The sequence below is a fragment of the Thermincola ferriacetica genome, from assembly GCF_001263415.1.
GTDB lineage: Bacteria > Bacillota > Thermincolia > Thermincolales > Thermincolaceae > Thermincola > Thermincola ferriacetica.
Map to the genome: position 1 here is coordinate 1 of NZ_LGTE01000009.1, position 57,671 is coordinate 57,671.

Sequence of the window (57,671 nt, forward strand, 5' to 3'; positions counted from 1 at the left end):
CCGACCGTCCGGGATCGCAGGGGGGCGTCAGGAAACGTGGCTTACTCAGAGAAGTGCGCGCGCCTGACTTCTATCCCGACAAAAAAAGAAGAAAATTACACGCGATTAATTAAAACTCCGACCAGAGAACATATAAACTTTACTTTTACAATTAATTTTCAACTTAAAATTAATTACCAGAGATGATACAACCTGTTCTTTTTAAAAATTATCCGTGTCATTTGCGTATTCTGTGTTTAAAAAATGGCGTGGCTCCCGGTCGGTTTTTTGGTAATGGTGAAGGAAAAAGTGAACAACTTATTGTTTCATTGCTCCTGCGGTGTTAAAGGGTAGATGTACTGATCGTTCCGCGTTCCTAGTGTCCTTAGTTCACTCTCTACCATCTGCGGTTCACATTATGGGCAAATAGTAGGCGCTGGGCACCAGTAAAGGGACTGCGGCAGACGCCACAACCAGCGCATTGGCCAGTGGGCTTTCGGCAGTTTGCGTGACCTGCTGGCATATAAGCTCAAACGTTACGGCGTTGAGCTGATACCGGTGGATGAGCGCAGTACCTCTGGTACCTGCCCGGTATGCGGGGAATACACCAAACAAACCGGGCGCGTATACCGGTGTGGCAGTTTTTCCTGCGGGTTCACCGACATCCACCGGGACGTGCAGGGAGCCAGCGGCATTCTGGATAAGTGCGTAACCGGCGGATTCACCAGTGGCCGCAAGCTGCCCGCAGTGGTGGATTACATGTGGCCAATGGTATTAATGCCAAAAAAACCGCTTAAACGTATCTACGTATCCTTTTGGCGAAGTAGTAGACGCCCATGGACCGGGCCTCTCGGATAAATGCCGGGATGTAGCTCACGAGGAAAGCGTGAGACCTGCACTTTAGCAGGCAGCATTCCGATGACTTGAGAAACCTTCGCGGAGAAGCCTCCGGGCTTGTCCCAGAGGAGGTTCACAACGGACGTCACAAATGTTTCACGTGAAACATGCTGTTAACAATTTTTTGACTGAAGTGGTGAATAATATGACTGATTATATCAGTGAAGAACAAATTGCCATGTATTTGGAGCACAGGAAACCTGATAAAAAACACTATGCTGATGTTCTGAGCAAAGCTGCAGAAGGCAAAGGGCTGCTTATAGAAGAAACGGCTGTTCTATTATCTCCTCCGGATGAAGAAACAAAGCATCTCTTGTTTAATACAGCGGGGAAAGTTAAGCAACAAATTTACGGTACCCGGATAGTGTTATTTGCACCTCTATATTTATCCAACTACTGCGGGAATAACTGCCTTTACTGTGGTTTTAGAAAAGACAATAAAATTATTAAGCGCCGGAAATTAAATAAGGAAGAAGCGCTGGAAGAAGTAAAATTACTGGAAAAACAAGGCCACAAGAGACTGCTATTAGTTACCGGCGAAGCGTCCGGAAGCGGAGTAGAGTATCTTGCGGACCTGATAGGAGACATTTATGCCCTCACTGATATCAGACGCGTCAACATAAACGTAGCTCCTTTGACAGTGGATGAATTCAGGATGGTTAAAGAAGCAGGGATTGGCACTTATCAATTGTTCCAGGAAACTTATCATCAACCTTCGTATAAATATTATCACCCTTCCGGAAAAAAATCTGACTACCAATGGCGAATATCCGCCTTTGACCGCGCTATGGAGGCGGGTATAGATGATATAGGCATGGGCGTGCTGTTTGGGCTCTACAATTATAAATTTGAAGTTTTAGCTCTCTGCCAGCACGCCGAGTACCTGGAAAGAAAATTTGGCGTTGGACCACATACAGTATCAGTGCCGCGACTAAAGAGAGCGCCTGGCGCTGAAATACAGACCACGCCATGGATGGTAGACGATGAGGAACTGAAAATTATAGTGGCTGTTCTGCGCCTGGCTTTACCATATACGGGTATTATACTTTCTACCAGGGAAAGTCAACAACTGCGAAATGAATTATTGGGCCTTGGGGTGTCGCAAATCAGCGCCGGGTCATCGACTTCTCCAGGCGGATACAGCAGCAGTGGAGACAATAATGTACAATTTGAAGTTCATGATACGCGAAGCCTCGACGAAGTTGTAGCATCATTATGTAAAGACGGGTACATACCTAGTTTTTGTACAGCATGTTACAGAAGACACCGCACAGGTGAAGCGTTTATGTCTTTGGCTAAAGTGGGCGATATTAAGGAGCTGTGCCTCCCTAATGCATTGCTTACCTTTAAAGAGAATTTGCTGGATTATGCAAGTCAGGAAACAAAAAAACTAGGGGAAAACCTAATTGGTAAAGAACTGTGTCTTTTAAAAAACGAAGCCCTCGTCAATGAATTAAAAAGCCGATTTGAAAGAATGAACCGGGGAGAACGGGATTTGTATTTTTAGAAAACAGCAGGCTGGGTGTGCAAAATGGCAAGAGAATTTTATCTGATTTTATGCCCGTCAACATCACATATGCTCAGAAGTCACAAATTACTGACCGGGCACGGTATACCTGTTATCCAGGTACCGGTCCCCCCTTCAGCAGGTACTGTATGCAGCACTGCATTGAAGTTAGAAAGTATTTATTTAAAACAGGCCCTGGAAATCCTGCGAAAAAACCATGTACTCACAGATAAACTAATCAAGGATGATAACATAGGAATAGAGCGCCTTTTGGGCAATCTCAGGCAAAAAGTATTCCTGACCCAAGTTTTGCGAAAAATTGTCAATGAACTGATATATGAAGAAAAAGACTTGGAATACCTACTTAAACTTGAGGATAAGGAAGATTTGACAGGGCTTTTTTCTGCAGCAGATAACTTAAGAAGAGCAGTAATTGGAGATACGGTAGAAATAAGAGCCGCCATAGAATTCTCCAATTTTTGTCAAAAGAACTGTTTTTATTGCGGTCTGCGCAAACACAATTGGGCTTTAAAAAGGTACCGGATGACCTTGCCTGAAATAGTGGACCAAACCTGTCGCCTGGCTGCACTGGGCATAAGGACAGTAATACTGCAGTCAGGTGAAGACTATCGATATGATCAGGATTCACTAGTTAGATTAATAAAGGAAATTAAAAATAAAACAGGTATGCGTATAACGCTGAGCCTGGGCGAAAGGCCATGGCGGGAATACGCGGCCTTCCGCAAAGCAGGGGCTAACAACTATTTGTTGAAAATTGAAACCACCAATGAAGATTTGTTCAAAAAACTTCATCCTGATGACGACCTGCAGGAGCGGATGCAGCACACCCTGTGGTTAAAGGAATTAGGGTATATAGTGGGATCAGGAAATATAATCGGATTGCCCGGTCAGAATGCATTGGATATTGCCCGGGATATCCTTTGGTTTAAAAAAATGGAAGTGCACATGATTGGTATTGGGCCTTTTGTTCCTGCGCAGGGGACTCCCCTGGCAGATGCGCCGGCCGGTGATATTTTGGATACCTTAAAAGCAATGGCCGTAGCCAGGCTTGTTTGCAGAAATTCTTTTATACCTTCTACTACTGCACTGGCGACATTGAACAAAGAAGCCCAGAAAACTGGACTAACAGTGGGAGCAAATACTATAATGTTAGTATCGACCCCCATGGAGTATAAAAAGGATTATTGTATCTATAATAACAAAGTTGATGTTAATTTGGAATGGGCCTTGAGTATGATACAGGAATTGGGGAGAGAAAAGCCCCGTTATTTAAAGGAGGTTTAAAATGCAGGGTACTCCCAGAGCTGACCGTATACATATAGCTATTTTTGGCAATCGTAATGCAGGAAAGTCCAGTCTCATCAATGCCCTTACAGGACAGAACCTGGCTGTGGTTTCCGATTGTCCTGGGACCACAACGGATCCGGTATATAAATCCATGGAACTGCTGCCCCTGGGACCGGTAGTTTTAATAGATACAGCGGGATTGGATGATACCGGAGACCTGGGGGAGTTACGCAAAGGAAAAACCCTGGAAGTTTTGCGAAAAGCGGACCTGGCCTTAGTTGTGGTCGATGCCGGTTCCAGTAACCAGTCTGACGAAGATTTGTTACATAAAATAATGGAAAAGAAAATCCCAATCATTGGGGTTTTAACAAAAATAGATAAGTTTGGGGTTCCTGAAGACAATCTTTTTTCGAGAAAAGGGATACCGTGGACCCCGGTAAGTTCAAAAACGGGGCAAGGTATCCACGAATTAAAAGAAACTTTGGGGAAAATGAGTAAACTATTAAACGATGATTCGTTTGGTATTCTGGATGGTATTCTGGGTCCCCATGAAATGGCTGTGCTGGTGGTCCCGGTAGACACGGGCGCTCCGAAAGGACGGCTCATTTTACCTCAGGTCCAGACAATCAGGGACGTTTTGGACAGGGATGGTCATGCGGTAGTGGTTAAAGAAAACAGCCTGGCAGAAGTTCTGGCCAAGGTGAAACCTAAAATCGTCATTACCGATTCACAGGCCTTTGGTGTAGTGGGCCCACTGGTGCCACCGGATATTTTGTTGACAGGGTTTTCTGTTTTGTATGCCCGGTATAAAGGGGATTTGCCCTTTCTCGTGGCGGGAGCGAAGGCCATAAAAGGGCTTAAACCTGGGGATCGGGTGTTGATTTCCGAAGGATGTACTCATCACAGGCAGCCTGATGATATAGGACGTATAAAAATACCCCGCATTGTGAACAAAATTGTTGGTGGGGAAATAAACTATGAGTGGTCGAGCGGTTACGGTTTTCCGGATAACCTAGAGCAATTCAAACTGGTGATACATTGCGGGGCCTGTATGTTGAACAGAAAAGAAATGTTATACAGGTTGAATATGCTGAAAAATTTAGGCATACCAGCCGTAAATTATGGCGTATTGCTTGCTATGCATTTTGGATTTTTGGAACGGGCTTTGGAACCGTTTCCGGAAGCTTTGCAGGTGTGGAAGGGAGAAGAATAAATTGATATATTTGGATAACGCAGCTTCAAGTTGGCCAAAACCAGAACAGGTAATCCAGGCGGTAACCGATTGCCTTCGCCATGCCGGCGCTAATCCCGGCCGGGGCGGGCATAAAATGTCCCTGGCTGCCGGCAGGATTGTTTACGAAACAAGAGAACTGGTTGCGCAGCTTTTTAATATTAAAGACCCGTTGCGGGTAGCCTTTACCTCCAACGCAACAGAGGCAATAAATATTGCCTTAAAAGGGTTGCTGCAGCCCGGAGACCATGTAGTAACCACATCCATGGAACACAATTCGGTGGTCCGGCCGTTGAAAGTTCTGGAAAAAAAAGGTATAGAATACACTGAGGTTACCTGTTCCAGGGAAGGTTTCCTGGATGTCGGTAAGCTTACGGAAGCTTTAAAGCCCAATACAAAATGTATAGTGATGACGCATGCCAGTAATGTAACGGGAACACTGATGCCGGTTGCCGAAGTGGGGAAAATAGCAAAAGCAAAAGGCATTACCTTTATGGTAGATGCAGCCCAGACGGCAGGGGTTTACGATATTGATGTTGAGAAAATGAATATTGACCTGCTTGCTTTTCCGGGACATAAAGGGCTTTATGGTCCACAGGGTACCGGTGGGTTATATGTTCGCGAGGGGGTTGATTTAACAACGTTAAAAGAAGGCGGTACAGGCAGCAACTCCGAATCTCCCTGGCATCCGGACATTATGCCCGACCGGTTAGAGAGCGGCACACTCAATACACCGGGGTTGGCCGGACTGGGCGCGGGTATAAGGTTTATCATGGATAAAGGGCTCGATGTCATTAGAAGACATGAAAATCACCTGATGCAGATGCTCATTGACGGGCTAAAAAAAATAGATGGTGTGATCCTTTACGGTCCAGCCGATGTAAACAAGCAGGCCCCCGTTCTCTCTTTTAACATAGGAAAGCTCGGTTCGTCTGAAGTTGCCTTTATGCTGGACAAAGTCTTTGACATTGCCTGCCGGAGTGGGTTGCACTGCGCCCCCAGGGCGCACCGGACAATGGGAACCCTGGAACAGGGAACGGTCCGGTTGAGTGTTTCATATTTTAATACGGAGAAAGATATTGAAGCAGCCGTGGCAGGTATCAAACAGATTGCTGAAGAAGTTTGATTTCACCGGTAATCGGTAGAACATAGCTGGTTATGCTCTGTGGCAAAAATCACCACAGAGGGCCCAGAGAGCACAGAGGAAACTGATCGAGAAAATTTATTAAGAGCTAACTGAAACTTCATTACTGGATAACTCATAAACCTTACTTTGATAATTAATTCTCCGTGTCCTCTGTGTACTCCGTGGTAACGGTTTTGTCATTACCTAAGTAAAGGGACATAGCAACCGATTTGGCCTGGTCATAAACGGTTTTGGCCGGAACCCCGTGTTTTACGGCCAAAAGCCGGCAATCTTCCCATTCTGGAGCGATATTCCATACTTTTTGGGTAGCGGGGCACTTTCCAAGTTTAACCATTACCGGGCCAAAAGGAGTTTCCACCGCCTTTAATTCCCGCTTCAGTTTAAACCGTGTCTCTTCTCTCACCCTTACGCCAAGGGAAGTAGTTTCCCGCAGGATGATATTGGCGAGATGATTTAATCTATCAGGCGGGCAAAGTACGGTTAGCTGTTGGCCGGGCCTGTTTTTTTTCATCTGCAACGGAGTAAGTGTCACGTCAAGGGCTCCGGCAGTAAAAAGCCTGTTCATAACATAGTCGTAAAATTCCGGATTCATGTCGTCGATAGTTGCTGTAATGACTGACACTTTATCCTGCTGAAAGGGAGCCGCCGATTGGGTCTGGCCTAACACAACCCGCAGCAGGTTGGGAATTTCTCCGTCCCTTGTTCCTGCTCCATATCCAACGCCTTCAACACTCATAGCGGGGAAGGGGCCGAATCTTTTAGCTAAGTTTACTGCAAGTACAGCTCCCGTTGGGGTAACCGTTTCCCCTTCAATATCCGTTTCTGTGACCGGGCAACCATGTAACAGTTCCAGTGTAGCCGGAGCAGGCAGGGGAATAATACCGTGGGCACATTGCACAAAGCCTTTTCCCATCGGTAGAGGAGAACAGATGATTTCTTCAACAGCCAGATGCTCAAGGCAGATAAGGACAGATAAAATATCAATTATGGAATCTACGGCTCCGACTTCGTGAAAATGTACCTTATCAGGTGTTATGCCATGAATTTTGGCTTCCGCTTCGGCCAGGTGAGAAAAGATTTTTATGGCCTGTCTTTTCACAGAAGCGCTAAGGCCGCTCTTATCTATGATATCATGTATGTGGTGCAGATGCCGGTGCTGTTTTTCGGCAACTATGGTAAACACTGAAAACTTGGTGCCGGTAATGCCGTTCTTGATTACTTTTTCAGCCGCAATTTGGTAGTTGTTAACAGGGACAGTTTGTAACTGCTCCTGAAGGTTTTTAAAATCAACGCCTAAATCCAAAAGCGCACCGACAAACATATCGCCGCTTATACCGGCGAAGCAGTCGAGAAAAAGCGTTTTCATGCCGAAGACTCCTTTAAGCGTAATATACTTGAAGCCATGGCGGCAGCGCCAAAACCATTGTCAATATTAAAAACGGCTACTCCTGCAGCGCAGGAATTCAGCATGCCCAAAAGGGCGGTAATACCGCCAAAACTTGCGCCGTAGCCCACGCTGGTGGGTACAGCCAAAACCGGTTTATCAACCAGCCCACCCACTACGCTGGCCAATGCACCTTCCATGCCGGCGACCACAATTATCACGGAAGCCTGGGAAAGCAGTTGATGATTATCCAGCAGACGGTGAATACCGGCTACTCCTACGTCGTAAAGCCGCAGCACTGTATTTCCCATTATTTCGCCTGTAACAGCCGCTTCTTCTGCTACAGGCAGGTCGGCTGTTCCGGCGCTAATGACCAGTATGGAACCAGGCCGTTTGGGAAGCTCTTTTTGCCGCAGGGTAATACAGCGGGCTGCGGGGTGGTAAACGGCTTGAGGACAGATTTGTTTTACAGCCTCATACATTTCCTGCGAAGCCCGGGTGGCCAATACGTTTTTGTTTTTTTCGGCCAGTTTGGCAAAAATAGCAACTACTTGTTCCGGTGTTTTTCCCTGCGCAAAAATTACCTCGGGGAACCCATTGCGTAAATTACGATGGTGGTCAACCTTGGCAAAGCCTAAATCTTCGTATTTCAATACCTTTAGTGAATCTAAAGCCTCCTCAATACTGACTGTTCCGTTTTTGACTTTTTGCAGCAGATCTTTTAGATATTGTCTGTCCATAGCTTATGCTCCTTACTGATAACTTCATTCATACTGCCGCTTCGAAACCCGGCCAGGTCCAAAGTTATGTATATATAACCCAATTCCTTAAGTTTACGGAGGACAACATCTTTTTTAGAAATCATATTGGTAAATTGGTCAGGTAAAATTTCTATCCGCGCAGTAGGCCCATAGTCCCGTACCCGGACAGGCACAAACCCCTGAGACAATAAAAATTCTTCGCTTTTACCAACTCTGTCCAGGTTTTCCCTGGTTATTTTTGTGCCGTAAGGTATGCGTGAAGCCAAGCAGGCCAGTGACGGTTTATTCCATGTGGGAAGGTTTAATTCCCTGGATAAAGACCGTATTTCTGCTTTAGTTAAACCGACTTCCTGCAGAGGACTACGAACACCTAATTCCTTGGAGGCTTTTTGCCCCGGGCGGAAATCATGGCGGTCATCGGCGTTAGCGCCGTCCAGGATTATTTCAATGTTTTTGCTGCGGGCCAATTCACGGAGCTGGGACATCAGTTCTTTTTTGCAATAATAGCATCTTTCCGGCGGGTTGGATACGAAATCAGGGTTTTCCAACTCATTGGTATATATAATCATATGGTTAAGTCCCAAAGAATCAGCCAGCTTTTTTGCCTCTTCGATTTCAGCCTGCGTATATGTTGGAGATACGGCGGTTACGGCTAATGCCTTAGAACCCAAAACATCATGGGCCACTTTGGCTAGCAAGGTACTGTCACATCCTCCTGAGAAAGCGATAACCGCGGAATCAAATGCAGCGACAATATTTTTTAATTCGGAAAGTTTGTTGTTTGTAGCCATTATTTACCCCCCTTGAGGATTTGATTTCATTGTAATATGGGGACTTTTTCTTTGTCAACTTAAGGGGGTCAGGCAAAGACACAGAAATTTTCTGTGCCAAGAGGATTTTATATTGGATTGTTGAATTTATATTTCCTATAACCCATCGCAGTAGAGGTGAAATTATGGAGACTTTGATACAAGTTGTTGAAATGAACGGACCTTTTTTGTCAATTTTTAGTATTGTATTAGGGGTGTTAAATTTAGTACTGTTTTTTATCTTATTGGGCCGGTGCATAAATTTAAACAAAAGGTATAAAAAGCTTGTCAGGGGCATGGATAATAGGAATCTGGAAGATATTCTCCATGCCCATATGGAACGGGTGGCTGAAGTTGTAAGAGAGATGAACGGAATTGCTGCTATTTGCAGGGAGCTGAAAAGCATAACTGAGAAGTCCATCCAAAAGGTTGGCGTAGTCCGTTTTAACGCCTTTGCCGATACGGGAAGCGATTTGAGTTTCGCTGTTGCCCTGCTTGATAAATTTGGAGACGGAGTGGTATTAAGCAGTATTTTTGGCCGGGATGACCAGAGAACTTATGCCAAGCCGGTAAAAAACGGCAATTCTACATATCAACTTTCCGACGAAGAGCTGGAAGCTATAAGAATAGCTTTACAGCGAAAATAATCAGAGTGGTTTTTTGTTTAAATTTAATTGTCAAGCGAATTTTGGAATATTCCTCTACCCTCCGTGAACATAATAAAATTGCTGACTAAATAAGGAGGTTGGGGGATATGTCGCTTAAAGTTGCAGTCCAGAAAGGCCTTTATGAAACGGAAAGGGTTTTGCAGGATTCCGGTTATGACGTGGTTAGTCTTGAGGAAAATGAAGAGCCCGTAGATGCTATTGTTTACTCCGGAGTTTCCAATGATTTGACCGGCTTTGACTCCGTAGACTATTTTGGAGACGGGACAACCATGGGGATAAACAGCCCATCAGGAGTATTGCTGATTAATGCCCAGGGATATTCGCCGCATGAAGTTGCGGGCATATTAAACAGTAAATTCAGCGGGATGGGGGAATAAGTAATTGAGGTACCGGGATCGGCAGGAGGCTGGCAAACAGTTGGCCGAATTACTGAAAGATTATAAAAACGAGGATTGTATTATACTGGGTATTCCCCGGGGAGGAGTGATTGTAGCTGCGGAAGTGGCTGAAGCTCTTCATGCCCCCCTGGACATAATCATACCAAGGAAAATTGGCGCTCCTTTTAACCCGGAAGTAGCTATTGGTGCCATTACCCAGGATGGGACTATGATCTGCGAAGAACGACTGATTTCCATGCTGGGCATTTCCGAACAGGAATTGGTGGAAGAGGCAGGCCTGGTGCGGGAGGAAATTTCCCGGCGTATGGAGCGGTATCGGGGCCAGAGGCCCTTCCCTGAATTGTCTAATAAAACTGTTATCTTAGTTGATGATGGCATAGCTACCGGTTATACTGTCCGGGCCGCCATAAAATCAATCAATGGCCGGAACCCAGGGAAACTTATTCTTGCTGTTCCTGTAGCTCCTAAAGATACTTTACTCTCTTTGGCCAATGAATTGGATGAAATGGTTTGTCCTCTTACTCCTGATGATTTTTATGCTGTGGGGCAATATTATATGGTTTTTGACCAGGTCACAGACTATGAAGTTATGCGGGCTTTAAGAGAGGCCGCTTTAAACAGCAAGTAGTTAATCCACTGTAAACAGCTTACTCCATATTTTTCAAGTCCGGAGTAACATTGGTTTCATCTAACACAGCCAGCACTTCATCTAAACTATCCACGTATTTTGAATTAAACGTATTGATTTGTTGTTGAGAAAAGATCGGGACTTCCTGAGCATTTTTTATTTTGGAAGTCAACCGGTTTTTTGTTTTATCAATGGTCTTCTTATTCATACAGTTTTCCCTCCGATCAGCCGATACCGGTTAAAAATAAGCTCCCATTTCTTTTAAAATGGCCACGGCCTTATCCAGATTATGTTCGTCTGTAACTACGGTCAGTAAAAAAGCTTTGCCGCCTGCCACCCCATAATCATCGGCGCCAATTCCGCTGACAGAAGGGTCGGTAGCCATAAGAACACGGGCATCGTTATTTGTGTACTGGTCTGTGTCGCTGGAATAAAGTGTAAGACCTGTTATAGTATCCGCCTGTCCGGCTATAGGGTTATTAAATTCGCGGTCCAGGCTAACTCCAAAGCGGCTGACTCTGTCCAACTGTATTTCACTGATTCCCTCTTTTTTTAAAGCAGCCATAGCTTCTTTCGCTGTGGAACTGCTGGGAAAATAAGCCAGTATGGAACGTTCGCCGGAAGACAACTGCATAATCATTCCCCCTTTAAATCGCTGTCTTTAGTTTGTTCCAACAGCAGGGAAATCATGCAAGCATATTTCTGCAGCTCATCACCAGGCCTTCGCTGATAAGTTCAGCCATTTTCATAACGGTGTTAAGACGGGTATTTTGTAGAACAAAATATTCCATGAAGCCGCCAACGTTTACAATACCGGTAATATGTAAATCGCCCACTGCAGGCAGGCATTTATTTACACCGGCGCCGGGTTTTAAAGAGCCTTGGCCTATATTGATGAACCCGACACTGTCGAGATTACCAAGACAGGCATCAACGGCCATAATAACGGGGTTATTCATTGTTTCCAAAATTTTGAGGTATTCAGCGAGGTTGCTGGCGTGTACCGGACTTTCCAGGGAACCCATTACCTGGAAAGGGTGGTCTTTTTTTCTTAATAAATTAGTGCCCACCAGAGGTCCCAGGCTATCGCCTGTGGAGCGGTCAGAGCCTATGCAAACCACTACTTTTGGTCTCTCACTAAAACCAGGGATTTCAGCAAAACAGGAATTTAAATAATCACTGATTTTTTTGCTGCCTTCGGGGTCTTCCATATGGATCCGGCAGGATAAAGCCCGGTTGTTACTGTTAAAAAAAGGTTTCAGCAAAGACATTACAACCTCCTGAAGTTGTTAATGCTCCAAATATTTATATGTAGGCTAAAGGAGATTTATACACGCTGTGGTGAAATTAATATAAGCATGTAGAAAAGGAATTATGCGAATATTGTCGAAAAATTAAACATTATATCACCTGTTTCATATATACGGTTGCAGATTGTTGGCGCCAATATACGCAGGTAGAGGTGAAAAAATATGTCGGTTATTACGACAATAAGTGAGAAGTGTCAAAGGTGTTACGCCTGTGTCCGCAACTGCCCGGTTAAGGCGATCAAAGTTGACAGGGGACAGGCCAAAATTATAGAAGAAAGGTGCATTGCCTGCGGATCTTGCGTGCGGGTCTGTGCCCAAAAAGCAAAGAAAGTTGCTTCCGATATCAGTAAAGCAGAATACTTTTTGGCTGTTGAAAAGGAAGTTATTGCTATTGTTGCGCCTTCTTTTCCGGCAGCCTTTCCGGAATTTCCCGCGGATAACGTATTGAGCGGGCTTTATGAATTGGGCTTTCACGATGTTGAGGAAGTTTCCCTGGGGGTCCAACTGACCATACCGGAGTATAAAAAGCTGATTGAAAAAGCGGAATTTCCGGTCATAAGTTCTTTCTGCCCGGCCGTTGTCGGTTTGATAGAAAAACACTATCCTGATTTGATTAAATATTTGGCGCCCATAGATACGGCCATGATTGCCTGCGGCAAATACATTAAAAAGCATCGAAAAAAAGCCAGAGTAGTATTTATTGGGCCCTGTGTGGCCAAAAAAGAAGAAGCCCGGTTAAGGGGCCGGGGTGTTATTGATGCGGTTCTGACTTTTAAAGAACTGAAAAAAATGTTTCACGAAAAAGGCATCGATCTTAAAAAGATTAAATCAAATCCCAACATTCTGCACAACGGCAAGGCCAAGCTTTTCCCCTTACCTGGGGGGTTGCTTGCCAACCTTGGCTATAAACTCGACCTTTCTAATCAGGAGTTCTTTAATATAGAAGGAAGGGAAAATTGTTTTGAAATAATTAAAAACTTAAGTACCGGTGCAATTATGCCCCGATTTGTAGATATCCTGTTTTGTAACGGATGTATAGATGGACCGGAAATCGATTCAGATGTTGATCTCATTACCAGGCGCAACCTGGTGGGCGCTTATGCGCGAAGGTTTGGTGAACAGGCAAAAATATCCGCCGCCGGGCTGGATTTAAAAACCCGCTTTGTGGACAGGCATGTTGATTATCCAGTACCAAGTGAGGAAGAAATTAAAGAAATTTTAAAATTAACGTATAAAATAAGGCCTGAAGACGAGTTGAACTGTGGATCCTGCGGTTATGATACCTGTCGGGAACAGGCTATAGCTGCTTACCAGGGACTGGCGGAGATTGACATGTGCTTCCCCTACCTGTTGCATAAATCGCGCGGAGAGATTGAGTATTACCGAAACCGCCTGAATATGCAGCGCCGCGAGGATTTACTTGATGCAATTATCGGTGAGAGCTTAGCCATGAAAAAAGTGAAACAGTTGGTTGAAAGGGCGGCGTCTACTAACTCTACCGTGTTGGTAATCGGGGAAAGCGGTGTGGGGAAAGAGGTAATTGCACAGGCCATTCATAACTTAAGTTCCCGCCGGGACAAGCCATTTATCGGAATAAATTGCGCTGCTTTACCGGAACTTTTACTGGAATCAGAATTGTTTGGCTACGAAGAAGGGGCCTTTACCGGGGCCAGAAAGGGTGGCAAACCGGGTAAATTTGACCTGGCTCATGGGGGAACGATTTTGCTTGATGAAATAGGCGATATGCCCCTTAATATGCAGGCCAAATTGCTGCGTGTATTGCAAGAGCGCCAGTTCGAGAGAATAGGTGGTACAAATACCATAGAAATGGATGTCAGGATTTTGGCTGCTACCAATAAACCGTTGAAACAGCTTGTACAAAGAGGTAAGTTTAGAATTGATCTTTATTACCGGCTTAATGTTTTAAACATTTATGTTCCGGCCCTCAGGGAACGCAAAGAGGATATTCCGCTTTTAATCGGGCATTTTATGGAAAAGATGTCGATAGAAAAACGGGTTTCCCCCAAAATTATTTCCGATGAGGCTATGGAAGCCCTTGTGGCATACGATTGGCCGGGAAATGTGCGGGAGCTCGAGAATGTATTAGAAAGGGCTATGGTTATTGCAGACGGCAATATTATAAAATTAGAACATTTACCGGCGCAGGTAAGAGTCAATTCTCGGCCCGGAGAAGAAGTTAAAATTAAACCTCTAAAACAGGCAGTTCAGGAACTTGAAAAAAGTATGATCGAAAATGCACTGAAACTTACCAATAACAATAAGGTAAATGCGGCTGAGTTGTTGGGCATACCCAGGGCTACCTTATACCAGAAACTAAAACAGTTTGGCCTGCTTTAACCGGATTTCAATATTTGGAGGGATGGGGATGAAGCGGCTCACCCGGCGGGAATTTTTAAAATTGTGTGCAGCCGGCGCTATAGCTGTAGGTGGCAGTAGCACGCTATTTGCTATCGCGGCGGAAGCTTTTCAAAAGTCCAGGCAATCGGTAGTATGGGTCCAGGGCGCCGGCTGTGCAGGGTGCAGTTCTTCGATGCTGAATACTGTTGAACCGGAAGCCCGTGAATTATTGAAAAAACTGATAAATCTGCATTTTCATCCTGTTTTGACAGAACTGCAGGGTTTTAAATCAATTGTTAAACAATATGCCTTTGCCCGGGAGAATCAGGGTAGGTTTATTCTAGTTGTGGAAGGTGCGATACCGAAAGCAGAAAAGGGGCAATATTTTGTTGTGGGCGATGACGAGAATGGTTCGCCCGTTGCCCTAACTGAATTTATAAAAAAACTGGGTGATATGGCCCAAAGTGTGGTAGCTTTGGGCTCCTGCGCCTGCTACGGCGGGCTGTTGTCGGTTAAGCCTAATCCCCTGGATAATACCGGGCTGGATAAAATATTTACCCAAAATAAAGTTATCAATATTCCCGGTTGTCCGCCTCATCCCGACTGGGTGGTCGGGACACTGGCACACCTGATCCTATATGGCATGCCAGAACTGGACGATTATGGTCGGCCGCAGGTCTTCTACCGAGGTTTAATACATAACAACTGCCCTCGCCGCCAATATTTTGATAACAGCCTTTTTGCCACGTCTTTCGGTGAGGAGGGTTGCTTGCTCGAGCTGGGGTGCAAAGGTCCTTTGACGCACGGAGACTGTTCAGTTCGCTTGTGGAATAACGGAAAGAGCTGGTGTGTACAGTCCGGTTCTCCGTGCATTGGGTGCACGGAACCCATCTTTCCCAATCTGACAATGCCTTTTTATACCAGGATGCCCCGGATTGACCTGCCGGGCATAAACTCAACTGCCGATACAATAGGACTGACATTAGGGATAGCTACCGGGGTCGGGCTTACAGCTCATTTAGCGGGTAATGCCTTGACAGGACGGTTGGCCGGATGGCGAAAAAAGGGCGGTGAGCCCGATGAATAGGTTTACCGTTAATCCGATAAGTACCGGCAACCAACCTTTATCCGTGGAACTGGAATATGAGGGCGCTCGTATAAGGTCGGCGAGGGTCGGCATAAGGGGGTACTGGAGTTTTGAAAAAATGCTGATAGGCAGGCATCCTTTTGATGCTTTGCAGGTGGCTTTAAGAATAAACAGCCACTTATCAGTAGCGCATGGGCTGGCAGCTGCGAAAGCTCTGGAATCAATTAGTGGCATGGAAAAAACCTTTAATGGCATGCTGGCAAGAAATATTTTGCAAGGGTGCGAATTTATTTACTACCACCTGTATCATTTTTACCAGGGGATTCTTTTCGCTTATATTCCGGGACCAAAGGATGAAGATATGTTACCCGGTCCAGCCCGTATCCCTGTGCAGCAAAGCAAGGTATTAATTGAACATTACTGGCAGGCAATGCATTTCCGGACCCGGCTTCAGGAGATGATGGCCCTGCTTGCCGGCAGGGTTCCGCACCAGGTTACTGTTGTACCCGGCGGACTGAGCGAGACCCTTGATACACGCAAAATATTGAAATTACTCGCTTATTTGGAAGAAATAAAAGGGTTTATCAGTAATACCTACATAAATGACGTTAAGATTCTTATGCAGTATTACCCGGAATGGGCTACCACTCCTGTTGGCCAGAACAGGTACCTGGCAGTGCATTCTTTTCCCCAGAAACTTCTCAAGTCTGGCCAAGAGAAAGGGTGGTATTGGCGCGGCAGCTCATTGGATGCCGTACAACCGGAGGATATTGAGCTGGACGACACTTTTAGCTGGGATTCGCATGGTGACACAGATAAAAAAGGCGATAAAGCTGCTGCTTATTCCTGGCTAAAAGCCGGCAGGTACCGGAGCAATGTGGTGGAAGTTGGTTCCCTGGCCAGGGCGATAGCAAATGGCAGGTCCATTATGATGCAACCGAATGAAAGAATGAACAGTGTCTTGGGTAGGGAGCTCATTAAGGCTGGCGAATGCATTGACCTTTTGGATGCAATAAAAAACTGGATAAATTACCTTAAACCGGAGAAGGCTTTAGCCGGGTCTCCTTTGATTGTTCCCAAGGAAGGAACAGGGGTTGCCGTGGTCGAATCTCCGGCCGGGCCGGTATTGCACAAAATCATTTTAGAAAAAGGGCTGATTAAGGAGTACCTGATAATTGATCCGTTCGTTTTCAATTATTCACCCAAAGATAAATTGGGCGCCAATGGTCCCGTGGAACAGGCGTTGATCGGATTGACGGTGGCGAACCTGGAGTACCCCATAGAAATAGTAAGGGTTTTGCGGGCTTTTGAGTAAAATCGCGGTAAAATTATTAAGAAAATAGAAGGTTAATGTATAAATAATATACATGTATAAAAAATATACAAGCTATTTTAATTGGAATTATTACATGTTAATATAAAGGAAAAGGATGTTTACAAGGCTATTGCTGTATAAAAAATAAACATTATTTATATTTTTGTCGTCCTGGCTCTATTTTGCATATTGCTGGAAAAAGGCTTAACCCTAGAAACTTTTGAGAGGGGGCTTTTTTTGTTTAATTAAACAGGAAACTGGATAATTGGCACAAATATTGCATTTTACTGATGGTGCGGTTTAAAGGAGGGCTAAAATGACTTATCTGAGCAAAAAGGATTTCAGCCAGTTATGTCTTGGTTCATCGGGTGAAGGCGGGATTTCACAAATATATATACCCGAAATTGTACGTACCCTGGAAGAAGCGGCAATGGGATGTCCTCCGGTTATTTGGCTGCAGGGGGCATCGTGCGGGGGATGTTCCATATCGCTGTTGGATAATGTTCATCCCAAGCTAAGAAATGCCTTAATAAAAATTAAAAGCCTGGCTTTTCTGCAACAGCCTGTGGCCAATAAAAATGATTTTGTAGAGAAAGTGCTTACCATTGCCAGGGATTATAAAGGCCAGTTTTATCTTATTATAGAAGGGGCTATCCCTACAGGGGCAGATGGCTTGTACTGCATTGTGGGTGAAGATGCTGACGGCCGGCCAATTTCGCTACTCAACCTGGTCAAAAAGTTGAGCGCTTCAGCTAAAGCGGTTTTAGCTTTGGGAACCTGTGCGGCTTTTGGTGGGGTTCCGGCGATTGAGCCAAATCCAACAGGCTGCCAGGGAGTTAGCAAAGTACTGGCGGGCCAAACAGTTATAAACATCCCAGGGTGCCCTCCCCATTCCGATTGGGTTATTGGTACCTTAGTACATGTTTTGCGCTATGGAATACCTGACCTCGACGGGGATTTGCGGCCAACCTTATTTTATGAGGGTCTGGACCAGGGAGAAGAACCGTTAGGTTACCTGACTGAAAGCCTGAAAAAAACCTCCTTTTCTTAAAAGAAGAGAATATAAAGAGGGGGTGATAATTCCGGCGATTTAGGAAAGGAAGAAGAACGAAAAGGAAGTCTATTTTTAAGAGAAAAAACGGGCAAGGCAATTAAGGCGGGATATTTTAATCAGATAACCAGGTAGAAAGGGATGCAGTTCTTTAGCGTTAAAGGCATTCTGCCTTCAATAGTAGCAGGATATCCGTTGAGCAATGATGAATAACATAATAAGAAAATAGTTAGCCTAAACTTTTTTGGGGGTGGCAGTAATTGCAGCCATTGATTCTAGTTCATACCAGAACCGCCAGGTTTTTACACTGGTTCAATATGCTCTGCATTACTGTGCTCATATTGACTGGATTTTATATCCATAGTCCACTGAGGTTCAATATTTTCCCCAATATGGACGTAGCCCGAAAACTGCATTTTATGTTTATGTACCTGGTAATTTACGGTGTGATAATAAGATTGTATTATTCCTTTTATAGCGGAGACTATAAAGAAATAATGTTTACACCGGGGGATGTAAAAGGCTTTCCGGCTTTGGCAAAATACTATCTGTTTTTGAGCAAAGAAAGCCCGAATTTCGGGAAATATAACCCCGGACAAAAACTGGTTTATTCTTCTTGGGTTATTTTATTAGGGGTTCAGGCGCTGACAGGTTTTATACTGTATTTTTCGGGGTTGGCTTGGTTGGGAAATTTACTTGGCGGAATTGTGACGATGCGTCAGGTACATTATCTGGTTACCTGGATTTTTGTGTCTACCGTAGGAATTCATGTATATTTAAGCTTTGTAGGCGGCAAACACGTTCTTAAATCAATCATAACCGGCTGCATGCCGGCAGGCGCGAATTTACAGCCGGCTTCCCTTGAGCAAGAAGAAGTTTCATTTTAGCCAAACCGCTGACTAAAGTATTTTGCGTTTTCGGAAAATTGCCTATAGTGCGATTTTATTTAAGAAGCTTCACCCGTAATGAAACGGTGAAGCTTTTTTGACCTTTGTCTGCGGGCATGGTAAAATGTAGCTTGACGAGGAGTTGTTGTTATGCACGAAATGTCATTAATGGCCGGTGTATTCGACGTGATCAACAAGACTATTGCACCTTATCCCAATGCTAAAGTCACTAAAGTAATACTGGTTGTTGGGGCTTTAACCAATGCGGTTCCCGATGCACTGCAGTTGGCTTTTGAAGTTTTTGCGAAAGGTTCGCCTGTAGAAGGAGCCGTTTTGGAAATTCAGGAAGTACCTCTTAAATTAAAGTGTGATGAGTGTGGGTGGGAAGGGCCTGTTGATATATACCAGCCTGTTTGTCCCAAGTGCCGGTCTTTTAATGTTGGTGTAATTGCCGGCAGGGAATTGTTAATCAAGAGTCTGGAGGTAGAAACTGATGGAGATTAAAGTGAATACGGGAATACTGGAAGCCAACGAGGCAACGGCCAAAGCCAACAAAGAACTGTTAAAGGCAAAGCGGGTTTTTACAATAAATGTCATGGGTTCTCCGGGGGCGGGGAAGACTACACTCCTGGAAAGGACCATAGAATTGCTTAAGGACCGTATCAGGATGGGCGTCATAGAAGGTGATATTTATACTGCCAAGGATGCCCAAAGAATTGAAAAGCATGGGATCCCGGTAAAACAGATCAACACCGGCGGGGCTTGTCACCTGGATGCCAGAATGGTTGAGAAGGCGTTAAACTTTTTTAACCTGGACGAACTGGACCTCATGATTATTGAAAACGTGGGGAATCTTGTCTGTCCTGTGGAATTTAACTTGGGAGAAGATCTGAAAATAGCTGTTTTAAGCATTACGGAGGGCGATGATAAACCCCTCAAATACCCGCTTATTTTCAAAGAATCTGCGGCAGTTCTGATAAATAAGGTGGATATGTTAGAATTCACAGACGTTAATTTGGAGACTCTGGAGAGAGATATACGCCTTATCAATCCGCATATCAAGATATTTTTTGTATCTGCCCGTACCGGGCAAGGAATAAGGGATTGGACCGACTGGTTATTGCAGCAGGTAGAAAATTCGAATCGGACCTGAGGGCAAGGGGAGGTTAAACGAATCCTCCGCTCCCATAGTTCTTAGCTAGTCTATTGGAGGATTGGGTGGGGTTTTCCGCTACCACGGAGCTTTATGCTGCAAAACCTTGACAAGAAGGCAGCGTTCCCGAACTCGATGGCTCATGTTGATTTCCTTAAAAGCCAGGCCGCCTCCCGTCCAAGCACTCATCTTGAGCTGAGTGCTGGACTCTCCGGCGGCCTTCGCCATCTTCAAACATGCGGGAACCTCCTGCCTTCTTGTCTGCAGTTTTGCGGGCGCAGTCGCTCCTTAACGGTAGCCTGAGAACCCACCCAACCCTCCATGAAAAAAACTAGCGCATTAAACTATAGCCCCGTTCCGGAAAACATTTCACCTCCCCGAAATTTCGGAATAATTTTTGACAAAAACTTATGGGCTATCCTTTTGGAGTATTCCATATTTTTTGTATCTGTTTTGATAACGGGAAAACCCGGTGACAGCGCACCTCACCACAGATTAGAAAATGTTGTCGCTTATACAGGAAATTGCATGTAACAGGTGGAAATATTAAGAAAGTAATATGAAAGGGGAGCGGGTATGAACTTACTGGACCTATTATTGTCTGCGGGACTGTTTTTGGCAATTTTTAGAGGATACCGCAAAGGAATGCTGGTCAGCTTTTTTAACTTCCTGGGTTATGTTGTGGGTTTTGTATCGGCACTGTTATTTAGCGAAGTTTTAGCAAAGGTTATAGACCGTTCTTTTGGTATAACGAAAAAAATGATGCCCTGGCTTCTGGACAATGCCTCCCTGCCAGCCACGGTAAATAAGACCCGGATTGCCGACATACCTTTTGAAAAAGCTCAAGACGTGGCTGCCAACTTGTCAGTGCCGGGAACTTTCCGGGATGCTTTTATTGATTACCTTGGGCAGATAGCTGAAATGCCTGCTACTAAAAATATACATACGCTCGGGGATGCCTTGGGGTACCTAATGGCCATGTTTTTGCTGACGGCCATCTGTTTTGCTTTCATTTACTTTTTGGTTTCGCGTTTCCTTGGTAAAACCATTCCCAGTTGGTTCAAAAAAACATCGCCGGCCCCGGTTACTTTCTTGGACCATTTGGGAGGGGCGGTTCTAGGGCTGCTCACAGGCATAATAGGCCTGATGATAACGATAGGCATGTTGATTCCTCTGGCGGCCGCAGGCGCTATAAAGGGTACGGATACAGGATTACTGGGCAGAATGGCTGAAATAATCAACAGTTCTGTTTTTATGACCACGTTTTCGGAGACCGTAATAAGTTTCCTAAGCTAGAAAAGGTTATAATTTGGCGATTATAAAGTAAAATATTATATATTCAACTTTCGCAAAATATAAGCAACTAATTGGAGGAGCGAGTTTATGAATAAGAAAGAAGAAACCAAATCGCCCGGTGAAAAGTTAAAAGAAGAATTATGCGCTGAGACCCAACTCGTGTGGGATAGTATTGATAAGAAGGAAAAAGAGGAGGTTATGCGGTTTAACGAAGACTACAAAACCTTCTTAAGTAATGCAAAAACAGAAAAACAAACGGTTAAAGAAATTATCCAACAGGCCCGGGACAAAGGATTTATAAGCCTGGAGGAGATGTTCAAGGGCGGCAAAAAGTTGAAACCGGGAAACAAAATTTTTATTAACTATAAGAATAAAAGCGCTGTTTTAGTGGTGGTTGGGAAGGAACCACTTTGGGAAGGGTTGAATATCGTAGGTTCTCACGTTGATGCCCCCAGGCTGGACTTAAAACCTCAACCTCTTTATGAGGATCAAAACCTGGCTTTAATGAAAACTCATTATTACGGCGGAATAAAGAAATATCAATGGCCGGCAATTCCGCTGGCTTTGCATGGGGTAGTTTATACAGCCAGGGGAACCGTTGCCGAACTGATGGTGGGTGAAAAGGCCGAGGAGCCTGTTTTTACCATTTCCGATCTACTGCCCCATCTGGCCAAGGAGCAGATGGGCAAAAAAATGGGGGAAGCTATCAAGGGAGAAGATTTGAATATTCTTGTTGGCAGTATTCCTGTAGAAGATAAAGAAGTTAAAGAACGCGTAAAATTAACTGTCCTTAAATTGTTAAACGAGCGTTATGGCATTACGGAAGAAGACTTTATCAGCGCTGAACTCGAGTTAGTCCCTGCCGGACCGGCCCGGGATGTGGGACTTGACAGAAGTATGGTGGGGGGTTACGGACAAGACGACAGGGTATGTGCCTATGCTTCTTTAAGAGCTATTTTAGATGTGCAAAGTCCCATATATACCTCAGTAGCCATTTTTGTCGACAAAGAGGAAATCGGCAGCACCGGAAATACCGGGATGAAATCGAGATTTTTTGAAAATGCTGTAGCTGAAATGCTGTACCTGGTTGCCGGCGATTATAACGAACTATACTGTCGCAGGACTCTGGCCCATTCCCGCGCATTATCGGCAGACGTCAGCGCCGGGATGGATCCCAACTATCCTAATGTCGTGGATAAATACAATGCAGCCAGGTTGGGGTATGGTGTGGTTATTACCAAGTATACAGGTTCCGGCGGAAAATATTCCACCAGCGATGCCAACCCCGGCTTTATTAACCAGGTGAGACGTATTTTTAAGGAAAATAAAGTAATATGGCAAACGGGCGAACTGGGCAAAGTGGACCAGGGGGGCGGCGGCACGATCGCCCAATATATCGCCAGATACGGTATGGAAGTCCTGGATTGCGGCGTGGCCCTGCTGGGTATGCACTCTCCCTTTGAAGTGGCCCATAAAGGCGACATTTACATGGGATACAAAGCTTATAAAGCCTTTTTTGAACAAGCAGGTAATGAAAAGTATTGATAAGGAGACCAAATGGCAGAAAGTTGTTCAGCCATTTGGTCTTTTTTCTGCAGTACCGGCAATGGTGAAAAAGAGGTTAATTTGTCGGCAGGAAAAACCCGGTAAGCGTCGAAGTTACTTGGCGAACGGGAAAGGCAGGTTGATATTCAAATGAATTTGCCCTTAATTGGCGCCCTTGTTTTTGTTTTGATGTTAGGGGTACTGTTTCTTTTGGCGCGAAGTAATAAATCGTTTTCCGTTAATGAATACGGTTCCTTAGTGAAATCGGAGGAAAAAGTTCCTGTTGACAGCGAAACTTTGATAAACATCTTAAAAGATGGCAACGCTAAAGAAAAAATTGCGGCCATAGAAAAGCTTGTTGAGCTGGCTCCGCCCGGTTGCGGGCAGTTATTGGTGGAGGCCATGGCCGATAAAAACGAGGAAGTTAAAATAGTGGCCGCGGAAGCGCTGCTGAAAATGAGGGATGTAGAAACCATTTCCTTATTAGTTGAAGCTCTTCGCAATCCGGGAAAATGGTTGCCGGCCAGGGTGGCAGAGGTATTGGCGGCTATTGGAGAGCCGGCCGTGCCTGTTTTGACGGAAGCAGCAGCCGATGCTGATGAAAAGGTACGCGCCTATGTTATTCAAATTTTGGGTATGATAAATGCCAACGGGCTGGAACCGGTATTTCAAAAGGGTCTGCAAGACTCCTCGGTGGAGGTGCGGAGGGCAGCGGCGTCAGTTTTAGCTGAATTAAAGCCTGCCGGGTTGCAAGAAGACTTGTTGGCAGCGGTGAAAGATTCCGATGCTAGGGTAAGGATCCACGCAATAAAAGCCCTGAGCCGTTTTAAGGATAAACGGGTACTTGAGCGGTTGGCAGCAGCGACCGAAGATGACGAGTGGACCGTGGTGGCAAGCGCTATAGGAGCTTTGGCCGGCATAGGAAATGAAGGAGAAGAGATTTTATCGCGAATAGCGGGAGATTTGCATCACCCGGGGCAGGAATTGGCCTTGAAGGCTTTGCAAGCTAAAGGAAAGAAACCTGGTAAAGTTGTAAACATATCCTATGGCCGAAATGATGTTTAGGAGGACCTCTATGGACAAACTAATTGAACGTTGGTTACAAAAGATACCTCTAATTTCAGAGGAGACCTTGGCAAAGGTTTTTACGGTCACATATAAAATTATTGGAATAATCGTTATAGCCAAAATTGGGTTAATGCTGGGCAATTTTATTATAAACAAAGTTTTTACTTTCGGTGACAGGAGGCCTTACTTTGACGAACGCCGGGTCAATACCCTGCGCACCCTGTTGAAGAGTGCGCTTCGCTATGCAGCTTACTTTCTGGTGGGGTTGGGCGTTTTGCAGGAATTGCTCCAGACTTTGCTGGGCACCGACATTAAAACTTTTTTAGCTGGTGCCGGAATAATTGGCGTGGCGCTGGGTTTTGGTGCACAGAGTTTGGTAAAAGATATTGTTACAGGCTTTTTTATCCTGCTGGAAAACCAGTATGCTGTGGGTGAATACATTACTACAGGTCAATACTCGGGATTTGTGGAAGAAATGGGATTACGGGTTACCAAGCTCAGGGACTGGGGTGGGGAACTGCACATCGTCCCTAACGGCATGTTAACCGCCGTTACCAATTACAGCCGTGGCAGTATGCGCGCTATGGTAGACATGAGCATTGCCTATGAGGAAGATATTGACAAAGCTATTCATGTTATGAGCAGAGTAGCCGGCGAAATTGCAGAAGAACTACAGGATGTAATAGTTGAAGGGCCTGAGATATTGGGGGTTGTAGCTTTTGGACCTTCGGAAGTAATTATCCGCTGTGTGGCCAAAACTAAGCCGATGGAACAATGGCGGGTGGAAAGGGAGTTGCGGAAAAGGTTCAAAGAAGCTTTTGATAAGGAAGGCATCGAAATTCCCTACCCAAAACAAGTATATATTAGTGGGGATAAGCGAACAGAAGCCCCGAAGGCGAAAGAAGGAAATTACTGATTCCTGTTGAATGGAGGTGGTGATATGCACAAATTCAGAGTAGGGGATATAGTTAAAATGAGGAAACCCCACCCCTGTGGCGGTTACGAATGGGAAATTACCCGGACAGGGATGGACTTTCGGATGAAATGCCTGAAATGCAATCACCAGGTTATGCTGCCGCGGCCCAAGTTTGAAAAAGGCGTTAAGGCCGTGGTTAAGTCTGTTGTGGAAAGTGAAGAGAATTAAGGCAGGCTTGCACCCCAATATTAACTGGGGTATAATTTTTGCGTGGAACTAAATAGAAAGGATGAAATACATATGCAGCTTGGTATCGTAGGTCTCCCCAACGTCGGCAAGTCGACGTTATTTAATGCTATTACCCGAGCGGGTGCGGAAGCAGCCAATTACCCTTTCTGTACAATAGACCCCAATGTAGGAGTAGTTGAAGTTCCGGACCCAAGGCTGGACAAGCTGGCAGAAATGGTTAATCCCCAGCGGGTTGTTCCCACTGTTACCCAGTTTGTGGACATTGCCGGTCTGGTCCGCGGGGCCAGTAAGGGAGAAGGTTTGGGAAACAAGTTTTTGTCCCATATCAGGGAAGTGGATGCTATCGTCCATGTGGTCCGTTGTTTCCGGGATGATAATGTTGCCCATGTTGAGGGCAGTGTCGGCCCGACCAGGGATATTGAAACAATAAACATGGAACTTATTTTGGCTGACATGGAGACTCTGGAGAGAAGGCTGGACAGAAGCCGGAAGCTGTTAAAAACAAATGATAAAAAAGTAGCGGCAGAAGTGGAATTGCTGGAACGGATTTACGCAGCTTTGGATGCCGGCAAGCCTATCAGAGGCCTGGGCCTGAATCCGGAAGAAGCGGCCATAATCAAAGATGCTAATTTTCTGACTGCCAAGCCGGTTTTATACGCCGCCAATGTTGGCGAGGAAGATTTACCCGACGGAAAGGGAAACCCTTTTGTGGAAGAGGTGAAAAGAATAGCGGCAGCGGAAAATTCTGAAGTTATCGTGGTCTGTGCCAAAATAGAAGCGGAAATAGCTGAACTGGATGACGACGAAAAAGCGGAATTTCTTGCGGACCTGGGGTTGGAGGAATCGGGGCTGGATAAACTTATCCGGGCAGGCTACAGGTTGTTGGGACTGATGACCTTTTTTACCGCTGGCCCGCAGGAAGTCAAGGCCTGGACTATCAAACGGGGAACCAAGGCGCCCCAGGCAGCGGGGAAAATTCATTCCGACATTGAACGAGGTTTTATCAGGGCGGAAGTAGTTTCCTATGATGACCTAATGGCTGCCGGTTCACAACTGGCGGCCAGGGAGAAAGGCCTGGTCCGGCTGGAAGGAAAAGATTATGTGATGCAGGATGGGGACGTTGTTTACTTCCGTTTTAATGTATAGGTCCGATAGGATTTGCGCATCTATTTCTTGCCAGAACCTAGGTTTTTGTGTTATAATTACTCATCGAGGCCTGTGAGTGTTTTACTGCCCTGCTCTACCATTGTGGTAGGGCCGTTAGTCCATAGGGAGGAGGTGTTCGTATATGCGAGCCTATGAAGCTATGTATATCATTAATCCGGAGCTGGATGAAGAACAAAGCAATGCCATAGTGGAGAAATTCCAGGGTATTGTGACCGGCACCGGCGGTGAGCTCGTCAAACTAGACAAGTGGGGTAAACGTAAATTGGCTTATGAAATCGATCATAAGCGGGAAGGATTTTACGTTTTGATGCAGTTTAACGGTGAGCCTGCAACCGCACAGGAGCTAGACCGGGTATTCCGGATTACTGACGGCATAATGAAATATATGATCGTTAAAGAAGATAAATAGTTTGTTTGGAGAGAAGAACTCAGGTGGTGTTATTTAATGTTAAACAGGGTCATCCTGATTGGCCGGTTAACTAAAGATCCGGAACTGCGGTACACACCTAACGGTAGAGCTGTTGCCGGCTTTACCCTTGCTGTTGACAGGCCTTTTAAAAATCAGCAGGGAGAGCGGGAGACAGACTTTATTAACATAGTTGTTTGGGGAGCGCAAGCCGAGAATTGCGCTAACTATTTATCAAAAGGTAAACTGGCTGCTGTCGACGGAAGGTTGCAGATTCGTTCCTTTGAAGGGCAGGACGGACAGCGCCGCTGGGTTACGGAAGTAGTGGCCGATACGGTTCGTTTCTTGAGCCCCAAAAGCGGCAGTGAGCCGGCTTCCTTTGGCGGAGCTGAAGAGATGGGTATTTCTGTTGACTTTTCCGATGACGATATACCTTTCTAGTAAACCTGTAGGAGGGATAATATGAAGCGTGAACGTGGCAGAAGACCTCGTAAAAGGGTTTGCTCCTTTTGCGTAGACAAGGTGGAAGCCATCGATTATAAAGATAGCGCCAAACTTCGGAAGTATATAACCGAACGCGGCAAGATCTTGCCTCGCCGGATTTCCGGCAACTGTGCGAAACACCAGAGACAGTTAACGACAGCTATTAAAAGGGCCAGGCACATGGCGTTGCTGCCCTTCACAGCCGAATAATAAGTTGTTATGAAAAAATGAGCGGAAAGGAAGCCAGTGCTTCCTTTTTGTTTTCTGGTGGAAAAAGGCTGCTTAAAGACTTGTTTTTAATTAGTTTTATAGGAATAAATTGAATAAACAGGGCGGGAGGAAATTCGTAAATATATGCAGAATAGTAAAAGGACATGTGCGACCAAGGAAGGTGTTGCGAAGTGTCCCTGAATAATCAAGGCGTGGATATTGCCAAAAACATCAGAATTATAGAATGGCTAAAGGCCGAACTGACCGGTTCGGTGGCAGCTTTGTTTAAGGCGATGCTTAAAGGTACTGAGGAAATTATTGTTGAAGCTCTGGCCTCAATTATTATTACCTCATACATAATAGCGCGGCGCCTGGGCATAAATTTTTCCAGGTTAGACCTGCATATAGAAAGCAAGTTGCGCGGCAGTATTGAGGAAGGACATGAGGTAGAACGCTGGTACGGGGACTTATCAGCATTTTTGCGCTACGTTACCGGTAAGAAGAGGTGAAATCATTTGAACCAACAACGGGCAGTCCAGCCCTTGGCAGAAGGAGCATTACTTGCTGCTTTGGCAACTTTTTTGGGAATTTTATCTTTAGGCGTACCCCCGGTGCGTTTTATTACTGATTTTTTATGGGGAATACCCATTATAGTAATAATCACAAAAAGAGACTTAAGATCCGGATTTATGGTGTTGGCGGTTTCGCTAATTTTATTGCTTTTTATGTTTGACCCTTTGACGGTGTTTCTTTTTGCTATAGAACTCTCCCCCTTGGCTTTTTGCTACGGGTGGTTAATAAAAAAGAAATACGCTGCCGGGAAGAGCCTGATAGTGGGTACTGTGGTGGCTGTGGCGGCAGAAATCGTCACTATCCTGGGCTTTTTATATTTGGCAAAAATCCATATTATTCCTGCGAAGAATGAGCTCATTCGACAAGTTGACGAAGCGCTGGCATTGTATAAGCAGTTTGGACTACTGGATATATATGCACAAAAAGGGATCAGTGAATCTATGCTCAAAGATGCGCTTTATCAATCGGTTGAGCTAATAACACTGCTGATTCCGGCAGCGCTGATATTGTCTGCCGTGATGCGGGCCTTCCTGACCTGGGTTATTTCGCAAAGGGTAATGAGAAGGCTTGGATTTGAGATGAGCCGACTTCCCAGGTTTGTCGAATGGCAGTTACCCTGGTATGTTATTTGGTTTTTAATTATAGGACTTGTCTTGACCCTGGCAGGTGACCATTTCCATATTGAGAAGTTGGCTATCATGGGCAAAAATATGGTATTTGTAATATCCTTTGTTTACACTGTTATAGGATTGGCAATTACTATACATCTGATGAAAAACTGGAAACTGCCGGCATGGTTTAAAGTTTTTATGGTTATTATAGCCATATTGAATTTATCAGGAACCCTTGTGCTATTTGCTTTGTTGGGGGTATTTGATTCTTTTGTTAATTTCCGCCGGCTTGGCCGTGAGATTTAGGTTTGTATTTTCGAGGGGGTATCAACTTTATGAAGGTTATTTTGATGGAAGATGTGAAAAAATTGGGCAAAAAAGGCGATATAGTCAATGTGGCTGAGGGTTATGCCCGCAATTTTCTGTTTCCGCGCAATTTAGCCGTCGAAGCTACACAAGGCAATCTGAAAAATCTAGAACAGAAAAAGCAGGCGGAAATGGCCAAAAAAGCCCAACTGTTACAAGAAGCCAAAAACTTGGCTGAAAAAATTGAAGGGCTGGAAATAAAAGTGGCTACTAAGGTTGGCGATGGGGGCAAACTGTTTGGCTCTGTTACCAGTAAGGATGTTGCAGAAAAACTCTATGAGCAACACAAGATTCAGGTTGACAAAAAGAAAATAGAAATTGATACTATTAAAACCCTGGGAACTTACCAGGCTTCCGTTAAAATTCATCCGGAAGTACAAGCCCGGTTTACTGTCAAGGTAGTTGAGGGATAAGAAAGGTAGTTGGGGAATAAGAAAGGAGTAAGTTGATGAAAAGCTTTTTGGATAAATTTATTACCCGGACCGAAAAGCCGGACTTGTCTGCGAAATTTACTGAAGAGGACCATTTAAACAGGCAGGTAGCAGCAATTTTTAGCCTGTTAACCAATATTTACGGGTCGGACAAAATCGTACTCAAGGCCAGTAAATTAGAAGCCTTAAATCTCATACGTTCTGAAGTGTTGCAAGAAAAAGTACTTGGTTTGCAGCGCATAGTTTTCGAAGACCCTACCCTGGATATTCCGCCTTCCCTTGACCAGATACCCAAAATTCTTGATGAAATACAGGATGAAATTGCTGATGTGATAGCCCGGCGGTCGGTGGAAGACAAACTGGAAAAGAAGATTGCCGACCGCATGCAGCAGCGGCATGAAGAATATGTAAAAGAGATAAAAATGCAGATATTAAAAGAATCTGCCGGGCCGGAAAATGCCCAAACACTGAAAAAACTGGCCATTTTGGAGAAGATGGAGCATAAAAAGCTGGCTAAATCAGCGATGGAAGCGCTCCGGCCGACGTCCTTTGAAGAGATAGTGGGACAGGAGAGGGCCATACGTTCCCTGCTGTCCAAGATAGTTTCTCCCTTTCCGCAGCACATCATCCTTTATGGTCCGCCGGGGGTTGGTAAAACGACGGCAGCAAGGCTGGCACTGAAAAAAGCCAAAGAAATTCCCGGTTCGCCTTTTGATGAAGATGCGCCCTTTGTAGAGGTGGACGGAACAACTCTACGCTGGGATCCCCGGGATGTAACAAATCCGTTGTTGGGCTCGGTACATGACCCAATTTACCAGGGCGCCCGCAGGGATTTAGCCGATACAGGGATTCCTGAGCCCAAACTGGGTTTAGTGACGGAAGCCCATGGAGGGGTGCTTTTTATTGATGAAATCGGTGAAATGGACCCGATGTTACAGAACAAGCTCCTAAAAGTTTTGGAAGATAAAAGAGTTACCTTCGATTCAGCTTATTATGACCCTACTGATCCCAATATTCCGCAGTACATTAAAAAGATATTTGAAGAAGGTGCGCCGGCGGATTTTGTATTGATTGGCGCCACCACCAGGGGCCAGGAAGATATTCCGCCGGCTATTCGGTCCAGGTGCGCAGAAGTATTTTTTGAACCGCTGACTCCGTCCGATATTGAAGAGATTATTAGAAAAGCGGCGGTAAAATTAAAAGTTCAACTGGATGACCGGGTTCCCGAAATAATCAGCGAATATACCATTGAAGGGCGTAAGGCCATAAATATCCTGGCTGATGCCTATGGCCTCGCCCTTTATAAGAGGCAGAATGCGGGGGATGAGGGGAAAGAAATCTTTATTTCTGCTGATGATGTGTTGGAAGTGCTGCAAGTCAGCCGCCTGTCACCTTATGTGATAACTAAGGCATCAAATACCTATGAAGTGGGCCGGGTCTTCGGCCTTGGGGTTATTGGATTTGTCGGGTCTGTCCTGGAAATTGAAGCAGTAGCCTTCCCGGTTAACAAGGATGGGGCCGGCAAAATCCGGTTCAACGAAACGGCGGGAAGTATGGCCAAAGACTCGGTTTTTAATGCTGCTTCAGTAATCAGGAAGATTACCGGTGAAGATATATCCAATTATGATATTCATGTCAACGTGGTGGGTGGCGGCAAAATAGACGGGCCGTCGGCCGGTATTGCTATCCTGATCGCGATTATCAGCGCTATTCAAAACAAACCTATTCGCCAGGACGTGGCCCTGACAGGGGAAATCTCCATCCAGGGCAAAGTGAAGGCTGTTGGCGGGGTGTTTGAAAAAATTTACGGGGCCAAACAGGCTGGTATGAAGTATGTGATTGTCCCAAAAGAGAATGAAAAAGATGTGCCTTATGATTTAAAAGGTATAGAGGTTATTTTGGCCGGCAGAGTGGAAGATGTTATCGAGTTCATGTTCCCCGCCGAAGAAAAATCCCTTGTTGGTTAACCTGCTGGTTTGGGGGGATAGGCCTTGAGTTTACCACTGGAAAAAATACCTCCACAAAACCTGGACGCTGAGCAATCCGTTCTCGGAGCTATGCTCATCGATAAGGAATCCATAATCAAGGTAAGCGAAATTTTGCGCCCCGAAGATTTTTACCGGGATGCCCACAAACACATTTATGAAGCCATGCTGGACCTCAGTGAACGTAATGAGGCAGTTGACCTGATTACCCTTACTGAGGAGTTGCGGCAGAGGGGGTTTTTGGACCAGGTGGGGGGGGCGGCATACGTGGCCGGCTTGGCCACCATGGTGCCCACGGCCGCCAATGTGGAGTATTATGCCCGCATAGTTGAGGAAAAGGCCCTGCTTAGGAACCTGATTAATGTTGCTACAAGAATAGTGGCTCTTGGTTACGAAAGTGATGAGGAACCCACGGAACTTATAGATACCGCGGAGAAAATGATTTTTGAACTGTCGCAGCGGAAAGCGCGGGAGGGTTTTTCACCATTAAAAAATATTCTCATGCAGACTTTTGACCGGATTGAAGACCTGTACAATAACAAGGGCCAAATAACCGGTGTGCCCAGTGGTTTTGTGGATTTGGACAGGCTGACCTCGGGATTTCAGCCGTCGGATCTGATTATTGTGGCGGCCAGACCTTCTATGGGAAAGACAGCATTTTGCCTGAACATTGCCCAACATGCCGCTGTACGCGGCCAGGTACCGGTGGCAATTTTCAGCCTGGAAATGTCCAAAGAGCAGTTGGTACAGAGAATTCTCTGCAGCCAGGCTATGGTGGACCAGCAGAAAATAAGAACAGGCAACCTGGAAGAAGAGGACTGGAAAAAACTTACCAAAGCAGCGGGGCCATTGTCGCAAGCGCCTATATATATTGATGATACGCCCGGTTTATCTGTAAGCGAGATGCGCGCCAAGGCCCGCCGGTTGAAAGCGGAAAAAGGGTTGGGGTTAATAGTCATAGATTATCTGCAGTTAATGTCCGCAAGCTCAAGAAGAAGTGAAAATAGACAGCAGGAAATTTCCGAGATTTCCCGTTCCCTTAAATTGCTGGCCAGGGAACTGCAGGCGCCCGTAATTGCTCTTTCCCAGCTCAGCCGGGCCGTGGAGCAAAGGCAGGATAAACGGCCCATGATGTCGGACTTGAGGGAAAGTGGTTCCCTTGAACAGGATGCGGATCTGGTCATGTTTATTTACAGAGATGATTATTACAACCCGGAATCTGAAAAAAGAGGTATTTCCGAATTAATTATTGCCAAGCAGCGGAACGGGCCTGTGGGAACCGTTGAACTTGGCTTTCTCAAGGAATTTACAAAGTTTGTTAACCTGGAACGGCATCGTGCTGATTAATGATAGGTTCATTGACAACAACAGAGGGGTTTGGTAAAATATTAATGTTGGTCATTCTGTGCTTTTATATGTAGGTAAATGGAGGTAGTAATTTGGTTTTATGGCTCAAATAGATAACTTTTCAGTTTTCTATTTGGGTTATTTTATTTGCTTAATTTTTCAATAAGTTGCGCAAAGTAAAATTAACTGTTCACGGCAATTGAAAAAGGATTACGCTGGGGAAATGGCCAATAAACCGGATTACAACGGGAAGGGAAAGGATAATTTGGAGGAGTGATTTTTTAAATGTCTGCTGTTGTGCTTATAGGAGCCCAGTGGGGAGATGAAGGAAAGGGGAAAGTTACCGATTTTCTGGCCGAACAGGCAGACCTGGTGGTGCGCTATCAGGGAGGGAACAATGCCGGCCATACCGTAGTGGTAGGGGATCAGGAATTCAAATTACACTTGATTCCATCCGGTATCCTGTACCCGGAAAAAATGTGCCTTATCGGCAACGGCGTTGTTATTGACCCCTTGGTTTTGTTAAAAGAACTGGAATACCTGGCTGGGCGAGGAATAAAGACTGATAATTTACGGATCAGCCCACGGGCTCATATAATTATGCCTTATCACAAGAAACTGGACGAAGTAATAGAGGAAAGTAAAGGGACTAAAAAAATTGGCACCACTAAACGGGGCATTGGACCGGCGTATATGGACAAAGCCGCCAGGGTTGGCATCCGTGTGGTTGACCTATTAGACAGGGAAGAGTTTGAAGAATTGCTGGAAATTAACCTGGAGGAGAAGAACCATTTACTGACCAAGGTATATGAAACCGAAGGATTTGATAAAAAGGCTATTCTTGATGAATACCTGAGCTATGCTGAGGCGCTGCGCAAATATGTTGCCGATACATCGGTGCTGATTAACAATGCTTTAAAAGCAGGCAAAAAGGTGCTGTTTGAAGGCGCCCAGGGAACTTTGCTGGACCTCGATCACGGAACATATCCCTTTGTAACATCTTCCCACCCCATTGCCGGAGCGGCTTGTATAGGAGCGGGTATCGGTCCGACAAAAATAAGCAAAGTCTTGGGCATTGTTAAGGCGTACACCACCAGGGTTGGTGAAGGGCCTTTTCCAACGGAGCTCTTTGACGAAACAGGCAAGCTCATTCAAACAAATGGGAATGAATTTGGCACTACTACCGGCAGACCGCGGCGCTGCGGCTGGTTTGATGCCGTAATCGTCAGGTATGCAGCGAGAATCAGCGGTTTAACAAGTATAGCAATTACAAAACTGGATGTGCTTACGGGACTGCCGGTTTTGAAAATTTGTACCGGTTATAGGTATAGGAACGAAATAATTACCGAGTTCCCGGCCAGCTTAAAGGTCCTTTCTGAGTGTGAACCTATTTACGAAGAAATGAAAGGATGGCAGGAGGATATTTCGCAGGTAAACAGATATGAAGATTTGCCCGATGCAGCTAAGGCTTACCTGGAGCGGATCCGCCAGTTGGTTGAAGTGCCTGTATCAATTATTGGTGTGGGAACCAGGAGAAGCCAGACGATAATCAGGGAAAATATTTTCTAAATTCGGTATGTTCTGAGTCCCATAAGCGGACATCCCACCGAATAGGATATCCTATTCGGTTTTCTTTTTGCCCGGAAAAATTAAGACGCTAGGGAGGTATAGCCTAATGTATACTTTGGACTTTGCAACCTTTGCACGGTTGGCTGAAAAAGGGAAAAGGATTCCCCTGGGCCTGGAGACAAGTCTGGAACCACAGGATAATGTGGTGACAATTGTTGAAAAACTGGGGCTTTTGGGCAAACCCCTGGTTTTACTGGAGAGCGGTAAAGGAACAGAAAGTTCGGCCCGGTATTCTTTTATTGGTTTTGAACCCTGGCAGGTGTACCGTTCTTTCGGTCGGACAGTGGAAATAAAAAATTACCTGGCAGGAAAAACAACAGAAGTGACAGCAGATCCATATGAACAATTTCGGACGGAAATGAATAACCTTTCCATGGTCCGATATGAAGGACTGCCGCCCTTTGTTGGCGGAGCCATGGGTTATTTTAGCTATGATATGGGACGCTATTTTGAAAAAATGCCGGTACTTGCGAAAGATGACCTTGCGCTGCCGGAAAGTTATTTTCTCTTTACAGATAAGGTCATTTGCCTTGATCATAAGGAAAGCAAGGTCAAGATCTTTATTTGTGCTTACATAGAAAAATCAGAAGAGAATTACCTGTTTGACCTTTATGGCCGGGTGCTGGATCAACTGCATTTGTTAGCCGAAGCTATCCGCAAAAATAAGTCCGGGCGCCGGATTACTGCCGAGGATTTAAATTGCCGTGGAAAAATTGAGCCCGTCTGCAATGTAACTCAGGAACATTTTGAAGAAATGGTCAGGAAAGCGAAGGAATATATAAGAGCGGGCGATATTTTCCAGGTGAATCTTTCTTTGCGGCTGGGACATGCTTCCAAAGTTGAGCCATTTACTCTGTACAAGGTACTGAGGGAAGTCAACCCGTCTCCATATATGAGCTTTCTGGACTTTGGAGATATGCATATAGTCAGCTCGTCGCCGGAGCTGCTAATCAGAATCCGCGATGGTTGGGCTGAGACCAGGCCCATTGCCGGTACCCGCCGCCGTGGAGTGAACAGGGAGGAAGACCTGGCTCTGGCCAGGGAACTTGTTAACAATGAAAAGGAGCGGGCCGAACATATTATGCTGGTAGACCTGGAAAGAAACGACCTGGGCCGGGTCTGTTCTTACGGGACTGTAGAAGTGAATGAGCTGATGGTTATCGAAGAATATTCACATGTTATGCACATTGTATCTAATGTCCGGGGTCACCTTGCTCCCGGCAAAGACCGGTTCGATTTATTCAAAGCCGTGTTTCCGGGCGGGACTATCACCGGCGCGCCTAAAATACGGTCGATGGAAATAATTGAAGAACTTGAACCCACCCGCCGGGGGCCGTATACCGGTTCCATAGGTTATTTCGGCTATGCCGGTGAAATGGAAATGAACATAGTAATCCGCACCCTGGTTGTCAAAGAGGGTATGGCATATGTACAGGCGGGGGCAGGTATAGTGGATGATTCCGTGCCTGAGCGGGAGTATTTCGAGTCCTGTAAAAAGGCGGAGGCGTTATTGAAGACGCTGGAAATTGCGGAAGCTTTGGGCGAAAGTCGACCGGCAGGGGAGGCCGAAGCCAGTGCCTGATTTTGTTTATTTAAACGATAGGATTGTGCCGGCGGAAGAAGCAAAGATATCGGTATTTGATCATGGTTTTTTATATGGCGACGGTTTGTTTGAAACCATGCGGGCCTATAAGGATACGGTTTTTTGGCTGGATGACCATGTGGATAGACTGCTTGCATCTTGCGGGATGATGAGAATAAAGCTTCCATGGACCAAAGAGGAGCTAAAAAAAGCTGTATTGGCCACTGTAGCGGCAAATAATCTGGAACATGCAGCCGTAAGGTTGACAGTATCCCGCGGCGAAGGGCCGCCGGTTCCCGACCCGGCCGTATGCCAACAACCTACCCTGGTCATTACCTGCCGGCCTGCCGCCAAACCGGGAGGGGAAACCTATGAAAAAGGCGTTGACGTTGTTGTCCTGAAGACGAGAAGAAATTATGACCAGGCATTTCCTGTATCAATTAAATCCTGCAATTTTTTAAACAACATTTTCGCGAAACAGGAATTAAAGGGTACAGGAGCATATGAAGGATTGATGCTGAACTATGCAGGCTACCTGACTGAGGGGACAGTAAATAATCTCTTTTTTGTCCGCAGGGGCACTTTAAATACGCCTGAATTGGCGTGCGGGCTTTTGGCCGGAATCACCCGCGCACATGTTATCAAACTGGCCCGGCAGGAAGGAATGGAAATTAACGAGGGCAAATTTAAGCCTGAGGACCTGCATGAAGCTGACGAAGTTTTCCTGACCAATTCCCTTTCGTTGATTATGCCTGTGCGGAAAGTGAACGACCGGGTCTTATGCTGCGTGCCCGGAAAAGTAACCGCAAAATTATCGGAGCTGCTGTTTGGTATTTTTGATTAGATTAACTTTTAAATTTGCACTTGCTGATTTCATGTAAAGCTGGTTATACTTTAGTTAAAAAGCCCAACCAATTTTGAGGGGATAATATGCCGACAAGAATGAAACTGACAAATGTTAATCTTTTGGAATCTCTTAATTCACCGGAATATGAGGAATTGAGAAAAGCGTTTTTGACGAAACAATTTTCCAGGAAAGAAATTATTTCTTTTCCCAAAGAAGAACCAGACAAAGTGTACTTTATCAAGTCCGGGAGAGTCAGGGTTTACCTGGCTTATGAGGATAAAGAATTTACCTTGTCTATTTTGGAATCCGGTGACATTTACAGTACACACACGAGGGCCTTTACCCAGGCTATGGAAGATACTACTTTATTCTTCGTAGATACCAGAGAGTTTGGAGAAATCGTTGCTAAATTTCCGGCTTTGGCTCTATCGATGGTTAAAGTGTTGGGAGACTTGCTGAAAAACGCCATTACGATAATAAATGGACTGGTTTTTAAGGACAGCCATGTCAGGTTGGCGGAATTCCTGGTACACGCAGCACAGGATAAGGGAGAACACGGTCCGGAGGGCATTGAGGTCAAGCTTGGTTTGACTACTGAGGAAATTGCCATGGTTTTGGGCATTACCCGGCAAACAGTTTCGACCCTTTTTAATGATCTGATAAAGTCCGGAATAATTAAAAAACTGGATAGAAAGACTATTTTAATAAAGGACATCAGTTTTTTAAAAGAACTCTCAACTAAATCTTAATCGAGCGGCATAACGCAGCTCAATCTTGATTCGAGCGACATAACGTGTCGCTCTTTTTTTATGGTTTTGTCAAATGCCCGACAGAATTTAGTTATTAAAAGTGATAGTTTTTAAATCAGAGAAGGATGTACTTTAATTCACAAAGGAGGAAAGAATGTGGGCGTTGATCTGTTGAGTGGTTTTCACCCATGGATTGCCGCGTTGGGTGTACTTATTTTGTTGACAGGCGAAATGTTGACACTCAAGTACATTAAAAACCTGTCAGCTATGCTTATCTTATCCACGGTTGCGGAAACAGGGTATGTGTTATTGGGATTTGGAACAGGTACTTACACTGGTATTACAGGGTCAATCCTTCACCTGGAATACCAGGCTGTAATGCGTGGGTTGGTTTTTGCAGCCGCAGCAGTATTAATAATGAAAAGGCGTTCCGGCAGCCTTGATCATCTAAGAGGAATTATCAAAAGCTATCCTCTTTGCACTGTACTTTTCAGTTTTGGGTTGTTTTCAGTTATCGGATTGTCTCCTTTTAAAGGCTCCATAAGCAAATTTTTAATAATTTATTCGGCAATTCAAAGCGGGCACCTGCTGCTTGCTGCTCTTGCAACCTTGGGCAGCATTATTGAAGCTTGGTATTGCCTGGTGGTGGTCCAAAAGCTGTGTTTTGAACAGCAAGATAGTTTGGCAGTTGTTGAAGAGCAAAATACTAAAGTTTCTCCCTTTGCCAACCTGTTAATGCTTATTTTAGCCGGAATGACCGTTGTTATGAGCCTTTTTCCGGAACCTTTCATCCATTTTGCCCAAAATACAGCCAGTCTGATAACGGCCAACAACGGGGGCCAGCCAATGCCTGCTTTTGAGACACCTTGGCCGGTTTTAGTTTTATTACCCTATGCAGGCGGTTTTGCTGTTTATCTGATTGGTTTGATTTCACACAGGCTGAGGAATCTCTCGGCTATTTTCATAACGGCTTTAACGGTATATTTTGTGTGGAATGATACCGGTTTGGACAGTTTATCAAGACTCTTTGCTTTTATTATGGCGGCAGTAATTTTTCTGGTAACCCTGTATTCGGTGGATTATTTAAAAGGCAAAGAGCATTCCAACCGCTACTTCTTTTTCCTGCTCATGATGTTGGGCAGCCTCTTAGGGCTTTCGACAAGCAAGGAACTGGGAAACTTCTATACCTTCTGGGAGCTGATGACTTGGTCTTCGTACTTCCTGGTGGTTCACGAGCAAACAGATAAGGCCCTAAAAGCCGGTTTCAAGTATTTCATGATGTGTACAGCCGGGGCATATATTATGCATTTTGGCATATTAACGCTTCATGTTAAGCTTGGTACCTTTGATATGTCTGCAATTTCCGCAAACCTGCATTTGTTATCCCCTGCTCTCTTAGTAACTATATTAATCCTGTTTATTACCGGGTTTGGGGTAAAAGCAGGTCTGTTTCCGTTTCATAGCTGGCTGCCTGATGCTCACCCGGTGGCTCCATCATCCATATCCGCCCCGATGTCCGGAATTTTGACAAAGGCGGGAGTTTACGGACTGATCAAAATATTATTTGTTGTTTTTGGCGCAGGGTTGCTGGCCCAACTGGGTACAACCGGGAAGGTACCGATGACAGGTTACGCCATTTCCGTCATGGGCGCCATCACAGTTTTGTATGGGGATATCATGGCTTTACGGCAGTCAGACCTGAAAAAATTATTGGCGTTTTCGACGTTGGCCCAGGTTGGCGAAATAGTGCTTACCCTGGGAACGGGCACTTACCTGGGGATGGTCGGTGGGTTGTATCACGTTCTGAACCATGCAATCATGAAGACTTTGCTGTTTCTTGCAGCAGGCGCTTTAATCTTCCGGCTGAAAAGCCAGGATGTGGATAAACTGAGAGGCATTGGCAGGGTGATGCCCTGGACTTCCTTGTGCTTTGCCGTGGGTATCCTGTCTATTATGGGCTTACCTCCCTTTAACGGATTTATCAGCAAATTTTTAATGGTTTACGCTCTGGTGGAAGCCGGCCGGATACCTTTTGCCGTGGTGCTGCTGGCGGGGGGCGTAATAGGGAGTTTTTATTACCTGAAATTGATAAGAATTATGTTTTATGAAAAATATGTGGGCCCCAAGATTTCCGAAGCGCCCTGGACCATGTCGGTACCTGTGACTGTTCTCGCATTGCTGGCTTTAGTTAACGGCCTCTATCCGCAAGGCGGACTGGCCCTTGTTAAAAAGGCCGCTGATTTGATTGCATTGCGGGGCGGTATGCCTCTGCAAATTATTCCCCAAATTAACCCGGTCTGGACATGGCCTGTGATAATCAGCATAATGGGAGCGTTTATGGCCTTTGCCCTGGGGAAAGTTTCAATCAAATTAGGCGGCTGGGGGGCGGCAACTGCGATGTTGGGGGCATTTGTTGCTGTCATTTACCTGAACTCCCATTATGACATTCTTTCAACATCTTTCGCTTTATTGATCGCCTTCATGGGCATCTTAAATCTGGTCTATTCTGTAGGGTATATGGATCACAGCCATGCCCAAACCAGGTATTACCTGATGTTTTTACTGATGATAGGCGGTCTGCTTGGGGTGGCCCTGAGCAAAGATTTGTTTAGTTTCTTTGTATTTTGGGAAATCATGAGCAGTTGGTCCCTGTATCTTGTCATCATTCATGAGGAAACTCAGGATGCCTTGCGCGAAGGTTTTAAGTACTTCTTTTTCAATTATACCGGCGCAACCCTGGTATTACTGGGGCTGCTGCTCCTTACGGTGAATGCCGGAACTTTTCAGATGAGTGAACTGGCTGTCCGTTTGAATAGCTTAAGCTCCGGACAGGTAGCCGCCGGCATAATTTTGGTGTTAGCCGGTTTCGCCATGAAAGCAGCCATGTTACCCTTCAGGATAGATTACCAGATGCATCCCCCGGCGGCGCCTACACCTGTCAGCGGTTATATTTCTTCTGTGCTTCTGAAAAGTGCTCCTTTTGGCATGGTAAAGCTGTTCTATGTTTTTGGCGGGGTTACCCTTCTGAGTAAATTTGGCCTGATTGGCGGTCAGCCGGTAATAATGTATGGTATGGCCTGGGTGGGAGGTATCACTCTTGTGATGGCTGCTTTCCTGGCTTTACTGCAAAGTGGACTGAAGCGTATACTCATCTATTCTACCGTGAGCCAGATCGGCTATATTGTTCTCGGGATAAGTCTGGGGTCATCGTTAGGAATGGCAGGGGGACTACTGCACCTGCTCAACCACATGCTGTTCAAAAATCTGCTGTTTCTGGCGGCAGGCGCCATAATGTTCAGAACAGGTATAGACAATCTTGATAAATTGGGTGGAATCGGTAAAAAAATGCCGGTTACTTTAACGGCCTTCGCCATAGGGGCATTTTCCGTGGCCGGAATTCCTCCCTTTAACGGTTTCGTTTCCAAACTGGTTATTTATCTGGCTGCCATAGAGAAAGGATACGCGGCGCTGACCTTGCTTTCTATGTTAGGCAGTGTACTGACCCTGGCCTACTTTATGAAGTTTTTACACTCGGCATTTTTCGGGCAATTACCTGAGCATTTGGAATCTGTAAAGGAAGCGCCCTGGACTATGCTGGTTCCAATGGTGATTCTGGCCATATTGTGCCTTGTCCTTGGGATAGTACCAGGACTCGCTTTAAATGTAATTACATCAATAATAACATGGTTAGGTCTGCCTTCTATTCCTGCCGGTCTCTTTGGAATTGAATCGGGTTTGGGTAATATGGGGATTTTAACTGTTCTGATAGTAACATCGCTGACTGTAGGACTGGCCGTTTATTTATTGGGGAACAGCAAAGTGAGGGTTACCGAAATTCATACCTGCGGTGTTGCCGATATACGGGGTGAGGAGATGCACGTAAATTCCCATAACCTGTATGCTGCCCCTAAGCAGTTAACTAATTGGTTAATGAGAGCAATAGTCAAGTGGCCGGTCATTCTCAGGGGGGTGAATCGTAATGAAAATTATCATGACTGCGCTTAATCTGCTCATATTTCCCGGCTTCCTGTTTGCCCTGAGTTTTGGCCTGTTTCTGGCCGGAGTTGACCGCAAGTTGGCGGCCCGGATCCAGCGACGTGTGGGACCTCCCCTTTACCAGCCTTTTATAGACCTGGTGAAGTTAATGCGCAAGGAAACGGTTATACCCCGGGCTGCGCACCCGACAGCCTTTCAATACGCCCCTTTGTTAGGTGTTGCCGGGTTAGCGGCAGCCATTCCGTTAATGCCTCTCCCCGGCGTATACGCAGGGCTGCGGCAACCCGGAGACTTACTGATTATTTTATACCTGCTTACCCTACCTGCGGTGGCATTAATGATCGGAGGATCCTCATCCGGTTCTCCTTTTGGCGCTCGAGGGTTTTCCAGGGAAATGTTGATGATGATGGCTTATGAAATTCCTTTGTTAATCGTTTTAGTTACAGTTGCCTTAAAAGTTGGCCTGGCTACCGGCGAAACAGCCACCTTTTCATTAAGTAAAATAGCGGAATATCAGCTTAATCATGGTCCGCTACTATTTGATTACAGAATGTTACCGGCTGCCCTGGCCTTTCTGGCCTTTATCCCGGGCACTGTTGGTGTTGTCCCCTTTGATATACCGGAAGCCGAAACAGAAATATTGGAAGGTCCGCTTCTGGAGTACTCAGGTCCGGGTCTTGCCCTGTATAAAATTGCTTACTCCCTGAAATTAGTCGTAGTTTTGACCCTGGCTGTTTTGCTCTTTTACCCTACTGTTTTGGGGGTTAGTCCCTTATTAAATTTGTTGTGGTTTATGGCCAAGTGCGTCGTGCTGGTGATATGCTCAATCACATTGGTAAGGACCACTACCGCCAGGCTGAGGATTGACCAGGCCTTTAAATTCTACCTGACTGTGCCGGCCGCTTTGGCTTTGGTAAGTCTGATTTTGATACTTTTTAAATGGTAAGGGGAGGTGCTGAAGAATGAAAAGCCTGTTGCCCCAAATATCCACCAGGTCTCCCTGGTTATACCGTATTAATGCCGGTTCCTGCAACGGATGTGATGTGGAGCTGGCTACTACGGCCCTGATTCCCAGATATGACGTGGAACGGCTGGGATGTAAATATTGTGGCAGTCCAAAGCATGCAGATATTGTTTTGGTTACGGGGCCTTTGACCGCCAAGGTGAAAGACAAGGTGCTGCGGGTTTATGATGAGATACCTGATCCCAAAGTAGTTGTGGCTGTCGGTATTTGCCCGGTCTCGGGAGGAGTGTTCAGAGACAGTTATGCAGTTCACGGCCCTGTTGATTCCTATATACCTGTTGATGTTAATGTTCCAGGATGTCCACCGCGGCCGCAGGCTATCATAGACGGCATAGTAGAGGCCATCAAAATATGGAAATCCAGGATGTAGGGGTGGATAAACATGTTTTCATTTATAAAAATTGTGCTCCGGAATTTGATCCGGGGACCGAGTACAGAACCATATCCCTTTGGCAAGGCTTCTGCTCCCAAAGGACTGCGGGGTAAAGTGAAATTTGACGCCCACAATTGTGTTGCCTGCAGAATGTGCGAACATGTTTGCGCCGGAGGAGCAATTCAGTTCAGTGAAGTTCCTGATAAAAGAGGGCTTAAATTCACTTTATGGCATAATACCTGTGCCTTTTGCGGGCTTTGTGAATATTACTGTCCGACCAAGGCTATTCACCTGACCGGGGATTATCATACTGCACATTTACAGAAAGACAAATACGGTTACGTGGAAACCGGATTAGTAAAATATCAACCGTGTGCAAACTGCGGGACACCCATGGTCCCCGTAAGTCCCCGCCTTCTTTCTCTGGCTTACGGGCAGGTCAACGGCGATATAGCCAGGCTGACTCATTTGTGTTCCGAGTGCCGCCGGCAGATTTGTGATCCGGTAAGTAGTAACCGTTCAGAGGTGAAATAAAGTGGCATCAGTACAAGAAATTTTTTCAGAAAAACTCCGCTCATTTTTTGGCGATGCGATAAGTTTGCAATGGAACACAGATAATAAGGGCGCTGTTTGGGGGTGGTGCAGGCTGGCTGACCACCACAAAATAGACCAGGTAGCGTTGATTGTTGCCGGTCTAAGGGGACGGGTAATTACTATTACGGCCTACTGGACAAAAAAAGACACTGCAACTGACGTGCTGGAAATTGCTTACCATTTCGATCTTGATGGCTGTACTTGCACTGTAACAGTATCACTGCCTGCTGATGACCGGAGTATTAAATCGATTACGCCCATTTTGAAGAGCGCCGACTGGCATGAAAGAGAAATGCAGGAGTTATACCCTGTAAAAGTGTTGGGACACCCCAACCCCCAACCCCTGTTCCTGGCCGAGGGAACCGATATTGGAGAAACAGGGATGGTTCCTTTGTCTGAGGCTATGCAGGGAGCCACAACCAGGACATTATGGGAAAAGGTCAACCTGGCTAATGCAGAAAGGAGGGATAAAAATTGAGCACCTATACAATCCCTGTGGGTCCCCTCCATGTTGCCTTAGAGGAACCAATGTATTTCAAAATACATGCCGAAGGAGAAACAGTAACGGATATCGATATAACTGCCGGTCATGTGCACAGGGGAATGGAGTATCTGGCTCTGAAACGCAATATTTATCAGAACATCACCCTCACAGAACGGGTATGTTCACTCTGTTCCAACAATCACCCCTTCACCTACTGCATGGCTTTAGAAAGACTGGCGGGCATTGAGGTTCCGGAACGGGCCGAATATCTCCGGGTGATCGCTGATGAGATCAAACGCATCGCCTCACATTTGTTTAATACAGGAATGTTAGCCCATATTATCGGTTTCGATTCATTGTTCATGCACGTAATGGAGTTAAGAGAAATAGTCCAGGATACAAAAGAAACAATTTATGGAAATCGGATGGACCTGGCGGCCAACAGTATTGGCGGGGTAAGGTACAACCTTACTGAAGAAAAAGGGAAATACCTCCTGAAAAATTTAGAGCAGCTCAAAAAACCGCTGCAGGAGATTTGCAAAATTTACAGTACCAATCCCCTGGTCAGACTCAGAACAGAAGGGGTAGGCATATTACCCAAAGAAAAAGCCGTCGAGTATGGAGTAGTCGGGCCTGTCGCCAGGGGTTCCGGAATCAATTATGATGTACGGGTGAAAAACCCTTACGCAGCATATAACCGGTTGAAGTTTACTGTTCCTGTGGAAACCGCCGGGGATGTCAGGGCAAGGGCTATTGTAAGGTTAAGAGAAATTGCGGAGTCAATAAGCATCATTGAACAGTGTGTCCGTGATATGCCCGAGGGACCAACCTGCCTGGATTATTTGCCTGATATTCCCGCTGGGGAGGCAGTTGCCAAGTCGGAGGCGCCGCGGGGGGAACTGCTGTATTATGTGCGTACGGCCAACAGTGATCTGCCTGAACGCATCAAATGGCGCGTACCAACTTATATGAACTGGGAAGCTTTGAAAATCATGATTCCAGGGAACAAACTGGCCGATGTTCCGGTTATTATCGGCAGCATTGACCCTTGTATTTCCTGCACCGAGAGATAGCCAACCTTAATGCATTAGCTCCGAAGGTTTTCACTATACGGGAGGAAGGGATGCCCATGCATGAGGCGGCAATAGTAGAGAGTATTTTCAATGTGCTCAATGCCCAAATAAAGGAGCACCGGATAAAAAAAGTATTGAAAGTAAAACTCAGGGTTGGGGAAATGACTGCCATAGAGAATACCACTTTGATAGCCTGTTTCGAAGTTTATGCTGAAAATACCGCGGTCCAGGGAGCAGACCTGGTCATCGAGCGGGTTCCGCTCAAGGCAAGGTGTCAGGAGTGCAAGGAGGAGTTTCCTGTGCTCAATTATAGTTTTCGCTGTTCCCGCTGCGGGGGCATAAATGTACAGGTTATTTCAGGCAGGGAACTGTACATTGAAAGCATTGAAGCAGAAAAGTTTGAAGAGGAGGTGAATCCCAGTGGCCAAAATTAAGGAGAACTCGTTTATTTATGCAGACCCGCAGAAATGCCTGGGCTGCAAAAATTGTGGACTGGCCTGTGCGCTGGCTCACGCGGGTTGTGACCTGCAAACGGCTGTAGCGGGAAAACGGCAGTTACAGCCGCGCAACTCAGTGGTCAAGGCAGGCGACATGTTTATGCCGATTCAGTGCCGGCAGTGTGAAGACGCGCCATGCGCCCAGGCCTGTCCAACGGGAGCTATCAGGCAGGAGGATGGATTAGTCAAAATCAACGAACAAAACTGTGTTGGTTGCAAAGTGTGCTCTATGGTTTGCCCTTTTGGAGCCATTGTTGTGACTCCGGTTCCTAATGCTGAACCAAACCGGAAGACTAAAAGGGGCAAGGCCTTAAAATGTGACCTATGCTTCAGCAGCGTCCGGAAAGATGGCCAACTAACCTGCGCCTGTGTGGAAGCCTGTCCCACGCAGGCTGTAATGCTGGTTGATCCTGAGGGTTACCGGACAAAGATTCTTGAAGCCAGGGCCAAAGAATTGGCCAAGGCTCATTCAGTAGCTAAGCAGAAGCGGGCATAAAATTGGGGGGAGAAGCGTGAATAAGGATTATAAATTTGTTGACCAGGCAATTGAAGAGCTGCTGCCGAAAGTCAAGGAGGCAGGATTGGACACGGTTTGGGACAGGTTCAAAAGCATGCAGCCACAGTGCGGATTTGGTGAGCTGGGAATTTGCTGCCGTATCTGTTGGAAAGGGCCGTGCCGTATTGACCCCTTTGGTAACGGGTCTCAGCGCGGCATTTGCGGGGCAGATGCTCACACCATTGTGGCGAGAAATCTGATCAGGGGCATCGCGGCAGGAGCGGCCGCTCATTCCGACCATGGACGGCATATTGCTCTTACTTTGTTAGAAGTAGCTGAGGGCCATGCCCCGGCGTACTGCATAAAAGATGAAAAAAAATTAATGAGCGTCGCCGCCAGGCTGGGCCTGTCCACTGAAGGCAAAAATGTCAGGCAGGTGGCCAAAGAGGTAGCCCTGGCTACGCTGGAGGATTTTTCCCGGCAGAATTCCAGTATTCCTTGCAGTTGGGCCAGGCAAACCATGACCGCTGAGCGTGCTGAAAAACTGACTGCCCTTGGCGTCATGCCGCATAATATTGATGCTGTTGTAGCAGGCATTATGAATCGCACTCACGTAGGATGTGATGCTGATCCGGTTAACCTGTTGCTTGGCGGTTTGAAAGGGGCGCTGGCCGACTATACCGGAATGTATTTGTCTACCGAATTATCTGACGTTATTTTCGGTACTCCTGAACCGGTCATAACCACGGCTAATCTCGGTGTTCTGAAAGAAGATGCGGTGAACATTGCCGTGCATGGGCATAACCCGTTATTGAGCGAAATTATTTGTGATGTGGCCGGGTCAATGGATGAAGAGGCAAGGCAGGCCGGCGCAAAGGAAGGGATTAACATTGTCGGCGTCTGTTGTACGGGCAACGAGGTAATGGCCAGGCGCGGCATCCCGCTGGCCACAAATTACCTTTCCCAGGAAATGGCTGTCCTCACCGGGGCAGTAGATGCCATGGTTGTTGACGTTCAGTGTATCATGCCGTCATTAGGCGTTTTGCAGGAGTGCTACCATACCCAGTTGATAACTACTATGGCCACCAATAAGATACCGGGGGCAGTTCATGTGGAGTTTACAGAAAAAACTGCGCTGGAAGATGCCCGGCGGGTTGTTGAACTGGCTATAGAGGCTTATAAAAGAAGAGATAAAAATAAAATTAATATTCCCCAGTACAAAGAAACAGCAATTGTAGGTTTCAGCGCTGAGGCAGTTTTTGCTGCATTGAGCAAGCTAAATAAGGAAGACCCGTTAAAACCTTTGTTAGATAATATTGTCAACGGCAATATTCAAGGGGTGGCATTATTTGCCGGCTGCAGCACCACCAGAGTTGCCCAGGATCATAACTTTGTTACTATTGCCAGAGAACTGGCCAGGCATAACGTGTTATTGTTAGCTACCGGGTGTGGAGCCGGCGCCTTTGCAAAACTTGGGCTCATGACTCAGGAAGCCACTGAGGCTTACGCCGGGGATTCCCTTAAGGCGGTCCTTACCGCTGTCGGGGAGGCCGCCGGGTTAAATGGCCCCCTGCCATTGGTTCTGCATATGGGCTCATGTGTTGATAATACCAGGGCTGTTACCGTAGCTACAGCTCTGGCCAATAAGTTAGGAGTCGATTTAGACAAGCTACCTGTGGTGGCGTCCGCACCGGAGGCTATGTCCGAAAAGGCCGTTGCTATAGGTACCTGGGCGGTGACTTTGGGTATACCGACTCATCTGGGGATAATACCTCAGGTTACCGGGTCTTCTTTGGTGACTGAGGTGTTAACTGATAAGTTGAAAGACCTGGTAGGTGGCTACTTTATAGTCGAGACTGACCCTCTCCGGGCAGCAGGCAAGCTTTACGAAGTAATTCGGGAAAGGCGCAAGGCTTTGGGGATATAATCTTTGATTATGTTTGAAAATATATCTTAAAAAGAGATTAGGGCTGGTTTCAGCCCTAATCTCTCAATGCAAACCCCAAAAGGAGCTGAAATTATGAAAATTGCAGTTACAGGTAAGGGTGGAGTTGGGAAAACAACGGTTTCCGGCACTCTGGCCAGGATTTTTGCTGCCGATGGATACCGGGTACTGGCTATTGATTGTGATCCTGACGCTAACCTGGCTTCTGCTATTGGGATACCGGAAGAACAATACCGGTCTGTTATCCCTTTTTCCAAAATGAAAAAGCTGGCCGAAGAACGTACAGGGGCCAGTGGTGGATATGGCACATTTTTTATTTTAAACCCCAAGGTAGATGATTTGCCTGAAAAATACTGTATCAACTATAAAGGGGTCAAACTGTTGGTGATGGGCACCGTAGATCAGGGGGGCAGTGGCTGCGTATGCCCGGAACATACCCTTATTAAGCGCTTGATGCACCACCTTCTTGTTCAAAAAGACGAAGTAGTAATTATGGATATGGAAGCAGGTATTGAACATTTAGGCCGTGGCACTGCCGATGCTGTTGATGCCATGATTGTGGTGGTAGAACCCGGACAACGGAGCATCCAGACCGCCAGGCAAATTTGCGCCCTGGCAAAAGATTTGGGGGTTAAAAATCTTTATGTAGTCGGCAGTAAAGTACGCAGTGAAAGTGATATGCACTTTATTAAGGACAGCCTGCCGGGACTTCCCATATTAGGCAAGGTTTCATTAAATGAGCAGATAATTAAAGCAGATATGCAGGGGATAGCTCCCTACGACCTGGGTGGGCAGGTTGTACAGGAAATCAGGGCCATAAAAGACAGGTTAGTGAATTTGCTTAACAAACCTGTTCACTTATAGATACCGGTTTCACATCATTTCAGCCAGGAAGAAGGTGTAATTATGTGTGTTGCAACTGTGGGAAAAGTTGTAGAGATCCGGGGGAAAAGGGCAGTTTGCAGTTTCAGAGGAGTGCTCAGGGAAGTTTCGATTTCACTGGTTCCGCGAGTTAAATTGGGAGATTCTGTCGTAGTTCACGCGGGCTTTGTGTCTGAAATTATTAAGGATACAAATAATTATTATCATGATTTGGTTGCCACAGATGCTTTGGCCGGGCAAATCCTAGACGCTATTAAACGGGAAAACACAAAAATGCACCATCGTCATGTGAGGCTGATGAACTTTTGCGGTTCCCATGAGAGTACTGTAATCAGATATGGGCTACGGCAACTGCTGCCGGAAAATATTGAGCTGGTATCGGGACCGGGGTGTCCCGTATGTGTTGTTCCCAATGAAGAAATAGAGATGGGCATAAAACTGGCAAAATCAGATAATATTATTTTAACTGTTCACGGTGACATGATGAGGGTGCCAACCGGCCTCGGTTCCCTCGAAGAAATCAGGGCCGCGGGAGCTGACGTCCGCATAGTTTATGATATAAACGAAGCCATACAAATCGCGCGGGAGTGTTCCAGGGAGGTAGTTCATTTTGCCGTGGGTTTTGAAACTACGGCCCCGGCAACAGCGGCGGCAATTCTGGAAGCTGGCGGGATTTCTAACTTTTCAATAATTTCGTCCCACAGGATGACGAGCCCCATAATTCAGTGCGTTCTGCAAAATTGCGAGGTGGATGGCGTTATTGCCCCAGGCCACGTGGCCATGATTACGGGACTCAAGCCTTTTGCAGAGCTTAACAAACAATTTAAAATTCCCTTTGCAATCAGTGGTTTTCAACCTATAGATATTCTGCATTCTGTATTAAATATTTTAATCCGGATAAATGAAGAAAAGCCGGAAGTATTTAATCAATATACACGGGTGGTAAACTCTGGGGGCAACCTGGAAGCCCAGAAAAAAATTGAACAGGTATTTACTGTGCAGGACGATTATTTGCGCGGTTTTCCCAAGTTGGCGAAGTCACGGTTGGTCCTGAACAGGCGGTGGAGTAAATTTGACGCTGAAAAGAAATTTAACCTCCGGCTTAATGAAAAGAAAAGGGGCCAACCGGACGACAGTTTTTGTGGCGCTGTTTTGCAAGGTGCTATGCCTCATCAGTGCCCGCATTTCGGAACTGTTTGTACACCGGTTAATCCTTTAGGCCCCTGTATGGTCTCACAGGAGGGACCTTGTTACGCCAGTTACCATAATGGAACAGAATGAGATGATTTGTATATAAAAACTGTTGACATAAACCATATCTTATAGTAATATATAAACCTGTGAGACGCTTTTTTGAGCCATTAGCTCAGTTGGTAGAGCACCTGACTTTTAATCAGGGTGTCGCTGGTTCGAGTCCAGCATGGCTCACCATTTTATGCGGCCCCTTGGTCAAGTGGTCTAAGACACCGCCCTTTCACGGCGGTAACACGGGTTCGAATCCCGTAGGGGTCACCAAGTGGAATATTACGGAAAGTGCTGAATTGAAATTCAGCGCTTTTTTTGTTGTATGTGTTTTTGAAGAATTAATACACCGTTGCGTTTTTTTACAGCGAGGAATATAATTAAGTCATGGGAAAAATATGAAAGGAAGTATTGTTTCGGAAGAGAATCCCTCAATAAAAGGGTGGATAGCGTAGACAAGAAGGTTGACGGCCTTGATAAGAAGGTTGATAGCCTGGAAAAAAGGTTTGACGGCCTCGACAAAAGAGTTGACAACCTGGAAAAAAAGTTGATGACGGTTTTGAAGGTATCTATAAGAAATTTAGATTTAATTTATGCGCAGGTAGCTTATAACACAGAGCAGGAAGTAAAAATCAATGAGATTGCTGCAAGAGTAGACCAACTTGAAACGGACGTCAAACTAATTAAAAAACTTGTATCAAATCAATAATCCTAATTCCTCCACTTGCATAAAAAGCCCAACTTGCATATAATATATAATAGACTAGACGAGCGGATGTAGTTCAGTGGTAGAATAACGGCTTCCCAAGCCGCAGGTCGCGGGTTCGAATCCCGTCATCCGCTCCATTATTATGCGCATAATCAGTAATTGATTTAGAAAAATAACATAAATAAAAAAGATGAACGGGGAGGATAGGTTAATGGCTAAACATATTAAAACCGTAAACAAAAAGAGCTTACAAGTTACCTTGAAAACCGGCGGCTGCGGAGAGTGCCAGACTTCCTGTCAGTCAGCTTGCAAGACTTCCTGTACAGTAGGTAATCAGGTTTGCTCTAAGTAAGCAGTACATAAAGTAAAAAAGCAAACAACCTGATCCCCGGAGGGATTGGGTTTTTATTTTGTAGGCCTTTTTTTGTGGATAGCGAAAAAGCTAATCAGGGGAGATAGAAGTGATACATAAATTTAAATTTGATGATAAAAAAATAGTTTTGGATGTAAACAGCGGAGCGGTCCATGTTGTGGACGACGTTACCTGGGACGTTTTGGATTATTACGAAAAATATGCTGAAAAAGACAGAGAGACAGTCCGGGACCTTGTTTTAAGGAACCTGAGCCGGCATTACAAAAATGAAGAACTGCTGGAAGTTATTAACGAGATAGAAGATTTAATTGAGCAGGGGCTTTTGTTCTCAGCGGACAGTATTCCCCGGGAATACAGTCTGCCGGAAAACCCGGTGGTTAAATCCCTGTGCTTACATGTTGCCCATGATTGCAACCTCAGGTGTAAATATTGTTTTGCCGGAACGGGCCATTTCGGTGGGGAAAAAGGTCTTATGCCCTTTGAGGTGGGCAAAGCGGCTATAGATTTTCTGGTGCAAAGCAGCCAGCGCCGGAAGCATTGTGAAATCGACTTTTTTGGCGGCGAACCATTGCTGAATATGGATGTAGTAAAGCAGATTGTCCATTATGGACGGGAACAGGGAGCAAAACACGACAAGGAATTTAAATTTACTTTAACAACCAATGCCGTCCGCCTGGATGCAGAAATAATCAATTACCTGAATGATAATGACATAGCTGTGGTATTAAGCCTGGACGGCAGACCGGAAGTAAACGACCGCATGCGCTTGACTCCCGCCGGTAAGGGCAGCTACCATACCATCACGCATAAAATAAAAGAAATGGTGCAGTCCCGCCATAATGAAAATTATTATGTACGGGGCACATTTACCAGGTTTAACTTGGACTTTGCTGCTGATGTACTGCACCTGGTAGATGATCTGGGTTTTAAACATGTGTCTGTTGAACCGGTTGTGGCAGGGGCTGAGAACGATTATGCTTTCCGCGAAGAAGACCTACCTGTATTGTTTGCGGAATACGAAAAGCTGACCAGAAGCTATCTGGAGCATTATAGTAATAGGAATGAATTCAACTTTTTCCATTTCAACCTGGAATTAGAGCATGGTCCCTGCCTGCCCAAGAGATTATCAGGCTGTGGCGCCGGCCACGAATATTTGGCTGTTACGCCTGAAGGCGACCTTTATCCGTGCCATCAATTTGTCGGCAGACGGGAATACAGGTTAGGTACTGTCTTCGACGGCATCTTTGAGGACAGAAGGCACATCATGAAACAATTTCAGCAGGCCCATATTTATAACAAGCAAAAGTGCCGGGAATGCTGGGCTAAGTTTTTCTGTTCCGGTGGCTGCCACGCTAATGCCCATGCTTTTAACGGGACCCTGCTTGAACCTTATGATATAGGGTGCCAACTGGAGAAAAAGCGTGTTGAGTGTGCTATATATATTCAGGTGAAAAAGATGAAAGGCGAAATTTAGCGAAACTTGAGAGGTAGGGGATCAAATGAGCTTTACCGGCAAAGTGGTTATTGTTACCGGCGCAGGCAGTGGCATAGGCCGGGCGGTGGCGCGGATGTATGCGGAACATAATGCCCGGGTCATAATCGCAGAAAGAAATCCTGAAACAGGTAAAGAAACGGAGCAGGTTATAAAAAAAGCAGGCGGTCAGGCTATTTTTTACCAGACTGATGTCAGCCGTCCCGATGACATATTAGCCTTGATGAAGTTTGCTGAAGAAACTTATGGACGCATTGAAATATTAATTAACAATGCCGGTGTTTCCAGGTGGAAATCGCCCTACGAAATTACCGTTGCGGAATGGGATGAGATAATTAATATTAACTTGCGCGGGGTGTTTTTGTGTGCGCGGGAAGCGGCCAAAGTAATGCGAAAGCACGGGGGAGGGGCCATTGTAAATATTGCGTCTACCAGGGCAATAATGTCCGAACCCGATTCAGAAGCTTATGCCGCCTCCAAAGGAGGAATTGTTGCCCTTACGCATGCTTTGGCTGTGTCATTGGGTCGAGATAAGATTCGGGTAAATGCTGTAAGTCCAGGGTGGATCGAATTGGGCGATTATGCCCTATTGCGGGAAATAGACCATTTACAACATCCTGCCGGGCGGGTGGGTAAACCTGAAGATATTGCCCGTGCCTGCCTTTTTTTAACCGCTGAAGGAAACGATTTTATCACAGGCGCTAATCTGGTTATTGACGGGGGCATGACCAGAAAAATGATTTATGAACCATGAACCTGCTATTTTGTTGTAACACTGGCAATATTTACCCAAAGGGTTTGATAATAATGTGGAGAAACAAATATTAAGAAAATTGCCGCTTTTCAATATAAAGCAGGATTGTACCGGAAAGGACAAATATTTACCTGTAATTATTTGTGAGTGGGTGTTATAAATAAAATAAGGAGATTATGTACACTGGTCTTAAGGATGGAAAGGCGGTGGCGAGATGGCTCAATTGAAAACCAAACAAAGTCAACTCAAAAAAGCCTCGAAAAGAAGCCGTCTTTTGGAAATAGTAGATAAAGAAGTGCTGAAAAAAATTCTTGATTCTTTTACAAATGCTACCGGCCTGACTGCCAATATAGTTGATACGGAAGGGCGGTCCATATTCAGTAAAGAGGATGCCCAGAAAAACTGTAAGTTCTGCCAGTTGATATGGCAATACCAACGGGAAAAAGGGCTTCATCGTTGTGCCGGGGCTTACGCCAGGGCCGGCAAACAGGCTGCTTTATTCGGTGAGCCTTATATCTTTCGCTGCCCGGCCGGTTTAATAGAATGGGCAGCGCCTATCATAATCGACGGCGAACATTTGGGTTCCATTATTTGTGGACAGGTTCTCATGTGGGAACCGGAAGATTTCTTCTGGATAGAACTAAAGCAATTTAATAAAAACCTCACTGATGACTTTGGCCCGTTAATAGAGGCCGCCAAGGAATTAAAGGTGGTATCCGGTAAAAAAGTAAAGGCTGCCGCTGACCTGCTGTTCGTAACAGCTAACTATATTATGAAAGCCGGTTGGGAAAACCTGCAGCACCGGCATGAACTGGCCGTGCAGCAATCTATACTGAATGAGGAGATTCAAAACCGCAAGGTGCTGGAAGAAAAACTTAGTGCCCGCAATTTGCAGTTGAGTTATTCCCTTGATAAGGAACGGGAATTGGTCAGTAAAATTAAACTTGGTGATATCGAAACAGCCAAGAAAATTTTCCAGGCCCTGTTGGCTGACATCTTTATTATAGGAGCGGCCAAACTGCCCGTTATCAAGGCCAGGGTACTGGAACTGGTAGTGCTTATGTCGCGTGCCGCCGTGGAAGGCGGAGCCGATTCAGAACAGGTCCTGGGCATCAATACGGAATTTGTCCAGGATATTAACAGATGCAACACTATTGAAGAGATTGACCTCTATGCCATTCAGGCATTGGAAAAATACATTAAAGCCGTTCAACGGCATGACAGGGTAAAAAATCACCATATCATTAATCAAGTTAAAGCCTTTATTAGGAAGAACTATTACAAAAACCTGACGTTGGAAGAAATAGCCGAGTCTGTATATCTCAGTCCTTATTACATCAGCCGCATATTTAAGGAAGAACAGGGTTTGACTGTTATGGATTATCTGACCAAGGTGAGGTTAGAAGAGGCAAAAAAGCTGCTGCGTAACCCTGCTTACCAGATTGAAGAAATAGCTGAAAAGATTGGTTACAATGACCCGAGCTATTTTTCCAAGGTATTCCGCCGCAAAGAAGGGATGACGCCAAGCCAGTTCAGACAAATGGCGTGACAGGCTGAAGGAAGGTAGACAATATGGAACAGATCATCAAACAAATACAGGAAGGTCTGCTGGAAGGCGATGCCCAGGTTGTTAAAAATTTAACGGAAAAGGCACTGGCCGTGGGTATCAATGCCAAAATAATAATTAAAGAAGGGTTAATGCCGGGTATGAAAATTGTCGGGCAAAAATTTCGTGATAACGAAATTTTTATTCCCGATGTGTTGATGTCCTCCAGGGCTATGCATGCCAGTCTTTATGTTTTGCGACCGCTTCTCACATCTTGCAGGCTTGCATTTAAAGGAAGCGTAGTTGTGGGAACCGTTGCCGGTGACCTGCATGATATCGGCAAGAACATGGTGGCCATGATGTTGGAAGGAGCGGGATATTCGGTTATTGATGCCGGTATTGATGTGCCGGCCGGCGATTTTGTGAAGGCTGTGAAAAAATACAAGCCGGACATTTTGGCCATGTCAGCCCTGTTAACAACTACTATGGGCGAACTGGGTGATGTCATTGCCCGGTTGAAAGAAGAAGGTTTACGGCATCATACCAAAGTCCTGGTAGGCGGCGGACCTGTAACGCCGGAATTTGCCCTAGCGATAGAAGCCGATGCTTATGCGGCAGATTCATATCATGCCATTGAGGCGGCTAACCGCCTGATAACGGGTGAAGTAGGTTTTATTTCGGTTTCTTAAATAACGTGTCAAACCAGACCTTATATTAAAATTACAGCCCCGCCAGGGGCTTGATTCACTTGGAGGGAATTATGGACAAAGTAAGAATTGTTTTCAATAACGGGCAAGAATGGCAGGTTGAAAAAGGCGCCAGGTTATCGGAGGTTATTAAGACCGCCGGGTTTCAAATGGATTTCCCCTGCGGGGGACAGGGCAAGTGTGGCCAGTGTAAAATAACAATAGGCTTACTGAACGGCATTGACAGAAAACAGGTTTTAGCTTGTACCTATAAAGTTGAGAAAGATACATGGGTGGAACTGCCTGAAGGCCTGGATAACCTTGGCACCCGTATTTTATCTTCGGGCAGTAAACCTGCTTTCGCCTTAAACCCTGGGTTCAGCAAGCATTATATTGAAGGAAATGTACAGGGGAACAGGTCTTTTTGGGACGGACTGGAGGAACAGGTCAGAGGGCTTGGTTACCGGATTCCACGGGATTTGACAATTTTACAGCATTTTGCTGAAACGGGTAGCAAGGCAAAAGGTCTCACTTTAGTGTGCGCGGGCGACGAGGTAATAGATGTTGAACCCGGCGATACCACCGGGGCCTTATATGGCCTGGCTGTAGATATCGGGACCACGACGGTGGTCGGGTATTTAATGGACCTGAATACCGGTGAGGAGTTGGCTGTAAGCGCCGATTTAAATGCTCAGCGGGTTTTTGGCGCCGACGTAATATCCCGCATCAATGCTGTTTACCAGGATAAAGATAATTTAACCCAATTGCAAATGAAGGTTATAGGGACTATTAATGGACTGCTGGAAAAAGTGATACAACAATCCGAGGTACCGGCGGAAAATATCTATGCGGTAACTCTGGCCGGGAATACCTGCATGCATCACCTTGCCCTTAGTCTTAACCCCAAGAACCTGGGTCGGTCTCCTTTCTTACCGGTGATTCAACATCCTGTGGAGGTTTACGCCCATAAACTTGGCCTAAATGTCAACCCACGGGCCCGGGTCTGGGTATTTCCTGTTATCGCAGGCTTTGTGGGAGGGGATACAGTAGCCGCTGTTCTGGCCAGCGGCCTGCACCGAAAAAAAGGAGTTAACCTTTTGATTGACATAGGTACTAATGGCGAATTGGTTGTTAATGCACACGGTCGAATGGCCGCTTGTTCAGCAGCAGCCGGGCCTGCCCTGGAAGGCGCTCAGATCACCTTCGGGATGAGGGCTGAGACGGGGGCCATAAGTAAAGTACAGCTTTTGCCGGAAATCAGGCTGGAGATAATCGGGCAGGAGCATGCCAAAGGCATCTGTGGTTCAGGGCTGGTGGACCTTTTGGGTGAACTGATTAAGGCCAAATTAATTAATCGACGGGGCAGGTTTGTTGCGCCAGAGGATTACAATGGGCCCCAATTTCTGAAAGAACGTCTGGTAAAAGGCGATAAAGGATATTACTTTGTACTGCGCAAGGCTGAGGAAAACGGAGGCCGGGAGATATATTTCTCACAGGAAGATGTTTCCCAGCTTCAGTTGGCCAAAGGGGCATTAAGAGCAGCCGTGGAGTTACTGGTTGAAAAGGTCGGTGTTGACGGGTTGGAAGTGGAGGAAGTACTGTTAGCGGGAGCCTTTGGCAACTTTTTGAACATTGAGCAGGCGTTGGTCATAGGTCTTTTGCCGGACTGGGCAAAGGGAAAAGTGCGTTCTATAGGTAACGCGGCCGGAGAAGGAGCCAAAATGGCCCTGTTGTCTGCCGATAAGCGCAGTGAGGCCACGGAGATCAACAGAATGGTAGAATTTCTGGAATTAGCGGGTACCGCCGATTTTCAGGGAGCTTTTGCCCAGGGCATGCTCTTTACCCATGCGGGTTGACAACACAAGAATCCGCCAATCGAAGAGCTACCCCCCTAAAGAGAGTTTCAGATTGAAGAAAAAGTTTCAAGTTGGCACGATAAGGGGAGCTTAAATGATTCATCCGCTCCGGATAACATTTAAGCTCCCCCATTTATCTAGGAGACCTTTGTCCATAACCTGCATCCCCCTTAGGGGGTTTTATCTTTAATTGGGGCATTCTAATAAAAATAGAGCTAAGTCGGTGAAAAGGCAAGATCATACCGGAAAGTGCTAAAAAGTACTACTGCAAAAAGTCAATATTGTACCTGAAAGTACAGCATTAATCCAGG

Annotated in this window: 58 protein-coding genes and 3 tRNA genes; 54 read left to right on the forward strand and 7 right to left on the reverse strand. The window is 45.7% G+C overall.

From position 1 onward, the window contains the following. Positions 1-390: 390 nt before the first annotated feature. Positions 391-648, reverse strand: coding sequence for a hypothetical protein (locus Tfer_RS16920; protein ID WP_242843564.1), 258 nt, complete (start codon positions 646-648; stop codon positions 391-393). On the opposite strand from Tfer_RS16920, the gene Tfer_RS07290 reads away from it, so the two are divergent. From Tfer_RS07290 to Tfer_RS07310, 5 genes are all read left to right on the forward strand, one after another. Further along, on the forward strand, positions 532-837 hold the full coding sequence (locus tag Tfer_RS07290; RefSeq protein WP_242843563.1) for a zinc ribbon domain-containing protein: 306 nt from the start codon (positions 532-534) through the stop codon (positions 835-837). The two genes, Tfer_RS16920 and Tfer_RS07290, sit on opposite strands and share 117 nt — an antisense overlap. A 130-nt stretch (positions 838-967) precedes the next feature. Next, positions 968-2,383 (forward strand): [FeFe] hydrogenase H-cluster radical SAM maturase HydG, encoded by a 1,416-nt coding sequence (gene hydG / locus Tfer_RS07295; RefSeq protein WP_083436841.1) that lies wholly within the window; start codon positions 968-970, stop codon positions 2,381-2,383. 24 nt (positions 2,384-2,407) lie between these two features. Then, the gene (gene hydE, locus Tfer_RS07300; RefSeq protein WP_083436842.1) at positions 2,408-3,688 is read left to right on the forward strand and encodes a [FeFe] hydrogenase H-cluster radical SAM maturase HydE; all 1,281 of its coding nucleotides are present in this window, start codon (positions 2,408-2,410) and stop codon (positions 3,686-3,688) included. Position 3,689: 1 nt separating this feature from the next. Then, a complete protein-coding gene (hydF, locus tag Tfer_RS07305; RefSeq protein WP_052217674.1) occupies positions 3,690-4,904 on the forward strand; it encodes a [FeFe] hydrogenase H-cluster maturation GTPase HydF in 1,215 nt (404 codons plus the stop codon). A gap of 1 nt (position 4,905) precedes the next feature. Continuing rightward, positions 4,906-6,048, forward strand: a complete 1,143-nt coding sequence (locus Tfer_RS07310) for an aminotransferase class V-fold PLP-dependent enzyme (RefSeq protein WP_052217676.1) — start codon at positions 4,906-4,908, stop codon at positions 6,046-6,048. Between the two features lie 154 nt (positions 6,049-6,202). Here Tfer_RS07310 and larC read toward each other — a convergent pair whose 3' ends face one another. Genes larC through larE form a run of 3 tightly spaced genes read right to left on the reverse strand, consistent with a single transcriptional unit; the run spans position 6,203 to position 9,005 of the window. After that, positions 6,203-7,435 carry a nickel pincer cofactor biosynthesis protein LarC gene (gene larC / locus Tfer_RS07315; RefSeq protein WP_052217678.1) on the reverse strand — a complete coding sequence of 411 codons (1,233 nt, stop codon included), beginning with the start codon at positions 7,433-7,435 and terminating at the stop codon, positions 6,203-6,205. Next, on the reverse strand, positions 7,432-8,193 hold the full coding sequence (larB, locus tag Tfer_RS07320) for a nickel pincer cofactor biosynthesis protein LarB (protein ID WP_052217680.1): 762 nt from the start codon (positions 8,191-8,193) through the stop codon (positions 7,432-7,434). The genes larC and larB overlap by 4 nt, the downstream gene beginning before the upstream one ends. Next, positions 8,175-9,005 carry an ATP-dependent sacrificial sulfur transferase LarE gene (larE, locus tag Tfer_RS07325; RefSeq protein WP_052217684.1) on the reverse strand — a complete coding sequence of 277 codons (831 nt, stop codon included), beginning with the start codon at positions 9,003-9,005 and terminating at the stop codon, positions 8,175-8,177. The genes larB and larE overlap by 19 nt, the downstream gene beginning before the upstream one ends. Positions 9,006-9,169: 164 nt before the next feature. On the opposite strand from larE, the gene Tfer_RS07330 reads away from it, so the two are divergent. The 3 genes from Tfer_RS07330 to Tfer_RS07340 all read left to right on the forward strand — a co-directional run bounded on the left by Tfer_RS07330 (position 9,170) and on the right by Tfer_RS07340 (position 10,717). After that, positions 9,170-9,670 (forward strand): DUF4446 family protein, encoded by a 501-nt coding sequence (locus Tfer_RS07330; RefSeq protein ID WP_052217686.1) that lies wholly within the window; start codon positions 9,170-9,172, stop codon positions 9,668-9,670. A 107-nt stretch (positions 9,671-9,777) separates the two neighbouring features. Next, positions 9,778-10,068 (forward strand): YkuS family protein, encoded by a 291-nt coding sequence (locus Tfer_RS07335; protein ID WP_013121814.1) that lies wholly within the window; start codon positions 9,778-9,780, stop codon positions 10,066-10,068. A 4-nt stretch (positions 10,069-10,072) separates the two neighbouring features. Further along, positions 10,073-10,717, forward strand: coding sequence for a phosphoribosyltransferase (locus Tfer_RS07340; protein WP_052217689.1), 645 nt, complete (start codon positions 10,073-10,075; stop codon positions 10,715-10,717). A gap of 19 nt (positions 10,718-10,736) precedes the next feature. Here the strand turns inward: Tfer_RS07340 and Tfer_RS07345 are convergent, their stop codons facing one another. Genes Tfer_RS07345 through yyaC form a run of 3 tightly spaced genes read right to left on the reverse strand, consistent with a single transcriptional unit; the run spans position 10,737 to position 11,988 of the window. Further along, on the reverse strand, positions 10,737-10,925 hold the full coding sequence (locus Tfer_RS07345) for a hypothetical protein (protein WP_052217691.1): 189 nt from the start codon (positions 10,923-10,925) through the stop codon (positions 10,737-10,739). A 30-nt stretch (positions 10,926-10,955) separates the two neighbouring features. Beyond that, a complete protein-coding gene (locus Tfer_RS07350; RefSeq protein ID WP_052217693.1) occupies positions 10,956-11,351 on the reverse strand; it encodes a hypothetical protein in 396 nt (131 codons plus the stop codon). Positions 11,352-11,403: 52 nt separating this feature from the next. Next, complete coding sequence (gene yyaC, locus Tfer_RS07355; protein ID WP_083436843.1) at positions 11,404-11,988, reverse strand: spore protease YyaC; 585 nt, start codon at positions 11,986-11,988, stop codon at positions 11,404-11,406. A gap of 201 nt (positions 11,989-12,189) precedes the next feature. Here yyaC and Tfer_RS07360 point away from each other — a divergent pair, with 201 nt between their 5' ends. The 46 genes from Tfer_RS07360 (at position 12,190) to Tfer_RS07580 (ending at position 57,360) form a co-directional block, all read left to right on the forward strand. Then, a complete protein-coding gene (locus Tfer_RS07360; protein ID WP_052217695.1) occupies positions 12,190-14,385 on the forward strand; it encodes a sigma-54-dependent Fis family transcriptional regulator in 2,196 nt (731 codons plus the stop codon). 28 nt (positions 14,386-14,413) lie between these two features. Next, positions 14,414-15,472, forward strand: a complete 1,059-nt coding sequence (locus tag Tfer_RS07365) for a hydrogenase small subunit (RefSeq protein ID WP_052217697.1) — start codon at positions 14,414-14,416, stop codon at positions 15,470-15,472. Beyond that, complete coding sequence (locus tag Tfer_RS07370; RefSeq protein WP_052217699.1) at positions 15,465-16,787, forward strand: nickel-dependent hydrogenase large subunit; 1,323 nt, start codon at positions 15,465-15,467, stop codon at positions 16,785-16,787. The genes Tfer_RS07365 and Tfer_RS07370 overlap by 8 nt, the downstream gene beginning before the upstream one ends. A gap of 316 nt (positions 16,788-17,103) precedes the next feature. Then, entirely contained in the window at positions 17,104-17,838 is a 735-nt protein-coding gene (locus tag Tfer_RS07375; protein WP_052217700.1) for an NADH-quinone oxidoreductase subunit B family protein, read from the forward strand. A 260-nt stretch (positions 17,839-18,098) separates the two neighbouring features. Continuing rightward, a complete protein-coding gene (cybH, locus tag Tfer_RS07380; protein WP_052217702.1) occupies positions 18,099-18,725 on the forward strand; it encodes a Ni/Fe-hydrogenase, b-type cytochrome subunit in 627 nt (208 codons plus the stop codon). A gap of 150 nt (positions 18,726-18,875) precedes the next feature. Then, positions 18,876-19,229, forward strand: a complete 354-nt coding sequence (gene hypA / locus Tfer_RS07385) for a hydrogenase maturation nickel metallochaperone HypA (RefSeq protein WP_052217704.1) — start codon at positions 18,876-18,878, stop codon at positions 19,227-19,229. Beyond that, a complete protein-coding gene (hypB, locus tag Tfer_RS07390; RefSeq protein ID WP_052217706.1) occupies positions 19,219-19,878 on the forward strand; it encodes a hydrogenase nickel incorporation protein HypB in 660 nt (219 codons plus the stop codon). Before hypA (Tfer_RS07385) ends, hypB begins: the two co-directional genes overlap by 11 nt. A gap of 576 nt (positions 19,879-20,454) precedes the next feature. Beyond that, complete coding sequence (locus Tfer_RS07395; RefSeq protein WP_052217708.1) at positions 20,455-21,174, forward strand: CvpA family protein; 720 nt, start codon at positions 20,455-20,457, stop codon at positions 21,172-21,174. Positions 21,175-21,261: 87 nt separating this feature from the next. Further along, on the forward strand, positions 21,262-22,719 hold the full coding sequence (locus Tfer_RS07400) for an aminopeptidase (RefSeq protein ID WP_052217710.1): 1,458 nt from the start codon (positions 21,262-21,264) through the stop codon (positions 22,717-22,719). A 150-nt stretch (positions 22,720-22,869) separates the two neighbouring features. Next, positions 22,870-23,784 carry a HEAT repeat domain-containing protein gene (locus tag Tfer_RS07405; RefSeq protein ID WP_052217712.1) on the forward strand — a complete coding sequence of 305 codons (915 nt, stop codon included), beginning with the start codon at positions 22,870-22,872 and terminating at the stop codon, positions 23,782-23,784. 10 nt (positions 23,785-23,794) lie between these two features. Continuing rightward, positions 23,795-24,703: a mechanosensitive ion channel family protein gene (locus Tfer_RS07410; protein ID WP_052217714.1), complete on the forward strand. Its 909-nt coding sequence runs from the start codon at positions 23,795-23,797 to the stop codon at positions 24,701-24,703. Between the two features lie 24 nt (positions 24,704-24,727). After that, positions 24,728-24,931, forward strand: coding sequence for a DUF951 domain-containing protein (locus Tfer_RS07415; RefSeq protein WP_052217716.1), 204 nt, complete (start codon positions 24,728-24,730; stop codon positions 24,929-24,931). A 72-nt stretch (positions 24,932-25,003) separates the two neighbouring features. Beyond that, positions 25,004-26,098 carry a redox-regulated ATPase YchF gene (gene ychF / locus Tfer_RS07420; protein WP_052217718.1) on the forward strand — a complete coding sequence of 365 codons (1,095 nt, stop codon included), beginning with the start codon at positions 25,004-25,006 and terminating at the stop codon, positions 26,096-26,098. A gap of 142 nt (positions 26,099-26,240) precedes the next feature. Beyond that, on the forward strand, positions 26,241-26,528 hold the full coding sequence (gene rpsF / locus Tfer_RS07425; protein ID WP_013121796.1) for a 30S ribosomal protein S6: 288 nt from the start codon (positions 26,241-26,243) through the stop codon (positions 26,526-26,528). Between the two features lie 36 nt (positions 26,529-26,564). Further along, a complete protein-coding gene (locus tag Tfer_RS07430) occupies positions 26,565-26,966 on the forward strand; it encodes a single-stranded DNA-binding protein (protein WP_052217720.1) in 402 nt (133 codons plus the stop codon). A gap of 21 nt (positions 26,967-26,987) precedes the next feature. Next, a complete protein-coding gene (rpsR, locus tag Tfer_RS07435; RefSeq protein WP_013121794.1) occupies positions 26,988-27,218 on the forward strand; it encodes a 30S ribosomal protein S18 in 231 nt (76 codons plus the stop codon). A gap of 191 nt (positions 27,219-27,409) precedes the next feature. Next, positions 27,410-27,727: a MazG-like family protein gene (locus Tfer_RS07440; protein ID WP_013121793.1), complete on the forward strand. Its 318-nt coding sequence runs from the start codon at positions 27,410-27,412 to the stop codon at positions 27,725-27,727. Positions 27,728-27,733: 6 nt separating this feature from the next. Continuing rightward, a complete protein-coding gene (locus tag Tfer_RS07445) occupies positions 27,734-28,708 on the forward strand; it encodes a YybS family protein (protein WP_052217724.1) in 975 nt (324 codons plus the stop codon). A 29-nt stretch (positions 28,709-28,737) separates the two neighbouring features. Next, the gene (rplI, locus tag Tfer_RS07450; protein ID WP_013121791.1) at positions 28,738-29,181 is read left to right on the forward strand and encodes a 50S ribosomal protein L9; all 444 of its coding nucleotides are present in this window, start codon (positions 28,738-28,740) and stop codon (positions 29,179-29,181) included. Between the two features lie 35 nt (positions 29,182-29,216). Beyond that, entirely contained in the window at positions 29,217-31,166 is a 1,950-nt protein-coding gene (lonC, locus tag Tfer_RS07455) for a Lon family ATP-dependent protease (protein ID WP_052217726.1), read from the forward strand. A 24-nt stretch (positions 31,167-31,190) separates the two neighbouring features. After that, a complete protein-coding gene (gene dnaB, locus Tfer_RS07460; RefSeq protein WP_052217728.1) occupies positions 31,191-32,531 on the forward strand; it encodes a replicative DNA helicase in 1,341 nt (446 codons plus the stop codon). Positions 32,532-32,816: 285 nt separating this feature from the next. Then, positions 32,817-34,100 carry an adenylosuccinate synthase gene (locus Tfer_RS07465; RefSeq protein ID WP_052217729.1) on the forward strand — a complete coding sequence of 428 codons (1,284 nt, stop codon included), beginning with the start codon at positions 32,817-32,819 and terminating at the stop codon, positions 34,098-34,100. A 106-nt stretch (positions 34,101-34,206) separates the two neighbouring features. Continuing rightward, complete coding sequence (locus tag Tfer_RS07470) at positions 34,207-35,742, forward strand: anthranilate synthase component I family protein (protein WP_052217730.1); 1,536 nt, start codon at positions 34,207-34,209, stop codon at positions 35,740-35,742. Continuing rightward, on the forward strand, positions 35,735-36,586 hold the full coding sequence (locus Tfer_RS07475; RefSeq protein WP_052217733.1) for an aminotransferase class IV: 852 nt from the start codon (positions 35,735-35,737) through the stop codon (positions 36,584-36,586). Before Tfer_RS07470 ends, Tfer_RS07475 begins: the two co-directional genes overlap by 8 nt. An 86-nt stretch (positions 36,587-36,672) precedes the next feature. After that, complete coding sequence (locus Tfer_RS07480; RefSeq protein ID WP_052217734.1) at positions 36,673-37,338, forward strand: Crp/Fnr family transcriptional regulator; 666 nt, start codon at positions 36,673-36,675, stop codon at positions 37,336-37,338. Positions 37,339-37,494: 156 nt separating this feature from the next. Beyond that, positions 37,495-41,343: a proton-conducting transporter transmembrane domain-containing protein gene (locus tag Tfer_RS07485; RefSeq protein ID WP_052217736.1), complete on the forward strand. Its 3,849-nt coding sequence runs from the start codon at positions 37,495-37,497 to the stop codon at positions 41,341-41,343. Next, positions 41,318-42,280, forward strand: coding sequence for a respiratory chain complex I subunit 1 family protein (locus Tfer_RS07490; protein ID WP_052217738.1), 963 nt, complete (start codon positions 41,318-41,320; stop codon positions 42,278-42,280). The genes Tfer_RS07485 and Tfer_RS07490 overlap by 26 nt, the downstream gene beginning before the upstream one ends. A 16-nt stretch (positions 42,281-42,296) precedes the next feature. Next, the gene (locus Tfer_RS07495) at positions 42,297-42,728 is read left to right on the forward strand and encodes an NADH-quinone oxidoreductase subunit B family protein (RefSeq protein ID WP_013121782.1); all 432 of its coding nucleotides are present in this window, start codon (positions 42,297-42,299) and stop codon (positions 42,726-42,728) included. 12 nt (positions 42,729-42,740) lie between these two features. Further along, the gene (locus Tfer_RS07500; protein WP_052217740.1) at positions 42,741-43,265 is read left to right on the forward strand and encodes a 4Fe-4S dicluster domain-containing protein; all 525 of its coding nucleotides are present in this window, start codon (positions 42,741-42,743) and stop codon (positions 43,263-43,265) included. A 1-nt stretch (position 43,266) separates the two neighbouring features. Then, positions 43,267-43,803, forward strand: coding sequence for an NADH-quinone oxidoreductase subunit C (locus tag Tfer_RS07505; protein WP_013121780.1), 537 nt, complete (start codon positions 43,267-43,269; stop codon positions 43,801-43,803). Then, on the forward strand, positions 43,800-44,882 hold the full coding sequence (locus tag Tfer_RS07510) for a hydrogenase large subunit (RefSeq protein WP_052217742.1): 1,083 nt from the start codon (positions 43,800-43,802) through the stop codon (positions 44,880-44,882). Before Tfer_RS07505 ends, Tfer_RS07510 begins: the two co-directional genes overlap by 4 nt. A gap of 50 nt (positions 44,883-44,932) precedes the next feature. Next, positions 44,933-45,316 carry a hydrogenase maturation nickel metallochaperone HypA gene (hypA, locus tag Tfer_RS07515; RefSeq protein WP_083436844.1) on the forward strand — a complete coding sequence of 128 codons (384 nt, stop codon included), beginning with the start codon at positions 44,933-44,935 and terminating at the stop codon, positions 45,314-45,316. Beyond that, complete coding sequence (locus tag Tfer_RS07520; RefSeq protein ID WP_052217744.1) at positions 45,303-45,875, forward strand: 4Fe-4S dicluster domain-containing protein; 573 nt, start codon at positions 45,303-45,305, stop codon at positions 45,873-45,875. Before hypA (Tfer_RS07515) ends, Tfer_RS07520 begins: the two co-directional genes overlap by 14 nt. A gap of 16 nt (positions 45,876-45,891) precedes the next feature. Beyond that, the gene (gene cooS / locus Tfer_RS07525; RefSeq protein WP_052217746.1) at positions 45,892-47,802 is read left to right on the forward strand and encodes an anaerobic carbon-monoxide dehydrogenase catalytic subunit; all 1,911 of its coding nucleotides are present in this window, start codon (positions 45,892-45,894) and stop codon (positions 47,800-47,802) included. Positions 47,803-47,895: 93 nt separating this feature from the next. Beyond that, a complete protein-coding gene (locus tag Tfer_RS07530; RefSeq protein WP_052217748.1) occupies positions 47,896-48,684 on the forward strand; it encodes an ATP-binding protein in 789 nt (262 codons plus the stop codon). Positions 48,685-48,726: 42 nt separating this feature from the next. Further along, entirely contained in the window at positions 48,727-49,983 is a 1,257-nt protein-coding gene (gene hypD / locus Tfer_RS07535) for a hydrogenase formation protein HypD (protein ID WP_052217750.1), read from the forward strand. Positions 49,984-50,057: 74 nt separating this feature from the next. Further along, positions 50,058-50,133, forward strand: a tRNA-Lys gene (locus tag Tfer_RS07540). 8 nt (positions 50,134-50,141) lie between these two features. Next, positions 50,142-50,217: transfer RNA gene (locus tag Tfer_RS07545), tRNA-Glu, on the forward strand. A gap of 169 nt (positions 50,218-50,386) precedes the next feature. Continuing rightward, complete coding sequence (locus tag Tfer_RS07550; RefSeq protein ID WP_152909002.1) at positions 50,387-50,653, forward strand: hypothetical protein; 267 nt, start codon at positions 50,387-50,389, stop codon at positions 50,651-50,653. Positions 50,654-50,715: 62 nt separating this feature from the next. After that, positions 50,716-50,790 (forward strand) — tRNA-Gly (locus Tfer_RS07555). 74 nt (positions 50,791-50,864) lie between these two features. Then, positions 50,865-51,005: a six-cysteine ranthipeptide SCIFF gene (gene scfA / locus Tfer_RS15990; RefSeq protein ID WP_013121773.1), complete on the forward strand. Its 141-nt coding sequence runs from the start codon at positions 50,865-50,867 to the stop codon at positions 51,003-51,005. A gap of 109 nt (positions 51,006-51,114) precedes the next feature. Continuing rightward, positions 51,115-52,500, forward strand: coding sequence for a thioether cross-link-forming SCIFF peptide maturase (gene scfB, locus Tfer_RS07560; RefSeq protein WP_052217754.1), 1,386 nt, complete (start codon positions 51,115-51,117; stop codon positions 52,498-52,500). Positions 52,501-52,525: 25 nt separating this feature from the next. Further along, positions 52,526-53,272, forward strand: a complete 747-nt coding sequence (locus Tfer_RS07565; protein WP_052217756.1) for an SDR family NAD(P)-dependent oxidoreductase — start codon at positions 52,526-52,528, stop codon at positions 53,270-53,272. Positions 53,273-53,486: 214 nt separating this feature from the next. Beyond that, entirely contained in the window at positions 53,487-54,821 is a 1,335-nt protein-coding gene (locus tag Tfer_RS07570) for a PocR ligand-binding domain-containing protein (protein WP_013121770.1), read from the forward strand. Positions 54,822-54,844: 23 nt separating this feature from the next. Continuing rightward, complete coding sequence (locus Tfer_RS07575; protein ID WP_052217757.1) at positions 54,845-55,507, forward strand: cobalamin B12-binding domain-containing protein; 663 nt, start codon at positions 54,845-54,847, stop codon at positions 55,505-55,507. Between the two features lie 71 nt (positions 55,508-55,578). Next, the gene (locus tag Tfer_RS07580; RefSeq protein WP_052217759.1) at positions 55,579-57,360 is read left to right on the forward strand and encodes an ASKHA domain-containing protein; all 1,782 of its coding nucleotides are present in this window, start codon (positions 55,579-55,581) and stop codon (positions 57,358-57,360) included. The last annotated feature ends 311 nt before the right edge of the window (positions 57,361-57,671 follow it).

Excerpts from the sequence above, each read along its gene's own strand:
- hydG (WP_083436841.1), top strand. The coding sequence starts at position 968 with ATGTTTCACGTGAAACATGCTGTTAACAATTTTTTGACTGAAGTGGTG.
- hydE (WP_083436842.1), top strand. The coding sequence starts at position 2,408 with ATGGCAAGAGAATTTTATCTGATTTTATGCCCGTCAACATCACATATG.
- hydF (WP_052217674.1), top strand. The coding sequence starts at position 3,690 with ATGCAGGGTACTCCCAGAGCTGACCGTATACATATAGCTATTTTTGGC.
- larC (WP_052217678.1), bottom strand. The coding sequence starts at position 7,435 with ATGAAAACGCTTTTTCTCGACTGCTTCGCCGGTATAAGCGGCGATATG.
- larB (WP_052217680.1), bottom strand. The coding sequence starts at position 8,193 with ATGGACAGACAATATCTAAAAGATCTGCTGCAAAAAGTCAAAAACGGA.
- larE (WP_052217684.1), bottom strand. The coding sequence starts at position 9,005 with ATGGCTACAAACAACAAACTTTCCGAATTAAAAAATATTGTCGCTGCA.
- Tfer_RS07330 (WP_052217686.1), top strand. The coding sequence starts at position 9,170 with ATGGAGACTTTGATACAAGTTGTTGAAATGAACGGACCTTTTTTGTCA.
- Tfer_RS07335 (WP_013121814.1), top strand. The coding sequence starts at position 9,778 with ATGTCGCTTAAAGTTGCAGTCCAGAAAGGCCTTTATGAAACGGAAAGG.
- Tfer_RS07345 (WP_052217691.1), bottom strand. The coding sequence starts at position 10,925 with ATGAATAAGAAGACCATTGATAAAACAAAAAACCGGTTGACTTCCAAA.
- Tfer_RS07350 (WP_052217693.1), bottom strand. The coding sequence starts at position 11,351 with ATGCAGTTGTCTTCCGGCGAACGTTCCATACTGGCTTATTTTCCCAGC.
- yyaC (WP_083436843.1), bottom strand. The coding sequence starts at position 11,988 with ATGTCTTTGCTGAAACCTTTTTTTAACAGTAACAACCGGGCTTTATCC.
- Tfer_RS07360 (WP_052217695.1), top strand. The coding sequence starts at position 12,190 with ATGTCGGTTATTACGACAATAAGTGAGAAGTGTCAAAGGTGTTACGCC.
- Tfer_RS07365 (WP_052217697.1), top strand. The coding sequence starts at position 14,414 with ATGAAGCGGCTCACCCGGCGGGAATTTTTAAAATTGTGTGCAGCCGGC.
- Tfer_RS07370 (WP_052217699.1), top strand. The coding sequence starts at position 15,465 with ATGAATAGGTTTACCGTTAATCCGATAAGTACCGGCAACCAACCTTTA.
- Tfer_RS07375 (WP_052217700.1), top strand. The coding sequence starts at position 17,104 with ATGACTTATCTGAGCAAAAAGGATTTCAGCCAGTTATGTCTTGGTTCA.
- hypA (WP_052217704.1), top strand. The coding sequence starts at position 18,876 with ATGCACGAAATGTCATTAATGGCCGGTGTATTCGACGTGATCAACAAG.
- hypB (WP_052217706.1), top strand. The coding sequence starts at position 19,219 with ATGGAGATTAAAGTGAATACGGGAATACTGGAAGCCAACGAGGCAACG.
- Tfer_RS07395 (WP_052217708.1), top strand. The coding sequence starts at position 20,455 with ATGAACTTACTGGACCTATTATTGTCTGCGGGACTGTTTTTGGCAATT.
- Tfer_RS07400 (WP_052217710.1), top strand. The coding sequence starts at position 21,262 with ATGAATAAGAAAGAAGAAACCAAATCGCCCGGTGAAAAGTTAAAAGAA.
- Tfer_RS07405 (WP_052217712.1), top strand. The coding sequence starts at position 22,870 with ATGAATTTGCCCTTAATTGGCGCCCTTGTTTTTGTTTTGATGTTAGGG.
- Tfer_RS07410 (WP_052217714.1), top strand. The coding sequence starts at position 23,795 with ATGGACAAACTAATTGAACGTTGGTTACAAAAGATACCTCTAATTTCA.
- Tfer_RS07415 (WP_052217716.1), top strand. The coding sequence starts at position 24,728 with ATGCACAAATTCAGAGTAGGGGATATAGTTAAAATGAGGAAACCCCAC.
- ychF (WP_052217718.1), top strand. The coding sequence starts at position 25,004 with ATGCAGCTTGGTATCGTAGGTCTCCCCAACGTCGGCAAGTCGACGTTA.
- rpsF (WP_013121796.1), top strand. The coding sequence starts at position 26,241 with ATGCGAGCCTATGAAGCTATGTATATCATTAATCCGGAGCTGGATGAA.
- Tfer_RS07430 (WP_052217720.1), top strand. The coding sequence starts at position 26,565 with ATGTTAAACAGGGTCATCCTGATTGGCCGGTTAACTAAAGATCCGGAA.
- rpsR (WP_013121794.1), top strand. The coding sequence starts at position 26,988 with ATGAAGCGTGAACGTGGCAGAAGACCTCGTAAAAGGGTTTGCTCCTTT.
- rplI (WP_013121791.1), top strand. The coding sequence starts at position 28,738 with ATGAAGGTTATTTTGATGGAAGATGTGAAAAAATTGGGCAAAAAAGGC.
- lonC (WP_052217726.1), top strand. The coding sequence starts at position 29,217 with ATGAAAAGCTTTTTGGATAAATTTATTACCCGGACCGAAAAGCCGGAC.
- Tfer_RS07465 (WP_052217729.1), top strand. The coding sequence starts at position 32,817 with ATGTCTGCTGTTGTGCTTATAGGAGCCCAGTGGGGAGATGAAGGAAAG.
- Tfer_RS07470 (WP_052217730.1), top strand. The coding sequence starts at position 34,207 with ATGTATACTTTGGACTTTGCAACCTTTGCACGGTTGGCTGAAAAAGGG.
- Tfer_RS07480 (WP_052217734.1), top strand. The coding sequence starts at position 36,673 with ATGCCGACAAGAATGAAACTGACAAATGTTAATCTTTTGGAATCTCTT.
- Tfer_RS07490 (WP_052217738.1), top strand. The coding sequence starts at position 41,318 with ATGAAAATTATCATGACTGCGCTTAATCTGCTCATATTTCCCGGCTTC.
- Tfer_RS07495 (WP_013121782.1), top strand. The coding sequence starts at position 42,297 with ATGAAAAGCCTGTTGCCCCAAATATCCACCAGGTCTCCCTGGTTATAC.
- Tfer_RS07500 (WP_052217740.1), top strand. The coding sequence starts at position 42,741 with ATGTTTTCATTTATAAAAATTGTGCTCCGGAATTTGATCCGGGGACCG.
- hypA (WP_083436844.1), top strand. The coding sequence starts at position 44,933 with ATGCCCATGCATGAGGCGGCAATAGTAGAGAGTATTTTCAATGTGCTC.
- Tfer_RS07530 (WP_052217748.1), top strand. The coding sequence starts at position 47,896 with ATGAAAATTGCAGTTACAGGTAAGGGTGGAGTTGGGAAAACAACGGTT.
- hypD (WP_052217750.1), top strand. The coding sequence starts at position 48,727 with ATGTGTGTTGCAACTGTGGGAAAAGTTGTAGAGATCCGGGGGAAAAGG.
- scfA (WP_013121773.1), top strand. The coding sequence starts at position 50,865 with ATGGCTAAACATATTAAAACCGTAAACAAAAAGAGCTTACAAGTTACC.
- Tfer_RS07565 (WP_052217756.1), top strand. The coding sequence starts at position 52,526 with ATGAGCTTTACCGGCAAAGTGGTTATTGTTACCGGCGCAGGCAGTGGC.
- Tfer_RS07570 (WP_013121770.1), top strand. The coding sequence starts at position 53,487 with ATGGCTCAATTGAAAACCAAACAAAGTCAACTCAAAAAAGCCTCGAAA.
- Tfer_RS07575 (WP_052217757.1), top strand. The coding sequence starts at position 54,845 with ATGGAACAGATCATCAAACAAATACAGGAAGGTCTGCTGGAAGGCGAT.
- Tfer_RS07580 (WP_052217759.1), top strand. The coding sequence starts at position 55,579 with ATGGACAAAGTAAGAATTGTTTTCAATAACGGGCAAGAATGGCAGGTT.